A 55,791-nucleotide genomic window follows, 5' to 3' on the forward strand; every position below is an offset into this window, starting at 1 on the left:
GTGCTGTGGCGGCCACGCAGCTTCGATAAGTCGCGGACGCCTATGACGCAGTAAGATTAGCGTAAGCGTAACCCGCCGCCGGTGCGCGCGGATGAATGGTGGGTTACGCTTCGCTAACCCACCCTACGGACCGAACGACGGCGCTACTCGACGCCCGCTTCATGCGGGGTGAACTGGTAGACCGAGGAGCAGAACTCGCAGGTCACCACCACCTTGTCGTCCTTGACCATCTCGGCGCGATCCTTCGGCGAAAAGCTTTTCAGCATCGACGACACCGCCTCGCGCGAGCAGGAGCATTGCGCGCGCAGCGGCAGCGGCGTGAACACGCGCACGCCGCGCTCGTGAAACAGGCGATACAGCAGCCGCTCGCCGGACAGGTCGGGATCGATCAGCTCGACATCCTCGACGGTGCCGATCAGCGACTGGCCCTCGACCCAGGCATCGTCCTCGGCAACGGTATGCGTCACCGTACCGTCGGGCGCGTCGCCCGGATGCAGATCGGCCTGCCGCGCCCGCTCGGGCGACTTCGGCAGGAATTGCAGCAGCATGCCGCCGGCGCGCCAGCGATGCTTGCCGCCGTCGCCGCCGCGCCACTCCTCGCCGACCGCAATGCGCACGCGGGTCGGGATCTGCTCGGAGCGCAGGAAATATTCATGCGCTGCATCTTCCAGGCTGCCGCCGTCGAGCGCCACCAAGCCCTGATAACGGCTCATGTCCGCGCCCTGATCAATGGTCATAGCAAGATGGCCCTTGCCGAGCAGCGCGCCTGAAGTCTGGCCATCCTTCAATCGCCGCGCGTCATAGCGCGCATAGGCGCGCAGCCGGTCCGGCGACTGAAAATCCACGATCAGGAACGACACCGGCCCATCGGTCTGCGTCTGCAGGATGAAGCGGCCCTCGAATTTCAAGGCCGTGCCGAGCAGCGTCGCCAGCACGATCGCTTCGCCGAGCAGTTTTCCGACCGGCGCCGGATAATCGTGCTTGGTGAGGATGTCGTCGAGCGCCGGGCCGAGCCGGGTCAGCCGTCCGCGCAGATCGAGCGAGGCGACCTCGAACGGCAGCACCGCGTCATCGACGGGAACAGACGAGGGCGCGCGAACGGGCGCCTCGGGTGTGATTTTGATGTCGGGGGAATCTGAGACCATGGCGCTCTATCTGGGGTCGGAAGGAGCAAAGCGAAAGGGGGTTGGAGGGCGCGAAATCTCTCCACGAGTCGTCCCTGCCTCCGTGCGCAATCGCGCACTCGGCGCAGAGACCCATAACCACAGGCTTTCATTGTAGCGCAGAGCGTCTGCCACCGCGCCTTATCGATAGATCACGCGGTATGGGTCCCTGCTTTCGCAGGGACGACGAAGAGAGCTACGCCACTTCGTTGAAACACCAGGCCAGAATACCCTTCTGCGCGTGCAGGCGGTTTTCGGCCTCGTCGAACACGACCGATTGCGGACCGTCGATCACTTCATCGGTGACCTCCTCGCCGCGATGGGCGGGCAGGCAGTGCATGAAGATCGCGTCCTTGCTGGCCAGCGACATCAGTTTCGCATTGACCTGATAGGGCTTCAGCACATTGTGGCGATGCTCGCCGTCCTTGTCGCCCATCGAGACCCAGGTGTCGGTGACGACGCAATCGGCGCCGCGCACGGCGGCTTCGGGATCGGTGCCGAGCACGATCGGCGCCTGCGTCGCCTTGATCCAGTCCTTCATCGCCTTGTTCGGCGCGAGCTGGGGCGGAGTCGCGACATTGAGCTGAAACTTGAAACGCTCGGCCGCATGCGCCCACGACGCCAGCACGTTATTGTCGTCGCCGGTCCAGGCCACCGTCTTGCCCTCGATCGGGCCGCGGTGCTCCTCGAAGGTCATCAGATCGGCCATCACCTGGCAAGGATGCGAGCGCCGTGTCAGGCCGTTGATCACGGGCACGGTGGCGTGCGCGGCGAGTTCCAGCAGCGCATCGTGGTTGAGGATGCGGATCATGATCGCATCGACATAGCGCGACAGCACGCGCGCGGTATCGGCGATGGTTTCGCCGCGGCCGAGTTGCATCTCGGCGCCTGTAAGCATGATGGCTTCACCGCCGAGCTGGCGCATGCCGACGTCGAACGACACCCGCGTGCGGGTCGAGGGCCGTTCGAAGATCATCGCCAGCGTCTTGCCTTCGAGCGGCTTCCTGCCCTTCTCGTGCGCCTTGAGCTTCGCCTTCATGTCGGCGCTGAGCGCCAGCATGTTGCGCAGCTCCTTCGGCGGCAGCTCGTTGATGTCGAGGAAGTGACGGACGGATTTGCTCATCATCCCGCCGCCTTCTGCAACTGCGCGGCCGCCAGCGCGGCGCAGGCGCGCTCCAGCATCTGGACGGACTGATCGATCTCGGCCTCGGTCACGATCAGGGGCGCGAGGAATCGCACCACATTGTCGCCGGCGCCGACCGTCAGAAGTTTCTGGTCGCGCAGCGCATTGACGAGATCGCCCGAGGGCACCACGGCCTTGACGCCGACGAGGAGCCCCTCGCCGCGCACTTCCGAGAGCACGGCGGGATAGCGATCGACCACGGAGGCGAGTTTCTGTTTCAACAGCAGCGACATTTTCTGCACGTGATCGAAGAAGCCGGGCTTGAGCATCACGTCGAGCACGGCATTCGCCGCCGAAATCGCCAGCGGATTGCCGCCGAAGGTCGAGCCGTGCGAGCCCGGCGTCATGCCGCTGGCCGCTTCCGCCGTTGCCAGCACCGCGCCGATCGGGAAACCACCGCCGAGCGCCTTCGCCAGCGACATCACATCCGGCGTCACGCCGACGCGCTTGTAGGCGAAGAGTTCGCCGGTGCGGCCCATGCCGGTCTGCACCTCGTCGAACGCGAGCAACAGGCCCTTCTCGTCGCAGAGTTGGCGCAACGCCTTGAAGAAGGATTGCGGCGCTGAGCGCACGCCGCCCTCGCCCTGCACCGGTTCGATCAGGATGCCCGCGGTGTTCGGACCGATCGCCTTTTTCACGGCTTCCAGATCGCCATGCGGTACCTGGTCGAAACCGTCCATCGGCGGGCCAAAGCCTTCGAGATATTTGGCGGAGCCGGTGGCGGCGAGCGTGCCCAGCGTGCGACCGTGGAAGGCGCCCTCGAAGGTGATGAGGCGATAGCGCTCGGGATGGCCCTTGGAGAATTGATAGCGGCGCACGACCTTGATCACGCCCTCCATCGCCTCCGCGCCGGAATTGCAGAAGAACACGAAGTCCGCAAAGCTCTGCTCGCACAGCCGCGCGGCAAGCTTCTCGCCGTCGGGCGACTTGAACAGGTTGGACATGTGCCAGAGCTTCGTCGCCTGTTCCTGCAGCGCCTTGATCAGATGCGGATGGCAGTGGCCCAGCGCATTGACCGCGACGCCCGAAGTGAAATCGAGATAGCGGTCGCCATTGGTTGCGGTCAGCCAGCAGCCCTCGCCGCTTTCGAAGCCGAGATCGACCCTGGCGAAGACGGGGAGCAGATGCGACGTGGCGCTATTGGTCATGGCGATCACAAAAGGTTTGCACTGAAGGTTTGACCGGCCGGGGACACGCAGGCAGCGGCGCGAACGCGGCAACAGCCGGTCTTGCGAAAACGAAACGTGCCGCCTCTTAAGGGCGGCACGTAAGAGGTATTCTATGTGGGCCGGGGGCGCTGTCAACACGCCATGGAACGGCCTTTCCTGCAGTGCAGGATGGTAAAAATCCGTAGGATTGCGGTGTGGTGGAAAACACGCAGTGAAACGCCTAGATGTTAGAACATGTGGACGTTGGGGCGCGGACTCTTGCGCCCGAGTCACGCCATATTGTAGCGTTTGGGCTGTCGGGTACGACATCTCGTGCGGCAGTTCTGATCCCTAAGAGTCCATTTGTGCAAGCGTAAACGTTCGGGCGCTCTTTCCGCGCCCGGCGAGGGCTAAGGGATTCTGACCGCAGGGATTTTTGAGACGAATGACATCGCCAGCGCTGCCCTCGATTGGCCGGCGCGATGCGAAGGGAAGATTACGATGACGGTTTTGACCTGGTCCGACGATCGCGTCGAGCAGCTGAAGAAGCTCTGGGAAGCCGGATTATCGGCGAGCCAGATTGCCGCGGAACTCGGAAATGTGACGCGAAACGCCGTGATCGGCAAAGTGCACCGGCTGGGTCTGTCCGGCCGCGCCAAGAGCCCCTCGTCGGCTGCCCCGCGGCAGCGCAAGCCGCGCCCCGCCGCCCAGCAGATGATGCGGGTGTCGCGCCCGGTGTCGCGCGGCAACACCGCGCTGGCGCATGCTTTCGAGGTGGAGATCGAAGCCGATCCGGTCGCCTTCGACAATGTGGTGCCGATGAGCCAGCGGCTGTCGCTGCTCGAGCTGAACGAGGCGACCTGCCACTGGCCGGTCGGCGATCCCTCGAGCCCGGAATTCTTCTTCTGCGGCGGCAAGGCGCTCACCGGCCTGCCCTATTGCGCGCATCACTCGCGCGTCGCGTATCAGCCCGCCGCCGACCGGCGCAGGCAGGCGCCGAAGCAGACGCGGTAAGGGGCGAACTATCTCAACGAGGTCGTCCCTGCGCACGCAGGGACCCATAACCACCATTGTGCGTGGTTATGTTTCGCTAGAGCTGCCGCGGCTCTCAACAATCAGCATCGGTGGTTATGGGTCCCCGCTTTCGCGGGGACGACGATGGCGCGTGAAACCGCGATGAAGCGCTACGGCTCCACCTTCGCAAACCGATCATCCAGCGCATAACCAGCGCCGCGCACGGTGCGGATCGGGTCCTGCTCGCGGCCGGGATTGAGCAGCTTGCGCAGGCGGCCGATGTGGACGTCGACGGTACGCTCGTCGATATAGATGTCACGGCCCCAGACGCTGTCGAGCAATTGCTCGCGGCTGAAGACGCGGCCGGGATGTTCGAGGAAAAATTCCAGCAGGCGATACTCGGTCGGGCCGAGATCGATCTGGCGGCCGGAGCGCGCGACGCGGCGCTTCTCGCGGTCCAGTTCGATGTCGCCATAGGTCAGGACGGTAGCGAGCCGCTCCGGGCTTGCCCGCCGCAACAGGCCCTTCACCCGCGCCAAAAGTTCCGGCACCGAGAACGGCTTGACGATGTAGTCGTCGGCGCCGGTCGCAAGCCCGCGCACGCGCTCGCTCTCCTCGCCGCGCGCGGTGAGCATGATGATCGGCAGCTGCTTGGTTTCCGGGCGGGCCCGCAAGCGGCGGCAGAGTTCGATGCCGGAGAGGCCCGGCAGCATCCAGTCGAGCACGACGAGATCGGGAACGCGCTCCTTCAGCCGCGTATCGGCATCGTCGCCGCGGCCGACGGTCTCGACCTCATAGCCTTCGGCATCGAGGTTGTAGCGCAACAGCGTGGTCAGCGCTTCCTCGTCCTCGACCACCATAATGCGTGCGCTCATCCTCATTACCCTCAGCTATTCGGAACCGTGGTGGCAAACGTCGTCATGTCGCCCTTCGGGCGCTTGTCGAGCATCTGCTGGCCCTCGATCATGTAGAACACGGTCTCGGCGATATTGGTGGCGTGGTCGCCAATCCGCTCGATATTCTTGGCGCAGAACATCAGGTGAATGCAGAACGAGATGTTGCGCGGATCTTCCATCATATAGGTGAGCAGTTCGCGGAACAGCGAGGTGCAGATGGCGTCGACTTCCTCGTCGCCCTTCCACACCGCCATCGCCGCCGGCAGGTCGTGCGCGGCATAGGCGTCCAGCACTGACTTGACCTGCGTTTGCACCAGATCGGTCATGTGTTCGAGGCCGCGCATCAGCTTCAGCGGCTGGAAATCGTTCTCCAGCGCCGCGACACGCTTGCCCATGTTCTTGGCGAGATCGCCGATCCGCTCCAGATCGGTGGCGACGCGCATGGCGCCGACGATTTCGCGCAAGTCGATCGCCATCGGCTGGCGGCGGGCGATGGTCAGCACCGCACGCTCCTCGATCAGGTGCTGCAGGCGGTCGATCTCGACGTCTGACGCGACGACGCGCTTGCCGAGTGCGACGTCCCGGCGGACCAGCGCGTCGACGGATTCGGTGATCATGCGCTCAGCCAGGCCGCCCATCTCGGCGACGAGGCGGGTCAATTCCTGAAGATCGCTGTCGAAGGCCTTGGCGGTGTGTTCGGAAGCCATCTCTCAAATCTCCTCAGCCGAACCGGCCGGTGATGTAGTCCTGGGTACGTCGATCGCTCGGCGAGGTGAAAATCTTGTTGGTGTCGTCGAACTCGATCAGCTCGCCCAGATACATGAAGGCGGTCTTGTCGGAGACGCGCGCCGCCTGCTGCATATTATGGGTGACGATGGCGATCGTGTAGTCCTCCGCCAGTTCCTGGATCAGCTCCTCGATCTTCGCGGTCGAGATCGGATCGAGCGCCGAACAGGGCTCGTCGAACAGGATCACCTCGGGCCGGACAGCGACCGTGCGGGCGATGCAAAGCCGCTGCTGCTGGCCGCCGGACAGCGACAGGCCGCTGGCATTGAGCTTGTCCTTGACCTCGTTCCACAGCGCGCCGCCGCGCAGCGCCTTCTCGACGCGGCCGTCCATTTCCGACTTCGAGATCTTCTCATAAAGGCGGATGCCGAAGGCGATGTTCTCATAGATCGTCATCGGGAACGGCGTCGGCTTCTGGAACACCATGCCGACGCGGGCCCGCAACAGATTGAGGTCGAGCTTGGAGTCGAGGACGTTGGTCTGGTCCAGCAGCAACTGGCCGGTGGCGCGCTGGCCGGGATAGAGGTCGTACATCCGGTTGAAGATGCGCAGCAGCGTGGACTTGCCGCAGCCGGACGGGCCGATGAAGGCGGTGACGCGGTTGGTTCCGAGCGTCAGGTTGATGTTCTTCAGCGCATGATGTTCGCCATAGTAGAAGTTCAGGCCGCGCGCGGTGACCTTGGGCGCAGCCTCCGGCAGCGGCGCCTGCGGAACGGGACCGGTGGCAGTACTCACGGATACGGAAAGGTCGGTCATTTGGATGTCCTCTCAGCGCCGAGAATGCGCGCGCCAATATTCAGGGCCAATACGGTGAGCGTGATCAGCAAGGCCCCGCTCCAGGCGAGCTCTTTCCAGTAGGCATAGGGGCTCTGGACAAAGTTGTTGATGGTCACCGGCAGGTTCGCCATCGTCTTGGTCAGGTTCAGGCTGAAGAACTGGTTCGACAGCGCGGTGAACAACAGCGGCGCAGTTTCGCCGGCGACGCGGGCGGTCGCCAGCAGTACGCCGGTGATCAGACCCGATCGTGCCGCGCGGTAGGCGATCCGCCGGATCACCAGCGAGCGCGGCAGGCCGAGCGCGGACGCCGCCTCACGCAGCGGATTGGGCACCAGTCCCAGCATGTCCTCGGTGGTGCGGACCACGACGGGGATCACGATCACGGCGAGCGCCAGACAGCCGGCGAAGGCCGAGAAGCCGCCCATCGGCACCACGATAGCGCCGTAGATGAACAGGCCGATGATGATCGAGGGCGCGCTCAAGAGGATGTCGTTGATGAAGCGGATCACCGAGGTGAGCTTGTCGTGCTTGCCGTATTCGGCGAGGTAGGTGCCGGCGAACAGGCCGAGCGGCGCGCCGATGCCGACGCCGATCACCGTCATGATGATCGAGCCGACAATGGCATTGCGCAGGCCACCCTCGGTCGATCCCGGCGGCGGCGTGTCCTGGGCGAAGACCTGCAGCGAAAGCCCGGTCAGGCCGTTGTAGAACAGCGTGAACAGGATCAGCGCGAGCCAGGTGACGCCGAACGCGGCAGCGGCCAGGCACAGGAACTTGATGACGACGTTCTTGCGGCGACGGGAGGCGTAAATCGGGTTCATCTCAGTTCCCCGCCTTCTTCTCCAGCCGCATCAGCATCAGCCGCGCCGCCGCCAGCACGAAGAACGTCAGCACGAACAGGAGCAGGCCGAGCAGGATCAGGCCGGACTGATGCAGCCCGTCGCTTTCGGCGAATTCGGAGGCAATCGCGGCGGAGATCGTGGTGCCCGGCGCGAAGATCGAGGACTGGATCTTGAACGAATTGCCGATGATGAAGGTGACCGCCATGGTCTCGCCGAGCGCGCGGCCGAGCGCCAGCATGATGCCGCCGATCACGCCGACGCGGGTATAGGGAATCACGACGTTGCGGACGACTTCCCAGGTGGTGCAGCCGACGCCGTAGGCGGCCTCCTTCAGGACCGGCGGCACCGTCTTGAAGACGTCGACCGAGATCGAGGTGATGAAGGGCAGCACCATGATCGCAAGGATCAGCGAGGCGTTGAACAGGCTGAGATAGGATGGCGGACCGGCAAAGATCGTCCCCAGCACGGGCACGCCGTCGAAGATGCTGATCATGAAGGGCTGGAACGTATTCGCCAGGAACGGGCCGAGCACGAAGAAGCCCCACATGCCGTAGATGATCGAGGGGATGCCGGCGAGCAGCTCGACCGCAAGCCCAATGGGACGGCGCAGCCAGAGCGGACAGATCTCGGTGAGGAAAATCGCGATGCCGAGGCCGACGGGAATGGCGATCATCATCGCGATGACGGAAGTGATCAGCGTGCCGTAGATCGGGCCGAGCGCGCCAAGTACGGGCGGATCGGCAGATGGTGCCCAGCGCTGCGTCCACAGGAAGGCGGCGCCATATTCGCGGATCGCGGGCCAGGCACCGACGATCAGCGAGATAATGATGCCGCCAAGGATGAGCAGAACCGAGATCGCGCAGGCGCGCGTGATCCAGTAGAAGGTGACATCGCCAAGCTTGAAAGCGCTGAGGGCCCGTGCGCGATCATAGGGTCCGGCAGCTTCCATTACGTCGCTTTCAACCGCCATTTCTGCCACGCCCAATCCCCTGTACTATAGCCCAATGACCCGGACTGCGGTGCACGGCTTTTTTCAGCTCGCGCATTTGTTGTTACCTCTCTTGTCCCGAGAGGGGTGCTCAACCCGGACGGTCCGGGTTGAGCAATCGCGTTGCGAGGCGTCGCCGCCGTCAGCTCTTGATCTCGGCCGACCAGGTCTTTTCGATCAGCTTGACGACCGAGTCCGGCATCGGGATGTAGTCGAGATCTTCAGCCATCTTGTCGCCCTTCTCGAAGGCGTACTTGAAGAACTTGATGGCTTCCTGAGAGGCCGCCTTGTCGGTGGCAGCCTTGTGCATCAGGATGAAGGTCGCGGCCGTGATCGGCCAGGAGGCTTCGCCGGGCTGGTCGGTGAGGATCACGTAGTAGCCAGGCGCCTTGGCCCAGTCGGCGTTTGACGCGGCCGCCTGGAAGGCTTCCATGGTCGGCTGCACGGTCTTGCCGGCCTTGTTGATCATCGCCGTATGGGTCAGCTTGTTCTGCTTGGCGTAGGCGTATTCGACGTAACCGATTGCATTCTTGGTCTGGCCGACATTGCCGGCGACGCCTTCATTGCCCTTGGCGCCAACGCCCACCGGCCACTCGACCGCGGTGCCGGTGCCGACCTTGGCCTTCCAGTCGGCGCTCGACTTCGAGAGATAATCGGTGAAGTTGAAGGTGGTGCCCGAACCGTCAGAACGGCGGACCACGGTGATCGCGTCACCCGGCAGCTTCAGCTTCGGATTGAGCTTGGCGATCGCGACATCGTCCCACTTCTTGATCTTGCCGAGATAGATGTCGCCGAGCACTTCGCCCGACAGCACCAGTTCGCCCGGCTTGATGCCTTCGAGGTTCACGACCGGCACGATCGCGCCCATCACCATCGGCCACTGTACCAGACCGTCCTTCTCAAGCTGCTCGGCCTTGAGCGGCGCGTCGGTTGCGCCGAAGGTCACGGTCTTGGCCTGGATCTGCTTGATGCCGGCGCCGGAGCCGATCGACTGGTAGTTCAGGCCGTTGCCGGTCTCCTTCTTGTAGGCGTCGGCCCACTTCGAATAGATCGGGAACGGAAAGGTCGCGCCTGCGCCGGTGATGTCGGCAGCAAGGGCCGAGGTCGACGCGGCAACTAGGCCGGCGGCGACGATTGTCCTGATGAAATTCATGGGGTGGTCTCCATCCTGTGAGCGAAGCGCCGGTGCGCCCGATAGCGCTCACACCGCCCGTGTAGGGGCGGTCGATAGAGCTTTTACGAAGGTTCGATGACAGTTGGATGACAGCCTTAAGCGATTGAAATCGCTTATGTTCAATGCGCCACGGGGGTTTTCGCCTGGGGAAAACAGGCGGTAAAGGTCGCCCCTTTCTTGGGCACGCTTTCGATCAAAAGCCGGCCGCGATGACGGTTAAGAATATGTTTCACTAGGGATAAACCGAGCCCGGTTCCACCTTGCGCGCGGCTGTCGCCGACATCGACCCGGTAGAACCGTTCGGTCAGCCGCGGCAGATGTTCCGGCGCGATCCCGGGGCCGAAATCCCGCACCATGACGCGGAGTTCCGGCGCACCGTCGCCGGATGTGGACTCCTTCAGGGAGACCACCACCCGCTCGCCGGACGCGCCGTATTTGAGCGCATTCTCGATCAGGTTCTCGAACAGCCGCAGCAGTTCCTCGCGGTCGCCTGCGATCGTCGCCGATGCGCTGGGCAGATCGATTTCGATCGCAACCTGCCGCTCGCGCGCCAGCGGTTCCAGCCCGTCGGCGACCTGTCGGATGATCGGCACGATATCGACGCAGGCGTCGGGCCGGACATGGGCCGACAATTCGACCCGCGACAGCGACAGCAGATCGTCGATCAGCCGCGCCATCCGCGTCGCCTGCGTATGCATGATCGACAGAAAGCGTTCGCGCGCCTTGGCGTCGTCCTTGGCGGGGCCCTGCAGCGTATCGATGAAACCCGACAACGCCGCGAGCGGCGTGCGCAGTTCATGGCTGGCATTGGCGACGAAATCGGCGCGCATTTCCTCGACCCGCCGCAGTGGCGTCTGGTCGTGGAAGGTCAGCAGCAGGCATTTCTCGGTGCCGCCGAACAGCGTGGGGACCGGCACCGGCGTGATGATCAGTTCCATCCAGCGGTCGACAGGCACCTGATCGAGATAGCTGGCCCGGCGCGGCTCGGTGGTCGCGATCGCCTCGCGCAGCGCCGTAATGATCTCGGGCGAGCGCAGCGCGAACTGCGCCAGTTCGTTCTTGCGCAGCGCAGGCGCAAGCTGGGCGGCCGCCGCATTGAGGTGAATGACGCGCCCGGCGCGGTCGAGCAGCACGGCCGGATCCGGCATGCCGGCCACGACCGCACTGACGGCCGCGGACTCGACCGGGCTGACCGCCCGGACATCATCTCGCGAGGCCGCCACATGATGCAGCCGCCACGGCACCAGCGCTGCGGCCGCGATGCAGATGAAAACGGCGACGGCACGCGGCAGCGAGAGATCGGCCAGCAGCACGAGCGCGCAAAGCGCGAGGCCGGCGGCCAGCAGAATGATGGCCGAATGCCGCAACCGGTCCGGCCACGGTGCGAAGAACGAGGAAGCGTGGGAATCGTCGATCGCCATGGCGCAGGCCGTCCTCCTCTACTGGCGAGGCGCCCACCGCGTCATCAGGCGCCCGTGTCTCCACGCTCGCGCACATAGACGGGGGCTTCACGCCTCGGCTCGGGATCGGCAGCAGACGCCAGTTGGCGCAGGCGCTTCGATCGCGCACCGATGATAATCTCCCGAAGCGTCAGCAAGATTACAGATATGACAAAGGGCCCGATATAATAGAGGACGCGGAACAGCAGCATGCCGGCGAGCAGTTCCTCCCGGTCCATCTGCCAGAGGCCGACCAGCATGGCGGCATCGAACACGCCGAGCCCGCCCGGGGAATGACTGGCAAAGCCCAGCAGGGTCGCGGAAACGAAGATCACCGCGACGACGACGAAGCCGATCTGGGGCTCGTCCGGCACCAGCATGTACATCGCCAGCGCGCAGAAGCCGAGATCGACGATGCCGATGGCGATCTGCAGCAGCGTCAGTGGGCCGCCCGGCAGCGTGACCGTCCACGGCCCACGGCCGACGCTGCGCGGCTGGGCCCAGACCCAGGTGACGTATCCGACCAGTCCGATGATGATGGCGAACGCCGCGATGCGGTTGAGCCAAGCCGGCAGTTGATCGATCGCGGCGGCGGCTTCCGGGTGGTAGGCGATGCCCAGTCCCAGGACCGCGGCATTGCCGAGCCAGAAGGTGAGCCCGGCGAGGAAGCAGATCTTGGCGACGTCGATCGCGTTCAGCCCCCAGGCCGAATAGATCCGGTAGCGCACCGCGCCGCCGGTGAAGACGCTTGCGCCGACATTGTGTCCGATCGAATAGGAGGTGAAGGCCGCCAGCGCGTTGACGCGATAGGGCACATGGGTCTGGCCGATGGCGCGGACCGCGAACCAGTCATAGAAGGTGAGCGTGAAATAGCCCGCCGCCACGAACAGCGCCGCCAGCGCGATCTGGCTCGGTTCGGTGCCCTTGATGGCGTCGATCACCTCGTTGGTGTCGATGCCGCGGAGCATGTGATAGAGCACGTAGCACGCAACGGCGATGACCGTGATGCTGATGACAACCCCGAGCTTATGCAGGACCTGTTTCTGGCGCAGAAACGACATTGCCCTGCGTATTGCTTCCAGCATCTACACCTCGAATTGCGCTTCTGCGACGACGGCAATGGCGCGAACCCCGCCGACGCTACGCTGCTCCCTGACCCCTCTGGTAGCGCGTTTTGAGCCGGAGTGGAATTCGCCTGACGACAATAAAACGCGCCCCTTCAACATATTAGGCGTGATCCATGACGGCACTAGCACGGTTTTCCTGAAATCCCGCCGCCCGACGGCGGTTCCGGACCATAGAAGGGACTGGTCAACAACCCGTGACAACGACAGCGGTAAAGTTGACCGGTGCATGAGGCAATCAGGCCGGCGGTGCCGTACGCGAGACCACCCAGTCCCGCAGCCATGATCCGACCGCACAACCACAGAGATAAAGACCGAACATGATCAGGCCGAGATCGAGCCAGTAGCCGAAACGGCCAGGCACAACGCGCGCGACCGCGGCTGCGACCAGCGCCGCGACCAGCGCCGCGAGCCACCACCGCCATTTCCGCGGCACACCGTCGCCGTGCTGAACCACGGATATCCAGCCCATGGCGAAGCCGAGCAGCACCGATCCCAACAGCCAGCCCCAGTAGAATGTGGTCAGATAGCCCATGCTCACTTCACCACGAAATCGATGCGGCGGTTCTGCGCCTTGCCCTGGTCGGTATCGTTGCCGGCGATCGGCTGCGTCGAACCATAGCCGACCGCGCTGAACCGGCTGGCCGGCAATCCCGCCTTGACCAGATAGTCGGCAACCGCCTGTGCCCGTTTCTCGGACAGCGCCTGGTTGGCCGCATCGTCGCCGTCGGTATCGGTGTGGCCGGCGATCTCGATATTGGCGGTCGGGCAGCGCAGTGCGGTTTCGATCAGGCGGTCGAGCAGGCCGGCGGAGTCGGCGACAATGTCGGCCTTGCCGGGCTCGAAGCGGATCCGCGCCTTGCCGAGCAGATCGGTGAACAGCTGCTGGCACACCGTTGCATCGACCGGCGCGGCGGGCGGCTTGACTGAAATTTCCGGCTTGAACTGCCAGCCCTGCGGAAAGTCCTTGCCGAGGCCGGCGCGGATCTGACTGGCGGCGGCCTCATAAAGCGCATCGCCCGACAGCTTCACTTCCCGGTCGGAGACGACGAGCGTGCCGGTCGACAGCCGCGACAGCGCGCCGAGCGCCGGCACCACCGCGGCGGCAAAGCCCGACGGCGCGCCGATGCTCGCCTTGAGATTGTCGACGACTTTTTCGCTGAAGAACCTGCGTCCCGCCGATGCCCCCAGCGCAGCGTGGGCATTATTGTCAGGCACGTTGCCGGTCAGCGTCAGCGTCAGCGCGACCGGGTCTTTATAGGCCTGGAAGATATAGGGCGGCGCCTTGACCTCGTTGGCTGCGACCGAAAAACCTTCGGGCAGATTTTTCAGCGCGGCGGCGATGGCTTCCCGGCCGCCGAGCTCGCGCGCCATGCCTGACAGGCTGACCTGGGTGTCCGAGAGCGTGATCTTGCCTTCCTTCAGCTTGCCGATCTGGTCGAGCAGCAACAGCGCGGCATTGTCGAAACGCGGCGGCGCGCCGCGCGACAGATCCATCCGGTCGACCACTTCGACGCCGCCGAGATTGGCGCGCGCCGCCTCCGTCAACCGGCTCTTGGTTGCCGGCAGCGGCGAACTTCCCGACAGCGTCACCCGGACTACATCGCGTTCGGCCGACCAGACGAACGGCTTGGCTTCGGGAACAAGCCGGGTTTCATCGTTCACCAGCCGCACCCCCGGCACCGTCTCCACCGACGCCACGGCGCTCTGCCGGCCGTCTTCCGAAAACGCATCGGCGGCCAGGGTCACGTCGCGGCCGGCGACCGAGATTCGCGTTTTATTGAGGACGGTATCCTTGAGCGCGGCGGCCGAACGCTGCGCCAGATCGGCTTCCAGCGGTTCTGTGCTCGTCCAGGCCGCGATCGCCCAAAAGATGACCAGAGGAATAACGCCCGGCCACCATTTGCTACTCCACTTGAAAAGTCCGCGCATTCGAGTTCCCGCAGGGTCCGGAAGGCAGAGAAAACAAACCCTTGCAGGGCTGTCAAACCCGAAATGTCGCAGGTCCGAAACGGTACTGTTATCGGTCCGGCTAACTGTTTGTTCAGCGGTCTGTCGCTAGTTTCGAACCGCAATACAACCGGGTAGACCCCCAACCACAAAATGAAACTGCTTCGCAACACCGTTATTCGTGCCGGGCTGGAAGCGCTGTACTTCTCCGGGGCGCATTACCTGCTGCGACCAATCTTCGCAGGTGTCGGCGTGATCTTCATGCTGCACCATGTCCGTCCCCGCCGCGACGGCGCGTTTCAGCCCAATCATCATCTCGAGGTCGAGCCGGAATTCCTGCGGGCGATGCTGGCGCATCTTCGCGCGCTCGACGTCGACATCGTCACCATGGATGAAGCCCATCAGCGACTCCAGGAGCGCAACTTTGCGCGGCGCTTCGCCTGCTTCACCCTCGATGACGGCTATCGCGACAACCGCGATCACGCTTTGCCGGTGATGCGCGAATTCGACGCGCCGATGACCGTCTACGTCACGAGCGATTTCGCCGAAGGCACCGGAAGGTTGTGGTGGGTCTCGCTCGAGAGGACAATCGCCAAAGCGTCGTCGATCGAAGTCCCGATCGGCGGCACAGCGACCCGCCTCGACACGTCGACGCCGGCGGCCAAGCAGGCCGCCTTCGACCGGCTGCACGGCTGGCTGCGTACGCTACCGGGCGAGCACGACATGCAGCGCGAAATCTCCGCGCTATGCACGCGTCACGAGGTGGACGAGACCCCGATCGCCCGCGAGTTCTGCATGTCCTGGGAAGAATTGAAGACGTTCGCGGACGATCCTCTGGTGACGATCGGCGCGCATACGATCACGCATTGCAATCTGGCGCGGCAGAGCGAAGACACCGCCGCGTTCGAACTGGCGACCAGCCGTGCGCGGATCGAAGCGGCATTGCAGCGGCCCGCACTGCATCTCGCCTATCCCTATGGCGACCGGATCGCGGCCGGCCGGCGCGAATTCGCCCTGGCGAAAGCGGTGGGATTCAAGACCGCGGTCACGACGCGGCCGGGCATGCTGTTCCCGGAAAGCGCCGACCACATGACCGCGCTGCAGCGGGTCTCGCTGAACGGCAACTACCAGGACGCACGCATCCTCCCGGTCCTGACATCGGGTGCCGCCACGGCGATGTGGAACGGGTTCAGGCGCGTTGACGCGGCGTAGTCTAAACTCGACAGCAGTCTCCTTTCTTCCCTTCTCCCCTTGTGGGAGAAGGAAGAAATCAGCTTCCTTGACTCGCACCGCTGCCACGCCCAAAACCTCCGGCAAAGCAATGGAGGAAACGCAATGTTCAAGGATCTGTTCTCGCTTCAGGGCCGCATCGCGCTGGTGACGGGCGGCTCGCGCGGCATCGGCAAGATGATCGCGGCCGGTTTTCTCGCGCAGGGCGCGGCGAAGGTTTACATCACCGCGCGCAAGGCGGGACCTTGCGAAGCCACCGCGAAAGAACTCACCGCCGCCTATGACGGCGAATGCATCGCGCTGCCGATCGATATCTCAACGGTCGAAGGCTGCGACAAGCTCGCTGGCGAAATCATCAAGCTGGAGCCAAAGCTCGACATCCTCGTTAACAATGCCGGCGCGGCATGGGGCGCGGAATTCGACGAATTCCCGGAGAACGGCTGGGACAAGGTCATGGATCTCAACGTCAAGTCGCTGTTCTTCCTGACCAAGGCGCTGGCGAAACCGCTGCGCGCGGCGGCCTCGCACGAACGGCCGGCCAAGGTCATCAACATCGCCTCCGTCGACGGCATCTTCGTCAACCCCGGGGAAACCTATTCCTACGCCGCAAGCAAAGCCGCCGTGATCCATCTGACGCGGCGCATGGCCACGAAACTGGTCAAGGACAATATCAATGTCACCGCGATCGCGCCGGGTGCGTTCAAGTCGGACATGAACCGGGCCGCGCGCGACCATTCGGACGAAGTCGCAAAGCGCATTCCGGCGAAGCGTATCGGTACCGACGAGGATATGGCGGGGGTGGCGATCTATCTCGCCTCACGCGCGGGCGATTACGTGGTCGGCAACACCATCGCAGTCGATGGCGGCGTGGTCTACGCAAATGCGGGGCTTGAGATCGCGGGGTAACGACGGCAACGGCAGTGTGCCCCCTCGCCCCGCCCTTGCGGGGAGAGGGTTGGGGTGAGGGGCTCTCACCGCGAGTTGTGTCTATCGATAGACCCGTACCCCCTCACCCGGATCGCAAGCGCGATCCGACCTCTCCCCGCAAGCGGGGCGAGGTTTAGACCTCTCACTTGTCACTCTTTCCCGTATTCGAAATCCGCCTTCGGCGCGTTGGGCAATTCGCGCTCCAGCGCCTCGCGATAGCGCAGGCAGCCGCGCAGGAATTTCGGCCAGGGTGGGACGGCCACATCTGGCGTGACGCGCTCGGGCAACAGCCCCCAGAGATCGGGGTGGTGCCAGCACAGGTCGTGACCGGTGCTGTCCCTGTGCGTGCGGATACCTGCCCTTAGACGCTTCACCTTCGCGACCAGCTGGTCGCGGTTCAGTGCTTCAAGATCGCTGTCGGGGTCCATGTTGACGGCTCCCCGATTTGCGGGGCGGTTCAGGTTTCGATCTTCACGTACTCGAAATCGCCGGGCTTGTTGTCGATGCCGACCTTCGGCGGCGAAATCCAGGAGGCGTACTGGCCGGCTTCGGTCACCGGCTTCATCAACGAGGCGATAAAGTCGCCATCCTGCGTTGAAGGCAACCATTCACTCTTGCGTTGGTTCCAGGTGGCGTCGTCGATCAGCACGCCGTCGGGCGTGGCGTTGATGTCCTTGAACTCGCCGATATTGCGGTGGAACGCGACGTTCGGCAGCGTCAGCTTGTACTGATAGCCGGCGGTCGAAATCACCTTGTTCCAGCGCAGCATGCCCTTGACGCAATCCTGCGTGTAGTCGTCGCGCAGGCGCATGTTGAGCGCGGTCAGCGCCGGCTCGTCGACCCGCTTGATCACGCCGTCGACCAGCTTCAACACCGGATAGGTGGCGTTCTTGAGCTGATGGTCGTCGTCGATCTGGGTTTCCTTGTAGCGGCCCTTGATGCCGGCGTTGAAGGCGTTCGCCGCGTTGGTCGAGACTTCCGAACCAAAGAGATCGAGCGACAGCGAATAGTGCAGGTTCAGCTTCTTCTGGATGGTCGGCAGGTCGATCACGCCGAGCGCGCGGACTTTTGCGATGTCGGTCGGATCGGTGATGCCGGCTTCCTTCATTGCCTCGCAGGTGCGCTGCACGACGCGGCTGATGCCGGTCTCGCCGACGAACATGTGATGGGCTTCTTCGGTCAGCATGAAGCGGCAGGTGCGCGACAGCGGATCGAAGCCGGACTGCGCCAGCGAGTGCAGCTGCATCTTGCCGTCGCGGTCGGTGAAGTAAGTGAACATGAAGAACGACAGCCAGTCCGGCGTCGCCTCATTGAAGGCGCCGAGCATGCGTGGGCTATCCGCATCGCCGGAGCGGCGGCGCAACAAGTCATCGGCTTCCTCGCGGCCGTCGCGGCCGAAATATTTCTGCAGCAGATAGACCATCGCCCAGAGATGGCGGCCTTCCTCGACATTGACCTGGAACAGGTTGCGCAGGTCGTAGAGCGACGGCGCGGTCTTGCCGAGATGGCGCTGCTGCTCGACGGAAGCGGGCTCGGTGTCGCCCTGGATCACGATCAGGCGGCGCAGCGTGGCGCGGTGCTCGCCGGGGACTTCCTGCCAAGCCGGCTTGCCGTAGTTCTCGCCGAACGGAATGACGCGGTTCTCTTCCTGCGGCGCCAGCAAGATGCCCCAACGATATTCCGGCATCTTGACGTAGTCGAACTTGGCCCAGCCGCGCGGATCGACCGAATAGGCGGTGCGCAGGTAAACCAGCGACTGCTGAAAGCCTTCCGGCCCCATGTCGCCCCACCAGTCCATGTAACCGGGATGCCAGCCTTCCAGGGCTTTGAGCACCTGGCGGTCTTCGCTGAGATTGACGTTGTTGGGAATCTTGGTCGAATAGTCGACGTTCATGTAATTCATCGCCGTACTCCTTTATGGCTCTCGTGTCCCGGGACGCGATGCGAGGCGAAACGATGCGCCGCAGATCTGGGACCTGTTAAGGTTCTGCGGGCCGCGCCACCTGCGCCGCACGGCGCCCGGGACACGAAATCAAACCCGCGTCATGTCGAATTGCGCCTTCTGACCGGTGCCGTAGCGGCGCAGCGCGCCGTCTTCGCCGACCGCATTGGGGCGCTGGAAGATCCAGTTCTGCCACGCCGTGAGGCGCGAGAAGATTTTCGATTCCATGGTCTCGGGACCGACGAAGCGCAAATTCGCTTCCATGCCGGTGAGACCGTCGGGCGAGAATGACGTGCGTTCCTCCAGGAACACGCGCACTTCGTCGTCCCAGTCGATGTCGTCAAGCGCGAAGGTGACGAGGCCGAGCTCTTCTGCCTCTTCCGCATCGAGCGCCTTGCCGATGGCTCCTTGCGCGCGCTCCAGATCGGACGGATCGGCCTGGAAGCGCGATTGCAGGCGCGTCAAGCCGTGGCTCATCGGATAGGGACCGAAATTCATCGAGGTCAACTGGATCGCGGGAGGCTGGCGATTGTCGCCCTGCCGCGAGCCGATCAGCATGTAGGAGCGGTCGGCGGCGAACACGAGTTCGGCGAGCGTACCGGCAAAGCAGGAGCCGGGCTCGACCAGCGTCACCAGCGTGCGCGAGGTGACGTCGATGCGCTTCAGCACCCGCTTCCAGTAATGCCTGATCTCGTTGACCAGCCAGTGCGCCTTGTTGGCGTCAAGGAAGGCGTCGCAGGCGACGATATTGGCGGGATCGCCGTGGCTCTTGAACACCAGCATCGCGATTTCGAGTTCGTTGATGCGCAAATGCAGGATCGCGTCATCAAGCTCGCGCGCCACCTGCAGCGGCCAGAACGAAGCGCCCTGCCCGATCAGGCCGTCGATATCGGCGGAAGGAGCCGCTTCCGGTGCCTTGATCGAGATGGTCGCGATCCGTGCGGGGCGGTCGATGTCGACGCTGACGAAGCCGTAGCGGATGCCGGCCTCGTCGATGGTGCGGTTGAGCGGCGCAAGCGTGATGCCCTTGCCGGTGCCGTTGCGCTTCGAGGCGGCGGCGAGTTCCTTGGCGCGCTCGGCGACCTTGGCCTCTAACTTGCTGTTCGGCGCGATCTCGTCGACGAGGCGCCATGCGACGGCGCGCTTGCCCTTGATGCCTTCCTCGATGGTGCAGAAGAAGTCGGCATGGTCGCGGCGCACCTTGCGCTTGTCGACGACGCGCGTCAGGCCGCCGGTGCCCGGCAGCACCGCGAGCAGCGGCACTTCCGGAAGCGCCACGGCGGCAGCGCCATCGTCGGCCATGATGATGTGGTCGGTCGCCAGCGCCAGCTCATAGCCGCCGCCGGCCGCGGTGCCGTTGACGACGGTGATGAAGCGCTGGCCGGAATTCTCCGATGAATCTTCCAGGCCGTTGCGAGTCTCGTTGGTGAATTTGCAGAAATTGACTTTGTGGGCGTGGGTCGCGCCGGCCAGCATGCGGATGTTGGCACCGGCGCAGAACACGCGGTTCTTGCCGGAGCGCATCACCACGACCTTCACATCGGGATGCTCGAAGCGCAGCCGCTGCGCGGCGTCGGCCAGCTCGATGTCGACACCGAGATCGTAGGAATTCAGCTTGAGCTGATAGCCTTCGAACAGCCCGGCATTCTCGTCGACGTCCATGGTGAGCGTCGCGACATCGCCCTCGACCGCCAGCTTCCAGTGGCGATAGCGCGACGGTTCGGTTTGAAAATCGATGTATTTCGCGCCGCCTGCGAGGACGCGATCTTCACCGGCCATGAGCCACCCTCTGTCGTTTTCTCAGGATTTGCTTGGTTCGTTAGATGCACAATAATTCATGTTTTTGATTGAGTCTAGCCTAAAACGCCAGAACATGCATTTTGTTTCATGTTCGGCCCGTGGCGGCAAAAGTCACCCAATCGGCCTTGGCGAGCTGTGGTCGTTCCAGTTTGGCCTTGATGAGGGCCGCCAGGGCCGCGGCCGGAAAGCAATCGGCAAAACCGTCGCCGCCGGCATGGCGCAGGCCCAGCGCCTCGAGTTCGACGAGCGCCTCCCCCAGCATCCGCGCTGCGACATGCGGCTTCTGCATGCGCAGCCGCAGATTCGCGGTTGCGATCAGGATGCAGGCGCGCAGCAGGATCCGCTCGCGGCCGCCCTGCGGCGCAGCCGCCCACACCGCTTCCAGGATTTCCTGCGCCTCCCAGAAATAGCCGCGATCATTGAGCGCGATGCCGTAACGCAGCGCCGGGTGCCGTGCCGGCACGTAGCCGCGAAAGCGCGGCGGCACCAGCGCTGCGATTTGCCTCAGCGTTTCGTAGTCGGCGTTCGCAGCACCGGGGTCGCCTGGCACATAGGCCCAGCGCGGCAGCGGAAGATTACCTGCGCCTGAGGGTGGGGCGGTCATCGGGGCGCGGCCCCGGAAGATGCAAAAGCGTTACGCGGCCCGCCCCTGCGAACCGTTTTCGACCTGCAACACCGCCTTTGCGAAATCCAAAATCGCATCGAGCGTCGCCTCCGGTGCTTCGCGATGCGGCTGATGTCCCGCGCCCGGGATCACAGTCACATCGACCGGACAGTAGCATTCTTCCGTAGCGATCTCGACCTGACGCATGGTTCCGTACTGGTCGTCGACACCTTGCAGGATCGCCACGGGTACGCGGATATAGGCGAGGTATTCCGAAATATCCCAGTTGCGAAAATCCGGATCGAGCCAGGCGCCATTCCAGCCATAGAAGGCGTTGTCGACGTTCCTGTGCCAGCGCGACAGCTTCCCCTTCAAGTTCGTGGTCTCGTAGGTGTTGCGGATCTCGGCGATCGAGGCGACCGAAATATCCTCGACGATGAAATGCGGCGCGATCAGCGCCAGCCCCTGCACGCGGTGATCCTGATGCGAGCCGGTATAGATCGTCGCGATCGAGGCGCCGTCGGAATGGCCGAGCAGAAGGCCGCGCCGAAAACCGATCTTGTCGAGCAGCTTCGGCAGCACGTCGAGCGCCTCGACATGCATATAGTCGAGCGGACGCGGCAGTTTTGCCGGCGTCGATGCGCCATAGCCCGCGCGCGAATAGGCGAACACGCCGGCGCCGGTGGCGGCTTGCAGCTTGTCCGGGAAATCGCCCCACAGCCCGGCCGAGCCGAGGCCCTCATGCAGCATCACAATCGTTGGCGCGCTCTCGGGCGAAGGCCCGATCATGCGGTATTCGAGATGGGAAGCGCCGATCGTGAGGAAGCCCGAGGGGGTAAGGGTTGTCATGTCCTGATCTTGCTCCGTCATTCCGGACGGATCGCGAAGCGAGTCGATCCGGAATCTCGAGATTCTCGTGGTGTGCAATTGCACATCGTAGTTCGTGCTTTCGCGCGCCCCGGAATGACGACGTTAATTATGTTCGCGCAACTTGAACCGCTGAATCTTACCCGTCGCTGTCTTCGGCAGACTGTCCACCACGTCGATCCATCGCGGATATTTCCACGCACCGATCTTCTGCTTGACGTGCTCCTTCAGCACTTCGTGCAGATCATCGGTTTTGGCGCCGGCACGCAATACGACAAAGGCTTTAGGCTTCAACAATCCTTCAGGATCGGATTCGGGCACAACGGCGGCTTCCAGTACCGCCGGATGGGTGATCAGCGCGCTCTCGACCTCGAACGGGGATACCCAGATGCCGGAGACCTTGAACATGTCGTCGGAGCGGCCGCAGAAAGTGTAACGGCCGTCGGCGTCGCGAATGTACTTGTCGCCGGTGCGGGTCCAGTGACCTTCGAAGGTCGAGCGGCTCTTGGCGCGCTGATTCCAGTAGCCCTCGCCGGCCGAGGGCGCATCGACCAGGAGTTCGCCGACTTCGCCGTCAGGTACCTCAGTGCCTGCTTCATTGACCAGCCGCACCTTGTAGCCGGGCACGGGACGCCCCGATGAGCCGTATTTGATATCGCCGGGCGCGTTGGACAGGAAGATGTGCAAGAGTTCGGTCGAGCCGACGCCGTCGAGAATGTCGACGCCGAAACGCGCATTCCAGGCATTGCCGACCGACTCCGGCAGCGCTTCGCCGGCCGAGGTGCAGACGCGCAGGCGCGTGCCGGCGCGGACATCCTTCACCGTCTCGTCGTTGAGCATCGCGGCGAACAGCGTCGGCACGCCATAGAAGATCGTCGGGTTATATTTATTCATCAGCGCGAACATCGCGGCCGGCGTCGGCCGGTCCGTATGCAACACCGTGGAGGCGCCGACCGACATCGGAAACGTCAGCGCATTGCCGAGGCCATAGGCGAAGAACAGTTTTGCCGCCGAAAGGCAGACGTCGTTCTCGCGAATGCCGAGCACCTGGCTGGCATAGGTATCGGCAGTCGCGGCGAGATTGGCGTGCAGGTGCCGCACGCCCTTCGGCATGCCGGTCGAGCCCGACGAATAGAGCCAGAACGCGGGCTCGTCGGGATGCGTCGCGGCGGTCGCGAACGTATCGCTCTCGCGCGCCAGTTCATCGGACAGTTTCTTGTGGCCGTGGGCGTCCTTGCCCGACACAACGATGTGCTCGAGATCGGGCATCCGAGCCACAATGTCGTTGACGACCGGCAGCAGCGCTTCGGAGACGAACAGCACGCGCGCGCGGCAATCCCCGAGAATGTAGGCGTACTGCTCCGAGGTCAGCAGCGTGTTCAGCGGCACCGGCACGATTCCGGCGCGGATCGCGCCGAGGAATACGCAGGGGAAGTCTACCGTATCCAGCATGATCATCGCCACACGCTCTTCGCGGCGGAGGCCGAGCCGGCGCAGCATGTTGGCGACGCGGCGGGTCTGCCGCTGCAGATCGCCATAGGTGAGTTCGGTGACGGTGTCGGTGAAGGCGAGCTTTGCCCCGCGCCCCTCCTCGACATTGCGGTCGAGCAGCCAGGTCACCGCATTGTACGAACCGGACGTGCCGCTCACGACGCTTCTCCCCTCAGTTTTTAAGAATTATAATTCATACAAAGACACCGGCTGCGCTTGCTGTCAATCCTCATCGGCATTATGTTTCCGAAATCCGTTCAACCGCAGGTAAAGCCGAACGAGGAAATGACCGAGGCCAGCGACCCCGAATCCGGCTTTCTCGAGCAGCTCGGCCAGCGTGTGCGCACCATGCGCGCCCTTCGCGGCATGTCGCGCAAAGTGCTCGCCAAGGTTTCCGGAATTTCCGAGCGCTACATCGCGCAGCTCGAAAGCGGCAAGGGCAATGTTTCGATCGTGCTGCTCAGGCGCGTGTCCAACGCGATGGGCGCGCATCTCGAAGACATGATTCCTTCCGCCGAGCCCGCGCCGGATTGGGCTGTTATTCGCGATCTCCTCCGCAAGGCGACCCCGGCGCAGATCGCGCAGGCCAAGGATGCGCTGGCCGGCGGCGGCATCGCGGCGCAGCGGCGGATCAGCTTTGCCGGCATCGCCCTGATCGGGCTGCGAGGCGCCGGCAAATCCACCCTCGGCAGGATGCTGGCGAAGAAGATCGGCTGGAAATTCGTCGAGCTCAACAAGGAGGTCGAGGCGCAGAACGGCTTGTCCGTCGCCGAGATCATCGCGCTCTACGGCCAGGAAGGCTTTCGCCGCATGGAGCAGGCGGCGCTGTCGCAATTGCTCGCGCGAAAAGAGCTGATGGTGCTGGCGACCGGCGGCGGCATCGTCTCCGAGCCCTTGACCTTCGACCTGATCCTGTCGTCGTTCTACACCATCTGGCTCAAGGCCGAGCCGGAAGAGCACATGGCCCGCGTCCGCGGCCAGGGCGATCTACGCCCGATGGCGGATGATCGCTCCGCCATGGCGGAATTGCGCAACATCCTGATCAGCCGCGAGCCGCTCTATGCGCGCGCTTCGGCGGTGGTCGATACCGCAGGCCTTTCCGTCGATGCGGCGGCGACGCGGCTCAGCGATGCGGTGGCGCCGGTGCTGCACGACAAGCACGCGTTCGGGCTGCGCAGCGCGGTCTCCTGATCTTTATCTCGCGAAAGTGCAAGCCGCAGCGGCCTGATTTCCGGGCGCGCGGCGGCTCGACGGTTGCAATCCGAACCGGGCGCCACCATTAACCAGCATACAAGTTCCATGCGAGTAATGGCTACAACACACCCTGAAGGAGTGTTACTAAAGCGTTAATCGCATGGAGGACAAATCGTGCTGGAGCGCCGCCAACACCCGAGAGGCCGCGTCTATTACGGCGGAATGATCGCGTTCAACGCGCGTAATTCGACGCTCGACTGCATCGTGCGCAATTTCAGCCAGGGCGGCGCCAAGATCGAGTTCGAGAACTCGGCCATCCTGCCCGACCGGATCGATTTCGAAGTCGTGCGCCGAGGGCTTTCCTGTGTGGCCCGCCCCGTCTGGCGCGATCACAACACGGCCGGCCTGATGTTCTGCGGCGAGCACGACATGAGCAGCATCGTTCCCTTGGAATGGGCACGCAAGCTCCGCGCCAGCGAGCGATCCAACCGGCGGCTGAAGTCGCGGCTCAAACAGCTTCTGAACGAGTTCTAGGGTCGATGAGCAGCGTTGAAGGCGAAGACGCCCTCCTCGCTTCGGCCAAGCCGCCGAAAGTCCGGCGGCGCCGGCTGCGCGCGATATTGCTGGCGTTGGTGACGCAGTACGCGATCATCGCGACGGTTGTCGGCCTGTCGCTCGCGGCGATGCTGCGCTACCTGGTGACACCGCAAATCGTCGCCAAGTTTGAAGCGATCGAAGCCGCGCTCAAGCGCTTGCCGCCTTAGGGCTCAGCCGTGATACTGAGTGCGCATGAAACTGCTTTTCCTCCATGGCGCGCCGGCGGGCTGAACGTTAGAGCGCAGGTCGAACAGCATGTTCGCCTGGTCGCGCCATCCCAAGGCGCCAACCCCGTCATTGCGAGGAGCAACGCGACGAAGCAATCCATGCCACAGCAAGCGGTGAAATGGATTGCTTCGCTTCGCTCGCAATGACGACGCCCTAACCGAGCTTCGCAAAGGCAGGAGCATGCTCGATGACTCCCCTGTCTGCCGGAAACTCGTTTCCGCCAAGCGGAAGCGCCATCAGATGCGGCCCGGCATAGGGCGAGATGAAACCGCTCGCCTTGCCGGCATCGAAGCCGAAGCGCCGATAGAAGGCGGGATCGCCGAGCACGAAAATGCCGAGCCAGCCGGCGGCCTCGCTGCGGGCGATACCCTGGCGGATCAGCCGGCTGGCAAAACCTGTCTGACGGTATTCGGGTAGCACCGCGACGGGTGCAAGCGCCAGCGCGGGAAATGGTGCTTTCATCCTGGAGAACAGGATGTGGCCAGCGACCGTTCCGTCATCGACGGCAACCAGCGAGAAAATCGCATCGCCGGCCGCGCGAAGATCGTCGACCAGTTGCGCTTCGTCCGGCTGGCCGAACGCCACTTCCTGGACGATCCGGATCGCCGCAATGTCCTCGTGCGTTTCAGACCGGACGATCATCGCATCACACCAGCATCGATTTGACCGACGCCACCGTCTCCTGCAACCGCGGCAGGAAGTGTTCGACCATTTCGGCTGACGATACGCGATCGACATGCGCGCCCATGTTGATGGCGGCGACGATGGCGCCGTCGTAACGGCGGACCGGCACCGAGATCGAACGGAAGCCCGGCTCGGCCTCGCGATCGACCAGTGAATAGCCTGCCGCGCGATCTCCGGTGATCGTCTTCAGCAGCAGTTTCTTGTCGGTGACGGTGAACGGCGTCAGCGGCGCGAGGTCCATCGCGCCGAGCGCTTTCGCAAGTTCATCATCTGAAAGCCGCGACAGCAGCACACGGCCGACCGAGGTGCAGAACGCCGGCAGGCGGTAGCCGATGTCGATACCGGCGGAAAATATCCGCGTCGGGCTGGCGCGCGCGATGAAGACGACGTCATTGCCGTCGAGGATCGCCATCGACGAAATTTCCTGCGCCTCGCTCGACAATCGATCCAGCGCCGGCTGCAGCACGGAGACGACGTGGTTGGAAGCGAGATAGCTCGAGGCCAGCACCAGCACGCGCGGCATCAGGCGGAACAGCTTGCCGTCAGTTGTGACGAAGCCGGCGCGCTCCAGCGTGAACAGGATGCGCCGCGCGGTGGCCCGTGGCAGGTCGGCCGCCTTGGCGAGGTCGCTCAGCGTCATCGGCTGCCCGCTGCCGCCGAACACCTCCAGCACGCGCAGGCCGCGGTCGAGGCTTTCGATGAAATCGGTGGCGCCGCGGTTGTCTGCATCGCCGGCGCGCTTAAGCTTCGGCATTGCTGCCTCCATAATCCGCTTGCCTAATGCATAGCCTACGTTAAAATCGCACAAAAGTTCAATAGGCGAACAAATCTAATTTGCGGAGACCTCGCCATGATGAGCCAGGAAGCGAACGACCTGATTACCCGCACCGGCCGCAAGGATCCCTGCGGCAAGCTGATGCGGATGTACTGGCAGCCGGCCGCACTGGTCGACGAGCTGGAGGGATCGCGGCCGGTTCGCCCCGTAAAGCTGCTCGGCGAAAACCTGGTGCTGTTTCGCGACGAAGCAGGACGCTACGGCCTGATCGATCGCCACTGTGCGCATCGCGGCGCCGACCTCGCCTTCGGGCGACTTGAGAATGGTGGCTTGCGCTGCGCCTTCCATGGCTGGCTGTTCGATGTAAGTGGCCAATGCCTGGAGACGCCTGCCGAGCCGAGAGACTCAAAACTGTGCCAGGGCATCAGGCAGCGCGCCTATCCCGTGGTCGAGAAGAGCGGCATCCTCTGGGCCTATCTCGGCGAAGGCGAGCCACCGGCGTTTCCGGAGATCGACTGCTTCGTCGCGCCCGACAGTCATACCTTTGCGTTCAAGGGCCACATCAATTGCAACTGGCTGCAGGCGCTGGAAGTCGGCATCGATCCGGCGCACGCCTCCTTCCTGCACCGCTTCTTCGAGGATGAGGATACGTCCACGGCCTACGGCAAGCAGTTCCGCGGCGCCTCCGCCGGCAGCGATATGCCGATGACGAAGATTTTGCGCGAGTACGACAACCCGATCATCAATGTCGAGCACACCGAATATGGCCTGCGCCTGATCGCACTGCGCGAGCTGGATGAAGAGCGCACGCATGTGCGCGTCACCAACCAGCTCTTTCCGCACGGCTTCGTCATTCCGATGAGTCAGGAGATGACGATCACGCAGTGGCATGTGCCGATCGATGACGAGAACTGCTACTGGTACGCGATCTTCACCTCCTACACGACGCCGGTCGACAGGAAGAAGATGCGCGACCAGCGCCTCGAACTCTACGAACTGCCGGACTACAAATCGCGCAAGAACAAGAGCAACGATTACGGCTTCGATCCGCACGAACAGGCGACCGCGACCTATACCGGCATGGGCAACGACATCAACGTCCACGACCAGTGGGCGGTGGAATCGATGGGCCCGATCCAGGACCGCACCAACGAGCATCTCGGCCAGTCCGACAAGGCGATCGTGCAGTATCGCCGCCTGCTGCGGCAGGAGATCGAGAAGGTTGGCGGCGGCGAAAAGCCGATGCTGTTCCTGGATGCCGCGCATGCGCGGAGCATCCAGGGGCCGGCGACGATGGACGGCATCGGGCCAACCCAAGGCTGGGAGCTTTACTGGATGGAAGTCGACGTCAAGCGCCGCCGCAGCGCGCCTTGGGCCGCGCCGGTGCCGCGCGAGATCGCCGGCAAGGTACCGCACCTGACGGCGGCGGAGTGATGTCCTCTCCGCGTCATTGCGAGCGCAGCGAAGCAATCCATCGCGCCGCGCGTCGAGATGTGGATTGCTTCGCTGCGCTCGCAATGACGACCGAGATACCTCAATTCCAATTCAGACTCGCGGGAGTGACGCGTTGAGTTTCGTCGAACGTCACGGACTGTGGTCGAAAGATCAGCAAGACGCGGCCAGCCGTCTGCGCAGAAGCGTCGCGGAGAAAAACCTCGAAGTCATCCGGCTCTCATTCCCCGACCAGCACGGAATCCTCCGCGGCAAGACGCTGATCGCGAGCGAGGCGATTGCCTCGCTGGAAAGCGGCTGTTCCATCACCACGACGATGCTCGCCAAGGACACCTCGCACAAGACGGTGTTTCCGGTGTTCACATCAGGCGGCGGATTCGGCATGAAGGAGATGGAAGGCGCCGCCGACGTCTTGATGGTGGCTGACCCGACCACGTTTCGCGTGCTGCCGTGGGCGCCGACCACCGGCTGGCTATTGTGCGATCTCTATTTCAACGACGGCCGTCCGGTGCCGTTCGCCACACGCCATCTCTATCGAAAGGTGATCGATCAACTTGGGCAACGCGGCTACGATTTCGTGGCCGGCCTCGAAGTCGAATTCCATCTCTTCAAGCTCGACGACGCGCACATGGCGCCGGAGGATGCCGGCCAGCCGGGGCGGCCGCCATCCGTCAGCCTGCTGTCGCACGGCTACCAGTATCTCACCGAACAGCGTTACGACCAGATGGAGCCGGCGCTGGAAATCATCCGCCGCGACGTACTGGCGCTCGGGCTTCCCTTGCGATCGGTCGAGGTCGAGTTCGGGCCGAGCCAGTGCGAATTTACCTTCCAGCCGACCAAAGGCCTCGTGCCCGCCGACAACATGGTGCTGTTCCGCTCGGCCGTAAAGCAGATCGCGCGCCGCCACGGCTATCACGCGACGTTTATGTGCCGGCCGAAACTGCCGAACGTGTTCGCCTCCGGCTGGCATCTCCACCAATCGCTGGTGTCACGCGGAAGCGGCGAGAACGCGTTCATGGCGAGCGACAAGGGTGAAGCGCTGAGCCCGTTCGCAAAACACTATCTCGCGGGGCTGCTGGAGCACGCCCGCGCCTCCACCGTGTTCACGACGCCGACCATCAACGGCTACAAGCGCTACCGCTCCTATTCGCTGGCGCCGGATCGCGCGATCTGGGGCCGCGATAACAGAGGCGTCATGATCCGCGTGCTCGGCGGCCCCGGCGATGCCGCGACGCGGCTGGAGAACCGCATCGGCGAGCCTGCGGCGAACCCCTATCTCTATATGGCTTCGCAGATTCTCTCCGGCCTCGACGGCGTCGACCGCAAGCTCGATCCGGGTGCGTCGGCGGACACGCCGTACGAGACCAAGGCGGCGCTATTGCCGAAGAGTCTTCGTGAGGCGGTGTTTGCGCTGCAGGACGATCCGTTCTTCCGGCAGGCACTGGGCGCGGAGTTCGTGGATTATTACGTCCACATCAAGAACGCCGAGATCGAGCGGTTTCAGGCCGAAGTGTCGGACTGGGAGCACCGCGAATATTTCGAGATGTTCTGAGATCAGGTCCAGCTCCAGCCGGCCGACAGCAGGATCGCCGCGGTCAGCGTCACGGTGCTGAGAAGTGTGCTTGCGATCAGCATCGTGCCGATCTGGGCCGATGCCACGCCATAACGAACCGCAAACAGGACGCCGAACGCGCCTGACGGCACCGCCATCAGCATGACCGCGACACGCGTCTCCGCGCCGTCGAGCAACGGCAGCGCCAGGAGCACGGTCAGCAGCGGCTGAAGCACGTTCTTCACCGCGACCGTCAACCCGACATTGGCAGACAGCTTGACCGGTTGCGCTGACAGCACCAGGCCGGTGAGAAACAACGCCGTTCCTGATGCACCCTGCCCGACCAGGGTCAGCGTGCTGTCGAGCAGGGGTGGTATCGGAAATCCCGCGAGCGAGCACAACAGGCCGAACACCGGTGCGATCACGATCGGCTTGAACAGCGCCCTCTTCATGACCGTGGCAGCGCTCGCTCCTTTCCCATCAGCGGATTCCAATATCAGGAGCGAAAGTGGCGTCACGACAATGGCCGCCACCGCCACGGCCACGGCGACCGAGATCGAGGCCGATTGGGAAAACAGTGCTGCGACGATCGGCAGTCCCGCCGAACCGACATTCGGTCCGGACGAGGTCAGCGCAATGAGAGCGCTTTCGCGCCGGTCACCGCCGAACCAGCGTGATTGCACGATATAAGTAGCGCCGTATGCAATCAGCATCGCCGCCAGCAACACCAAGGCAAGCTCCGCCTGATCGATCATGGCACTGCGGGAGGCCTGCGCCATCGCCGTGAACAGCGCTGCCGGCAGCGCGTAGTCCATGACCAATGCATTGAGCGAGCCCGTGTTATGGCTGTCGAATTCCTTCGTTTTTCCGGCCGAATAGCCGAGCGCCATCACAAGGAACACGGGCGCCAGCGATGCCAATATGGTCATGGTCTCGGTCATGGCTTGCTCCCGTTTGAGGTATGGGCGTTCGAAAGGCGTGACGTGTCTTCAGCTCTTGACCCTCGGCCGGGACCGCAAGCAGCGGCCCCGGCCTTTCGCGATTTCCACCGTTCGTCAGGCAGCGACGCTGGTTGCTTTCGTGCTCTCGCCAACCGGCATGCCGGGGTAGAAGCTCGCAAGCCAATGTACGATTGCGTGACGCGCAACCGCCGAGTTTCCGAGCTGGCAATGCTGCTCCGCTCCTTCGCGCGCGGTGAATATCCGCGTCGTCACCGACCGGGCGCAAACGAGTTCGCGCATGGTCCGATGGACCCAGCCGACGTCGAACAGATGATCCTGCTCGCCCTCCGTAAGCAGGATATCCTGCTTGACGTTGTGCAGGATTCCGTCGAGCGAGTGCTTCGCGATCTCGTTAAGGAAATCGTATGGCGTCCTGGTGCCGGTGATGTGCATTCCCTGGACAACGCACCATTCGAATACGGAGCTCGGCACGCGTTCCTCGGCCACGACGGCCTCGGTCCCCTTGCGGTCGCCGGCCTTGAACAGCGAGATCAACTGCTGTGCCTTGCCGGGTCGCATTTGCTTGAGCGTCATATCGAGACCCGAATACGACGTGGGCATCGAGATGATATGCTTGATCCGGGGTTCGAACGCGGCCGCGCGGATCGACATGTAGCCACCGCAGGAGGCCCCCAGCCAATCGACCGCATCGAGCCCGAAGTAATCGATCGCCGCCTTGGCCGGCTTCTCCCACGCGTGATCAAGGTAGATCCCCTGACGCAGGGCGCCGCCCTGGCCGGGCCCGTCGAAGGCGATGACGGTAATTCCAATCTCGGTCAGCGGGAGAAGAAAGGTGTAGAACTCCTCGACGAACGAATCGTATCCGCCGGTGAAGATCAGCGTGCTGCGCTCCTTGCCTCTTGCCTGCAGCCTGAAGCCCGGTAGATGTCCGCCGGGATATGGAATGGCGATGCGTTCATATCCGGCGACACCCTTCATTCCGAGAGCCCAGTTTCGCGCAAAGTCGTCGTAGAGCCCGTTGCGTACGTCGCCGGCCGGCAAATAGAACTCGGCGCCGTGATAGTAGGAGGCAGCGTCCAGATGTCGCTTCTCGGCTTCCGCTTTCTTGGCGACCTCAAGCCAAACCGTGTACCAGGAATCGTAATCCTTGATGCGCGGCGCGATGGCGCCGAGCTCCTTGAGGCGCGCTGGTGACTTGCCGTCAAGCAGCGGCCGGTTGAACGTGTAGTTCATTCCCAGGTCGGGCAACATATGGATGAAGGGCATTGTGTTCGCTCCGTTGAATGGATTTAGTCGCGCGCCGAACAATTGACCCAAGCCGGTGTTGATGCCATATCAATCTCGGCACCATTCCATTGCCGTAAATGCAACGGCTGCGGAGAGGGCAATCCGATGGATTTCACGGCCCTTCGCTATTTCAGCGCCACCGCCCACGCCCAATCGATCCGTGCCGCATCCGACCGACTGCATGTCTCGCCGTCGGCAATCAGCCGCCAGATCGCCAAGCTCGAACACGAATTGCGTGCGCCGATCTTCGACCGGCGCGCGCAGGGCATGAAGCTGACAGCGGCAGGTGAAATCCTGCTGTCGAAGATCGACGGCGTGATGCGCGAATTCTCGCGCGTGAAATCGCACATCGCGGCGCTGCAGGACCTGCAGGCGGGCAACGTCGACGTCTATTGCTTCCAGACCGCGATCGAGAGTTTCGTCGCACCGGTGCTCAACCGCTTCAACACGCAATATCCCGACGTGACCTTCAACATCAGGATGAGCAGCACCGATGAAGCAATTGAGGCGCTGATCGCGGGCGCGGCGGAGATCGGCCTCGTTCTCAACGCCCCTGCGCGCGACGCCATCACGCGGCTCGAAGTCTTCCGCGACAAGATGGTCGCAGCGTTTTCACCCGCGCATCCCCTTGCCGGACGCAAGGTGATATCGCTGGCGGAGCTCAAGGAGTTTCCGTTCGCGCTGACCGAGCCATCATTCGGCCTCCGCCAGCAGATGGACAGGGTGTTCGCCAGACACGGATTCGTGCCGAAGCCGTTTTGTGTCACTAACTCGCTCGCGCTGGTGAAGGAAGTGGCCGCCATCGGCAGACCATGCACGCTCCTGCCGCGCTTCGCCGTCGAGCGGGAGCTGGCCGGCGGATCGCTCAAAACCGTGCCGGTGCGCGAGTTTGCGTCGGAATCCCTGGTCTTCTGCATCTGCTCACGCAGCGACCGGTCACTGTCGCCGGCGGCCAAGGTGTTCATGGACACGGTAGTTGATTACTGCCGCCGATATCGCCGTTGAGATATCCTCGGCCGGTCAGTCACCGGACCTGACCAATCACTGGGGAAATGCGCTGCCGGCAAGCCGCCCTTGTCCGGCCGCCAGAGGGCGAGAGCGCCATGCTCAACCGCCGCAAGTTCCTGCAGCTCGGCGCGGCCGCGATCGCGGCTTCCGCAAGTCCTGCGCTCGCGACAGCCGCCTATCCGGCCCGGCCCGTGTATCTGATCGTCGGTTTCTCGGCCGGCGGCAATACCGACATTGTAGCGCGCATCCTCGCGCAATGGCTCGGGCAACAATTCGGCCAGCCCTTCGTCGTCGAGAACCGCACGGGGGCGGCGACCAACATCGCCACCGAACAGGTGATACGCGCGCTTCCCGACGGCTATACTTTGCTCGTCGCTTCGGCAGCGAACGCCATCAACGCAACGCTGTTCCGCAATCTCAAATTCAACTTCATCCGCGACACCGAGCCCGTCGCAGCCATCGCCGGCGCACCGCTGGTAATGTGCGTCAATCCTTCATTTCCTCCGACGTCCGTCCCGTCATTCATCGAATACGCCAAATCGAATCCAGACCGACTGAACTTCGGTTCGAGCGGACTGGGCAGCCCTCCGCATGTCGCAACCGAGTTGTTCAAGAGGATGGCCGGCATCGTCATGCAGCACGTTCCCTATCGCGGCGATGCGGAGGCGATCAGCGACCTGGTCGGCGGACGCGTGCATGTCTACTTTGCCACTCTCCCCGGCTCGATCGGATTCATTCGCACCCGAGCGCTGCGCGCGCTCGCGGTGACGGCAACGGAGCGCTCGCCGGCACTGCCCGAAGTCGCAGCCTTGGCTGAATTCCTGCCCGGCTACGACGCCACCATCTGGAATGGCATCAGCGCGCCGAAAGGCACGCCGGAGCCGATCGTCGCGGCACTCAACCGCTCCATCAACGAAGGGCTTACCGACCCGAAACTGCGCGCACGCCTCGCAGAGCTCGGGGCGAAGGCACGGCCGGGAACGCCTGGAGACTATGCAAGATTGGTCGCAGACGAAACCGACAAATGGGGCGCGATCGTCAGATCGACTGGCTCATATATCGAATAAGCGCATGCTGACAGGCTGAGGCAACGGAGCGTAGCGAGGGGAATTGCCGCTAGAGACTTGCCAGGTGGGACGCCACAGCTTTCTCGTCCCATTCCAGGCCGACCCCATGCACATCGGGAATCTGCAACATGCCATCCTTGATCTCATAGGGATTAAGGAGGATCGGATCAGCCCAATCCTGCCACTCCAGCCAATGCGCGGTTTCCGTCGCCCGCATGACGTGAGCGGCAACCTCAGGGTAAAGATGCGTGGATATCGGTACACCCGCAGCACCGGCGATAGCTGCTGCTCGCATCCAGCCGGTCACGCCGCCAATGCGCATGAAATCTGGCATCACCAGATCGCAAGCCTTCTTCTGGATCGCTTTGTACATCTCCCGTGGGCCATAGAAGTTCTCACCGATCTGGATCGGCGTCTTCAGTTCTGCCGCCAGTTGGGCATGTCCGTCGAGATTGTCGTAGACCACCGGTTCTTCGATCCAGTCGAGGCCACGGTCATCGACCATATGGCACCGCTCGATGGCTTCAGCGAGATTTAGTCCCTGGTTGTAGTCAACCATCAAATGCATGCCATCGCCGACCGCCTTGCGGACAGCGTCGAGTGTAGCCAAATCATCGCGCGGATCGCTTCTGCCTAGCCGCAACTTCAGGGCGGAGAACCCTCCTTCGTGCCGTAACTCCAAAGCTTCGGCGGCGACGGCCGCCGGCTCTTTCAGCCAAAGGCCGTTGCTATTGTATGATCTCACGGCGCCGACCGTTCCGCCCAACAGCACGCAGAGCGGCTTGTTTGCAGCTTTCGCCAACGCATCCCACGCGGCCATGTCGAGGCCGGACGCGGCAATCATGGACAATCCCTCATAGCCGACGAAGTGGAGGGACTTGCGCGCTACCTCGAAGAGCTCGACAGGCGCCACGCATCGACCTCTAAGCAGTTCGCTGAGATCATGAAGTGCCGGGACCAGATATCGCATCGATTTCACGATGTACGGCTCGAGATAGCTCCGCCCTACAATGCCCTCCTCCGTCATGAGATCGATGAGAATGATCGGCCACTCCAATATCGTGACGATGCGAGCGACCACAGGCCGCCTGAGCTTCAGCACCACGGGACGAGCCTTGATTTCCCTGAGCGTCAATGATTCGGGCATGACGATCGCTTTCGAGGCTCGATGGAAGCTGAAATACAAGGGCAAAAAAATCCCGGATGCCATTCCAATTGGTTTTTCAACCGATGTAAATTCACTACCTGGTATATTTAAAAAGGTGACTGCATGGCGCGATCTGCAGAGCCGACACGGCAGCGCATACTTGCTTCCGCTTACGTGTTATTTCGTCAGCGCGGATATAGCCGCGTCAGCATGGACGAAATTGCATCAGCGACACGGGTTACGAAGCGAACGCTTTACAATCATTTTCAAAGCAAGGATCAGCTGCTCGCCTGCGTGCTTGAAGCCCAGAATGAATTGGCCTTGGCTGCGTTCGCGACGTTCGGCGATCAGCTGTCCGGCTCGCCCACAGCGATTGTTGACGTCCTATTCCGTGACCTCGCCGTCTGGGCGGACAGGCCACGATGGGCCGGTTCGGGTTTTACCAGGCTCGTCATCGAACTGGCCGATCTACCTGGACATCCCGCACGCGCAATTGCACGCCGGCACAAGGCCTTGCTTGAAACCCATCTCGGCGACTTACTGAAGCGGGCTGGCGTCCGCGAGGCTCACCGCCGCGCACGCGAAATCTGGTTGCTCTCCGAGGGCGCAATCTCCTTGATGCTGGTGCACGGTGATCGAGCCTATGCGTCGGCCGCGGCCGACGCAGCAAAACGATTGCTGCGCAGCCCTTCGCGGTGAGGCGTGGCAGCCTGCTCCCTCAAATCCCCAGATACCGGTGCTGCAGATCCGGCTCTGATATCAACTGCTCGCTCGTCCCGGTCCACACCGTGCGGCCGCGCTCGATGATGTAGTGGCGGTCGGCGATCTTGGAGAGGTTGGCGACGTTCTTGTCGATGACCAATACCGATTGCCCGCGGCCCTTCAGCATCGACAGGCAGTTCCAGATTTCCTCGCGGATCAGGGGCGCGAGGCCTTCGGTGGCTTCGTCGAGGATCAACAATTTCGGGTTGGTCATCAGCGCGCGGCCGATCGCCAGCATCTGCTGCTCGCCGCCTGACAGCGTCACGCCCATGTTGCTGCCGCGCTCGGCCAGACGGGGAAACAGCGCGTGGATCTTGTCGATGGTCCAGGGATCGGACGCGCCCTGGCGGTTGCCGGAGGCCGCGACCAGATTTTCGTAGACGGTGAGATTGGGAAAGATCTGGCGTCCCTCAGGCACCAGGCCGATGCCGAGCTTTGCGATCTTGTACGACGGCAGGCTGCGCACCTGCTCGCCCGCGAAGCGGATGGTGCCGGCGCGCGCGCCCGTCATACCCATGATGGAGCGGATGGTCGTGGTCTTGCCCATGCCGTTGCGGCCCATCAGGGCGACCATTTCGCCCGACTGGACCTTGAGCGACAGGCCGAACAGCACCTGGCTGAGGCCGTAACAGGTCTCGATCCCGTCGATTTCGAGCAATGTTTCAGCCATGACGCGTCACCGCATGCTGGTCGCCGAGATAGGCGCGCTTGACTTCCTCGTTGTTGCGGATGGCGTCGGGATCGCCCGAGGCGATGACGCGGCCATAAACCAGCACGGTGATGCGGTCGGCCAGCGCGAACACCGCCTCCATGTCGTGCTCGACCAGCACGATGGTGACTTCCTTCCGCAATTCCTTCAGCAGCGCCACCATGCGCGCGGATTCGGTGACGCCGAGGCCGGCCATCGGCTCATCCAGCAGCAGCAATTGCGGTTTGGTCGCGAGCGCGACCGCAAGCTCGAGCTCGCGCTGCTCGCCGTGGCTCAGTTCGGACACCAGCACGTTGGCGCGTTGCCCGAGTCCCACGCGCGTCAGCGCGGCCTGCGCCGCGTCGCGCAGATGCTTCTCCTTGCGGGCAGCTCCCCAAAAGCGGAACGAGTGACCATCATGCGCCTGCGCCGCGATCGCGACGTTATCGATCGCGCTGAAATCCTTCAGCAGCGACGTGATCTGAAACGATCGCGCCAACCCAAGCCGGCTGCGCTGATAGGCCGGCACCGCGGTGACGTCGCGGCCGGCGAAGTGAATGGCGCCGGAATTCGGCATCAGCTGCCCGGTCAACTGGCTGATCAGCGTGGTCTTGCCGGCACCGTTGGGGCCGATGATGGCGTGCAGTTCGCCCGGCACGACGTCGAGCGAGAGATTGTCGGTGGCCTTGATGCCGCCGAAGCTGCGGACGAGGTTTTCGACGCGGAGCAAGGGACTAGCCACGGCTCAACCTCCCCAGCAAACCCATGATGCCGCCACGCGCGAACAGCACGATCAGCAGCAACAGCGGGCCCATGATCAACGCCCAGTACTCGGTGAATTGGGACAGGATTTCTTCCAGCAGCAGGAACACGATGGTGCCCAGGACGGGACCGAACAACGTGCCCATGCCACCAAAGACCACCATCACCATGAGCTCGCCGGAGCGGGTCCAATACATCCCGGCCGGGCTGATGAAGTCGGTATTGTTGGCGAGAAGTGCGCCGGCGAGGCCGCAGATCGTGCCTGAGATGACGAAACAGACCAGCCGATAGCGGTTGGCGTGAAAGCCGATCGCCTGCATGCGCTGTTCGTTGGAACGAACGCCCTGCACCACCATGCCGAAGCGGGAATTGACGATGCGCCAGATCAGGTAGACGCCACCAAACAGGCAGAAGAGGCAGAGATAGTAGAACTGCACGCGGTTCGACAGGTCGATAAGGCCGCCGAAAGTGCTGCGCTTGTAGATGGTGAGGCCGTCATCGCCGCCATAGCGCGACAGGCCCGAGGCGATGTAATAGGCCATCTGCGCGAACGCGAGCGTGATCATGATGAAATAGACGCCGCGGGTGCGCAAGGACAGCGCGCCGATCACGAGCGCATATAGCGCCGACAGCGCCAGCGCGACCGGCCACTGGATGAAACCGGACCCGATGCCTTCATGGGCGAGAATGCCCACCGCATAGCCGCCGATGCCGAGATAGGCGGCATGGCCAAAGCTCATCATGCCGCCATAGCCCATGATGAGATTGAGGCTCGCGGCGGCGAGCGCGAAGATGACGATGCGGGTGAACAGCGTCAGGATGAAGATATTGCCAGTCAGCGCCGAATAGACCGGCAATAACAGCAGGCCAAGCGCTGTGAGCGCCACGACGACATTGCGGACGTTGATGCGAGATTTCATCGTTTGGCGGCCGGAAACAGCCCCTCCGGCCGCACCACCAGGACGATGGCCATCAGCAGATAGATCAGCATCGATGACAATGCGGGCGCTGCGGTGGAGGCTGCAGCAGAACTCAGCACGGTGCGCAACAGATCCGGCAGGAAGGCGCGGCCGAGCGTGTCGATCATGCCGACGAAAATCGCGGCCAGGAACGCGCCACGGATCGAGCCGATGCCGCCGATCACGATGATGACGAAGGCGAGAATCAGGATGTTCTCGCCCATGCCGATCTGCACGGTCAGAATCGGCGCCTGCATCAGCCCGGCAAGGCCGGCGAGCGCGGCGCCAAGCCCGAACACCAGCGTGAACAGCAGCTTGATGTTGATGCCGAGCGCGCCGATCATCTCGCGGTTGGAAGCGCCGGCGCGGATCAGCATGCCGATCCTGGTTCGCATCACCACGATATAGAGCATGGCGGCGACCGCCAGCGCGACCACGATGATGGAGAGACGGTAGGCCGGATAGAACACGCCGGGCACGATCTGCACCGGCACCGTCAGCCAGCTCGGCAGCGGCAGCGACAGGCCGGCCGGGCCCCAGATCAGCCGCACCGCGTCGTTGAAGAACAGGATCAGGCCGAAGGTCGCCAGCACCTGGTCGAGATGGTCGCGGCCATAGAGATGCCGCAGCGCCACGAATTCAAGCAAGATGCCGAGCAGCAGCGTCGCGCCGAGCGCCAGCAGGATGCCCAGCACAAAGCTGTTCGTCCACGCCACGAAGGTCGCGGCGAAATAGGCGCCCATCATGTAGAGCGACCCGTGCGCCAGGTTGACGAAGTCCATGATGCCGAACACCAGCGTCAAGCCGGCCGCCAGCAGGAACAGGAGCAGACCGAACTGCAAACCGTTCAGCGATTGTTCTACGAGGACGAGCATGGATCCCTAAAAGCTCTAGGCCTGAAAAAACAGCGGCAGCACATCTGCGCCGCCGCCATTTTCTTGTTGGGTGGATGATCGGTCGCTAACCGCCCCCGGGTCAAGCCCGAGGGCGTGCGAACGGCGACCATGCACCGGTCATGCCAATCACTTCATCGGGCACTTGTCGACGAAGCGGTCCTGGTCGTCCTTGACGATGGTCGCCACCGTCTTGAGCGAGAGCTGGCCGTCGGCGTCCTTGACCACGTCCTGCAGGTAGAAGTTCTGCACCGGGATGTGGTTCTTGCCGTATTTGAACGGCCCGCGCACCGACTTGAAGTTGGCCTTCTCCATCTCGGCCTTCATCTCGTCCTTCTTCGAGGTGTCACCCTTCACCGCGACCACCGCGCTGTTGATCAGGTTCACCGCGTCATAGGACTGCGCGCCGTAGAAGGTCGGGCGCAAACCAGTGTACTTCTTGCGGTAGTCCTCGACGAACTTCTTGTTCTCGGCGTTGGGCAGATCGTTGACCCATTGCTGCGCGCCGGGCACGCCGATCGCGTTTTCCTTCTGCAGCGGCAGCGACAATTCGTCGATCGTGAACGCCGTGTAGAGCGGAATCTGGCCCTTGATGCCGGCCTGGGCATATTGATTGAGGAACTGCACGCCGGCAGCACCGGGATAGAACACGAAGATCGACTCGGCCTTGGAGTTCTTCGCCTTGGTGAGCTCGGCGGAGAAGTCGAGCTGGCTCGGCCACACCGTGTATTCCTCGCCCACGACCTGGCCCTTGAAGGTGCTCTTGACGCCGGCCAGCATGTCCTTGCCGGCGGCGTAGTTCGGGCCGATCAGGAACACCGATTTCACGCCCTTCTGGTTCATGTAGGTGCCGACCGCCTGTGGGGTCTGGTCGTTCTGCCAGGAGGTCGAGAAGACGTAGGGCGAACAGAGTTCGCCGGCGAGCTGCGAGGGACCGGCATTCGCCGAGATCAGGAAGGTTTTTGAATCGACCGCGGTCTTCAGTGAAGCCAGCAGCACGTTCGACCAGATATAGCCGACGATGAAATCGACCTTGTCGGACTGGATCAGTTTTTCGGTCTTCTGCTTGCCGACATCCGGCTTCTGGCCGTCGTCCTCATAGATGACCTCGACCGGCTTGCCGCCCATCTTGCGGCCGAGATGGTCGAGCGCCAGCTCGAATGAGTTGCGCATGTCGTTGCCGATCACAGCGGTCGGGCCGCTGAAGGTCGAGACAAAGCCGATCTTGATGGTATCGCCAGCGGACGCGGGCTGCGCCAGCGCCAGAATTGCTGCGCCCGCCAGCCAGAATGCCTTTTTCATTATCACTCCCCTCCTCGTTATCGAACCAGACCCGGGTCTACCCGGGCGACCACGCTTGTCTCGCGCGCCTCATTATCAGGTGAGGTTATTTTGTGCGCGAAATGGCCGGTCAGCGGCAAGCATGAACCGCCGGCCCGGCTTTGGACCTTCGGCTCATACCCCTGTAGCCTGCACCATAATTCGCAGATGGCGGGAATGGCAAGAATTATAATGCCGGTTGCCGGGGCAACAATTGTCGCACCGCGGTGTGCGCCGGCCGCTCGGATTTTAGGGATTCCCTAAAGCGGCTGGAAGCCAAACTCCGCTTGCAACCTCCGCGGTTCACAGCTCCGAAAGCAATCTGTAGCCAACTGCGCCGAAGAGGATGGATCCATGCTGGGTTTCCTGTTCGGCTTCAACGCGCGCATCGGCCGACTGCATTTTTTCTGCAGCACGCTCGTGGTCACCATCATGATGGTCGTGGTTTACGCCGCCGCCATCGCTTACGCCTTTCAGACCGCGCCCAAGGGAACGGTGCCAAGCCCCACCTCGGGGCCGATCTTCGCCGCCGCCATCTTCTTCGCGTGGCTCACCATTACGCTGCAGTCGATGCGGTGCAGGGATATCGGATGGGATCCGGTTTGCGTGATGCCGGCGTGGATCGCGGTTGTGATCGTCGACGGGCTGGTCGCCGCCAAATTCCCGGCCATGTCACTGGGCCATGAGCGCGGTACGATGGTCGGCGCGCTCATCAATCTCTCGCTCTTTCTGGCCTTGCTGTTTTGTCCGAGCGGCGCCGATGACAGCCCGGCGCCGACACTTGACGATCGGTTTCGAACGCCCGATCCGCCGCCGCCCCGCCCGGTCGTGGAGACCCCGGCCGCGCCGCAAATGTCGCGGCCTGCCAATGGTGGATTCGGCCGCCGCGGGCTTTAGCTTCAGATCAGATACTCCGCGCCATCGACGACGTAGGGCGCGTGGCGGAAATCCCTGATGGTTGCGACCTTGCCGGCCGACCAGCCCAGCAGCATGAAATATTTCGGCCGTGCACCCGGCGCGTTCGGGTCAAACACCAGAATGGCGGGACGTCCTTCCACCAGGCCGGATACCAGACGCCAATCGCTGACCTTCGCGTAGTTGCCGAAATAGCGGGATACCTCGGCCTTGCCGCGCATATAAGTCTTGCTGACGAGATCGAGCCGCACGTCATCAGCAATCATGGTGCGGATCGCGTCGAAATCGCGCGCGTTAAAATGCGCGACATAGGCGCCGAGGCGCGCGCTATCGGCATCCGACAATCTCTGTTGCGGCGTGTCGTCCGGCTCGGCGGCAAACTCGAGCAACCGGGCGCGGCCGCGATGCAGCGCGGCCTTGGCCGCAGGCAGGCTGCAATCCATCGCCTCGCAGATTTCTTTCAGCGAGCAGCCGAGCACGTCCATCAGGATCACGCTTCCGCGCTGCGGCACCGATAGCCGCATGAAGGTGCGCAAGGAGGCGGCGGCGATCTGGCGGCTTTCCACGGCATCGAGCTGGTCAACGATCATGTCCGCCTCCTCCATCGAGCGGAGCGTCTCCTGGCGGTTGCGCCGGCGCAGAAAATCCAGCGCGGTGTTGTGCGCGATCCGGAACAGCCAGCCTTCGGGATTGCCGATATGACCGGCGGAGGGATGCGCCTCCACCGCCTTGATCAGCGCGTCCTGCAACACGTCCTCGCCGTCGATGACCGAGCCGACCATGCGCGCGCAGTAGCGATGCAGCTTTGGCCGCATCGTGACCAGCAGGCGTTCGATGTCGGAAACGGCGGGCGTTTCGGGGAACGCGGTCATTCTGCCTCCGGCGCAGTGTCAGGTCTCGCCCAGCATATGGTAGTTGCCGACGACGGTAGCGCCCTTGGGCACCGGCGGCTCGGCGCAACGCTCGCGAATGCCGTTCTGGAATGCCTGAAAAGCCGCCAGTTTCGGCAAGACGCTGGAGCCGTCATCGGCTGCACTCTCGACGACATGAATGAAGGTATCATCCTCCAATCGCAGCGACAGATAGCGGAGACCTTTCGGCTGTGCCGCCTTCAGTTCCGCAAACACCGCCGCGATTAGTTCCGCGTTCCGGTCGGCCATTTCCGGTTTCGCCCTGTACCTGATTACGATCCGTTTCATGGCTTTCTCCTTTGCCGTTATCTCGACCCAAGGACGTTTGGGCGCAGGCAAAAGATGCAGTCTCAACGAAAATATTTTCCCGTTGCGTGATGCGCTTTCGCTATCGGCCGATTGGCAAAGGCGCCTTGGACCGATGGCGCAAATGGCTACATAATCCAATGCGTCGAGACATCTGAAACCGGGGTCGCGTTCCCATGACCGCAGTGCCGCAAGAACTCCATCACGTCGTGATCGTTGGCGCCGGTTTCGGCGGACTGGAGGCGGCCTTCGGCCTTGCCGGGGCGCCGGTCAGGATCACGCTGATCGATCGCCGCAACCATCATCTGTTCCAGCCGCTGCTCTACCAGGTCGCGACCGCTTCGCTGGCGACGTCAGAAATCGCCTGGCCGATCCGCTATCTGCTGCGCGGACGCAAGGAGGTGACGACGCTGTTCGCCAATGTCAGCGGCGTCGATGCCGCGGGCAAGCGCGTGCTGCTCGAAGACGGCGATACGATCACCTATGACACGCTGATCCTCGCCACCGGCGCCCGCCACGCCTATTTCGGTCACGACGAATGGGAGCCGTTCGCGCCGGGCCTGAAGACGCTGGAGGACGCCACCACGCTGCGGCGGCGTATCCTCGTCGCCTTCGAACGCGCCGAGCGCGAGACCGATCCTGTCAGGCGCGCGGCGCTGCTCACCTTCGTCATCATCGGCGCCGGCCCGACCGGCGTCGAAATGGCGGGCACCATCGCCGATCTCGCCAAGGACACGCTGCCGCCGGACTTTCGCAACATCGACACCCACAAGACCCGTGTCGTGCTGGTCGAGGCCGGGCCGCGCGTGCTCGCCGGCTTCCCCGAAGACCTCTCGGCCTACGCGCAGCGCTCGCTGGAAGAGATCGGCGTCGAGGTGGTGCTGGGGCAGCCCGTCACCGAATGCGCCATCGATGGCGTCGTCTATGGCGGCAACAAGCTGGAGGCCAGAACCATCGTCTGGGCCGCCGGCGTGCGCGCCTCGCGCGCGGCGGAATGGCTGAACGCACCCGCCGATCGCGCCTATCGCCTGAAAGTCGAGCCTGATCTCACCGTGCCCGGCCATCCCGACGTCTTTGCGATCGGCGACACCGTGACGATCGCCGGCCCCGACGGCAATCCCGTGCCGGGCATCGCGCCGGCCGCCAAGCAGCAGGGCCGCTATGTGGCCGCGCTGATCAAGACGCGCCTCTCCGGCGGCACGCTGCCGCCGTTCCGCTACAAGCACGCCGGCAGTCTCGCGCAGATCGGCAAGAAAAAGGCCGTGATCGATTTCGGCTGGATGAAGCTGCGCGGCAATCTCGCGTGGTGGATCTGGGGCCTCGCCCACATCTACTTCCTGATCGGCCTGCGCAACCGGCTCAGCGTCGCGCTGAGCTGGCTATGGATTCACGCCCGTGATCAGCGCGCCGCGCGGCTGATCACGCAAGGGTCGAGCAAGGTCACGGGATAGATTCACGGCGCGCAGGCAAAACTGGCGGCGCTATTCGTCGACCCCGATTTGTAATGCGGCCATGCCGGCCATTGGCACAGCGGCAGCACACGCGTCGTCTCGAACGCTGGCGCTTCCACCTTCTGCTCGATCACCTCGAGATTGCCCGGTGCCTTGCCGTTCTCGACCCAGTCGACCAGCACGGCCAGCATGTCGACATTGGCAGGCGCACCCGAGCCGACATGATCGACGCCAGGCGCGGTGTAGAGACGGGCGAATTCCGCCGTCTTCTCCTTGCCCAAGGTGCGCTGCACGTTTTCGAAGTAGCGGATGCCCGCATAGGGGCTCTGGGCGTAGTCGGCCATGTTCTCGAGAATCACGAGCCTGCCACCGCGCGCGGCAAAACGGCTGAGGTCCGGATTGGTCGAATCCATCAGGCGCGACACCTGCAGCAGGCGCTCCTTGTGCTCCTCGGGCTTGTAGGTCGTGACATCCAGCTTCGGATCGCGCGCAAAGACATATTGGATGCCGCCCGCGCCGTAGATCCAGGCGATGCCGTTGGTCGGCTGTGGCGGCTGCGCTGGCGCTGCCTTGCCGAGCCACCAGGAGACCCAGCCGCCGGTCGGACCGAAGGCCGGGATGTTTTCGCCGGAGACGCCCCAACCCGGATAATCATCGAGGCCGTTCTCCAGCGGGAACGAGAACTTATACGTCGAATGCAGCGTCTTGATCGCCGCGATCTGCGGATCGCTGAGACACTGGTCGCCGCTCTGCCCCGCCGCGCAGCGCAGCGTTTCAGGCTGGAACTTTGCCTTGCAGCCGACCGGGTCCAGCACCAGCGAATCCTCGGCGCCGTCGGCCTTGTCGCAGGCGGCAAGCACCGCCTTCGCCACCAGTTCGACCTGCGCCGGGCGGATCCAGCCCTCGCCCATGGTGGCGAGGCCCCCACGCGTTCCGGCATGCTGCAACCCGACCCAGTTGATGACGGGCACGCGGGCAAAAATGCCGTCAAAATCCTCAGGGTAACGCTGCGCCATCGTCAGCGCCTCGCGGCCGCCTTCCGACGATCCCATGAAATAGAGTTTTGAGGGCGGGTTACCATAGGCGCGCACCATCAGGGCTACGGCCGCATCGCGCACGCGCTTGTAGGAGCGATGCGCAAAATTTTCGAACGCCTCGTCGTTGAGCGCGAACAATTGCGGTGGCTCGCCCGGCTTGGTCTCATGGCCGGAATCCGTGCCGTAAGTGACGAAGCCGCGCGCCAGCGGCGAAGGCGCACCGAACGGAAAGGCCGGCGGCAGAGCAAGTCCGGTGATCAGCACGCCGTTGAAGCCGCCGCCGCCATATTGCAGCGAGCGGCCGTTCCACTCGATCGGAAGATTGACCTGGAATTTGATCGGCGGCGCATTGGGATCTGCCGGCGCGATCTGGCCGAGCACCTTGCAGAATTCCGGATTGGCCGGCGTGACGCGCGCCGCGGGGGTTGGTCCCCGTTCGGCGACGGCGAGTGGTGTGGGTGCGACGATCGAGGCGGAGTCGATCCGGACGACATTGTCGGTTGGTTTGATCAGGTCGCCACAGGTCGTGGCTGGTTCGCCGGTCATCTTTGCGGCTATTGCATCCGCGCTGAAGAGCGAGGCTGCCGCTACCAGCACAGTAGCCCACACGCGCATATCGCATTTGAGGTGTTGCATCGCTTCCCCCTGGCTATCGTTTTACGGTCGCGTTTGGGCCGGCCGTTCGGGAATTACAATGGTTCACGCCACGTTGGCGTCAATCGAAATAAGAACGAGCGGTGGTCACGTTTGCCACCCTTTATGCGGCGAGACCCCCACCCCGGCCTCCCCCGCACGCGGGAGAGGGAGGGCACCGCCCTTCACTTCACCAGCGAGCAGCCGCCGTCGGCGAGTGGACGGAAGGCCTGGTCGGCGGGAATGGTCGAAACCAGCTTGTAGTAGTCGTAGGGATATTTCGACTCCTCCGGCTTCTTCACCTCGAACAGGTACATCGGGTGAATGACCCGGCCGTCCTGGCGGATGGTGACGTCGCCGAACAGCTTGTCCTTGCCCTTGAACTTCTTCATCTGCGGCACCGCATCCTTGGCGTGGTCGCTGCCGGTGGCCGCCACGGCGTTGAGATAGGCCAGCGTGGAAGCATAGACGCCGGCCTGGTTGCCGCTCGGCATCTTGCCATTTACGCCCGGACGCGTCGCGAAGCGTTTTGCAAACGCGCGGGTGTCGTCATCCATGTCCCAATAAAACGCCTCGAACAACTGCAGGCCCTGGCCCACCTTCAACCCCATGCCGTGGACGTCGTTGATGAACAGCAGGAACGCCACCATGGTCTGACCGCTTTGCTGGAGGCCGAACTCGGCCGCCTGCTTCACCGCGTTGACGGTGTCGCCGCCGGCATTGGCAAGCCCGATCACCTTGGCCTTGGAGTTCTGCGCCTGCAGCAACAGCGAAGCGAAGTCCGCCGTGTTGAGCGGATGCTTGGCCGAGCCGAGCACCTTGCCGCCGTGCTTTTCGATGTAATTGGTGGCTTCCGCCTCGATGCCCTGGCCGAGGGCAAAGTTCACCGTGATGAAATACCATTCCTTGCCGCCGCGCGCCATCATCGCCGCCGCCGTCGAGTTGCCGGTAGCCCAGGCGTCGTTGACCCACTGGATGGTGTTGGGCGAGCAGGCCTTGCCGGTGAGGTCGGAGCTCGCGGTCGATGACGCGAGGAACGTCATCCGGCTGTCGCGCAGCAGCGAATTGATGGTGAGGCCGACCGCCGAGTTCGGCACATCGACCACGGCATCGACGCCGTCGACATCGAGCCATTTACGCACGATCGCAGAACCCACGTCAGCCTTGTTCTGGTGATCGGCGTAGACGATCTCGACCTTGATGCCCTTGCCGCCGCCGTTGAAATCTTCCGCCGCCATGCGCGCGGCTTCCACCGAGCCCATGCCGTTGGTGTCCTGGAAGATGCCGGAAATGTCGTTGAGCACGCCGACGCGCACGACGTTGTCGGAAATTTCCGCACGTGCCGCGCCTGCTATTGCGCAGGACATGGCAAGCGCCAGACCGAACCTGAAAGCCCTCATCGTTCTCTCCCTCTGTATCTGATCTCTGATGTTCCCGAACTTCGCCGGGTTTTTGATTTCAATGCAGGCGATGGCCGCCGGTTACGCCATCACGTTTGGCGGTCCGGCAGGCGCAGCACCAGGCCGTCAAGGTCCGCGCCAAGCTGGATCTGGCAGGACAGGCGGCTGTTGGCCTGCCGCTCGGCAGCGGCGCCGTCGAGCAGCGCGTCCTCGTCGTCACCCATCGCCGGCAGGCGGGCGAGCCAGTCTTCGTCAACGTAAACATGACAGGTGGCGCACATGGCGCTGCCGCCGCATTCGGCGAGAATTCCGTTGACGTCCTGGCGCGTCGCGGCCTGCATCGCGCTTTCGCCATTGCTGGCGTCGATGCGCTGCGCGCGGCCGTCCGGGTGAACAAACGTGATGCTGGGCATTGGGGTCCGTCAGGCCGGAGAAATCGTGATGGGAAGGCTTTCGAGTCCGCGCAGCGTGTTGTTGTACCGGCGCTTCACCGGTCCCGTGATCTCGATTTTTCCAACCTTGCGGGCGATCGCCGCCAGCATCACCTCGCCTTCGAGGCGGGCGACAAGCTGGCCGACGCACATATGGATGCCGGAGCCAAATCCGACATGCCCCGTGGTGCGGCGGGTGATGTCGTAACTGTCAGGATTTTCCCAGCGCCGCGGATCGCGGTTGGCGGCGCCGAGGAACATCAGGACCTTCTCCCCTTCCCCGATGCGATAGCCTGATAGCTCGACCTCCCGCGTCGTGGTGCGGAAGAAGGTCTGCACCGGGCTTTCGAAGCGGATCGCCTCCTCGAAGGCGTTGCGCGCCAGCGTCGGATCGCTGCGCAGCTTGGCCAACTGGTCGGGAAAGCGCGCCAGGCAGTAGACGGCGGCGCCGATGCCGTAGACGGTGGTATCTAGTCCCGCCGACAGCAGCGAGCGCACCAGTAGCGGCGCCTCTTCATGGGTGATGTCACCGGCATCGGCGCGGGCGTGGATGCAGGCGCCGAAGCCGCCGGGGGCGAGATTTTCGCGCTGACATTGTTCGGCGACATAGGCCTGATGCGGTGCCGAGCGCTCGATCGCATCCTGGCGCAACTGGTTCGGCGGCCCGAAGGCGTTGAATACGAGGCTTGCATAAGGCAGCAGGTTCTCTCGCCCCTCCTGCTTCAGTCCCAGCGCGTCGGGGAAAACCGACAACGGATAGGCTTCCGCCAGATCGGTGATCGCATCAAAGCTGCCGCGTGCCAGCAATTCGTCGGCCTTGGCTTCGGCCAGCGCGGTGAAATGGCTGCGCAGCGGCTTCATCGCGGTCGCTGACAGGACCTGATTCAGCACCGTGCGGGTGCGCGTATGCGCGGGCGGGTCCGCCTCCAGAATGATGCTTTGCGGACGCCAGGCCTTTTCCTTGGCGAAATCGCTTAAGCCCACGCCGCGGCTGGAGCAGAAGGTCATGGGATCGTTGAGGACGGCGTGCACCTCGGCATAGCGCGCCACGCCATAGACGCCCCATTTGTCGAGCCAAACTACCGGCCCGGCCTCGCGCAAGGCTTCATGGATCGGGTGCGGCTCCTCGAAGAACTCGGTCGAGAACGGGTCCACGCCCAGGTGAGGCACGCTGGCCGGCACGCCATGCTCCGGGGTGACAGAATCGGTCCGGGAGGTCGCGCTCATGTGGGTCTCCTGCATAATGTTCTTGCAGAGCGGTATGCGCAGTCTCTATGTCTGGAACGCTGAAGCGGCTTCGGAAGAGCATGAGCAGGAACAGACAGGCGCGCGTCCCTCGCGCGGGTGCGGCAAGCAGGAACGGACGGGCCGAACAGGTGCTCGACCTCGACCGTTACGTTCCGGCGCTCATCACCTTCATCGCCAACAAATTGTCGCGCAGCGCGACCGTGGTCTATCAGAAGCGCTTTGGGGTCAACGTCACCGAATGGCGGATCCTGTCGCTGCTGGCAATCGAGCCGGAAATCTCGGCGGCGCGCATTTGCCATGTCATCGGTTTCGACAAGGGGCCGGTGAGCCGGACACTGGCCGGCATGGAGGAGCGCGGGCTGGTTAACATCAGGGCCGACCGTGAGGACGGACGCACCCATTCGATCTCGCTGACCGCGAAGGGATATACCACCCACGATCAGGTCATCGCCGTCGCGCTCGAACGCGAGCGCCGCCTGCTCGGCTGCCTGAGCAAGCCGGAGCGGGAGACCCTGATTGCGCTGCTGTTGCGGGTGCACGGCAATCTCGACGCCGTAAAGGGCGCGGGCGAAATCGATACGCGAGAGTGAGCGGCGAGCGCTAGTCGCGCCGCACTGAACGCCGCTGCCATCGCGCTTCGCGCGCAGCACCACATTGTGTCGTACCGATCCGACACGCCCGAACATCCGTTTCTCCCTGTGCGGCCCGGCACTCTCGTGCTCTGCGGTCGGCCGCCTGTCGAAAAACAGGCTCGCACAAACTAGTTGCCTTGGCAACATAAATAGCATGCGAGTTCCGCATCGTCATGGCCGGGCATAGCCGTCGGAAGGACGGCGTCGCTTCCGCTCGCCTATGCGCGGCCATCCACGTCTTTTCGCACGGAGACGGAGACGTGGATGCCCGGGACAAGCCCGGGCATGACGGAGTTTGATTGTTCCGACCGCCTCGCCGTCAGATCACTTCTTGACCAGCGGGCAGTTGCCTTCGCTCTCGGGCCGGAACGCCTGATCGCCGGGAATGGTTGCAACGACCTTCAGGAGATCCCACTTCGACGTGGATTCGTCGGGCTTCTTCACCTCGAGCAGATAGAGCGGATGGATCTTGCGTCCGTCGGCGCGGATGGTTCCCTTGCCGAACAGCGGATCGTCGGTCGGCATTGCCTTCATCGCCGCGACCACCGCCTTGCCGTCCACGGCGCCGCCGACCTTGTCGACGGCCTTCAGGTAATGCAGCACGGAGGCGTACACGCCGGCCTGCATGTCGTTGGGATAATTCTTCTGCGGATGGCGTTCTGCAAAACGCTTGGCAAAGGCGCGCGTGCCATCGTTCAGATCCCAGTAGAACGGGTTCATGATCTGCGCACCCTGCGCGGCCTTCAGGCCCAACGCGGGAATGCCGTTCATGCCGAGGATCAGCCCGACCAGCCGCTGTTTCTGCGTCAGTCCGAACTCCGCCGCCTGCTTGATCGAGGTGATGGTGTCGTCGCCGGCATTGGCGACGCCGACGATGTCGGCGCCCGAAGCCTGCGCCTGCAGCAGGAAGGAAGCATAATCGGCGGTGCCGAGCGGATGGCGCACGGCGCCGAGCACTTCGCCGCCGGACGCCTTGACGCCCTCCATCGCCTGCTTTTCCAGGTCATGGCCGAAGGCATAATCGGCGGTGAGGAAGAACCATTTCTTGCCGCCCTGGGCGACCACGGCTTTGCCGAGGCCGCGGCCATAGGCATAGGTGTCGTAGGTCCAGTGCACGGTATTCGGCGTGCATTTCTCGCCGGTGAGCAGCGCGGTGCCGGCGCCGGAGCCGATGAAGACCTTGTTCTTCTGCTCGCTCATGGCAGCAACCGCCAGCGCAATCGCCGAGTTCGGCAGGTCGAAGATGGCGTCGATGCTTTCGGTGTCGTACCAGCGCCGCGCGATGCCCACACCGACATCGGTCTTGTTCTGGTGATCGGCGGTGATGACGTCGACCGGCTTGCCGGCGGCCTTGCCGCCATAGTCCTCCACCGCCATCTGTGCAGCGATGACCGAGCCTACGCCCTGATAGGTCGAGAACACGCCCGACTGGTCGTTGAGCACGCCGATGCGGACGCGTTCCTGGCCGTGCGCGGTGGTGACAAGCGAGCCGCCGAGGGCGGCAACGAGCATTGCTGTACGAAAGATCTGTCGCATGCGTTCCCTCTTGAATGGAAAGGCGGGCCTTTGTGGCCGCTTCTAAATTACTTATAATTTATAATCATTTTTTGGATTGTCAATTCACGTCATGCCGTGCGAGCTATTGCCATGGGAAGAATCGGGAAAGTTTCGACGCGCAGGGGTAACGGGGCCACCAGGCCGGCCGAGCCGAATGCAGATCGGAAGCTGGATCTGACCGCGCTGCAGCGGACCCCGGGCTTCATGATCCGGATCCTGCAACTGCAGAATTTCGAGGCATTTTACCCCTATTTCGAATCGCTGAAGCTCTCGCCGCTTGAATACGCCATCCTCGTCGCCGTCAGAGACAACAAGACGGTGACGCAGAGCGAGCTCGCTGCCGTGCTGAAAATGCAATTGCCCAATCTGGTGAAGATCCTGTCGCGGATGGAGGAGACCGGAATCCTCAAGCGCAAGCGATCGGCGCGGGACCGGCGGGCAGTCGAACTCAGCCTCAGCGCGGCGGGCGAGAGGCGCGCCGACGAAGCCAGCCGGCTCGGCGAGAGCTTTAATGCGAAAACGCTTTCCGCGCTGAGCAAATCAGAGCAAACCGCTTTCCTTCAGATGCTGGTGCGGCTGGTGGACGCGCACAAGAACGGGTTTTGAGGGTTCGAACGCATCTCATCCGGCACAGCCGATCCAGTCGGTTGACGTATCGCTGTCCAGTGTTGCCACCGCGCTTGCACGCCGTGTCAGCACCGCGCGCTGGTTGATGTAGCCCTTGTCGGTGATTTCGCCGCCATCGACGGAGGCGATCTCGGCCAGCAGCAGCGCCCGCGTCGCGTGGCCTGACGAGTTTCCGCTCTGCGCCTTCAGCTTCGCAAGGCCCTGCGCGATCGCACCGCGAACCTTGTCGTGGCCGATCACGTCTTTCACATCGGCATTGTCTGATAGTCCGGCATGCGCCCGGCAGGCCGCGACGTTCGGAAATACCAGGAAGCGAACCTCGTCGCCGCCGTGGCCGGTGACCACAATATCCTGCGCCAGCGGCGCGAGAGCCGCGATGCCGGCAACGCGCAAGGTGCCGACGTTGACCCAGGTGCCGGAATTGAGCTTGAAATCCTCGGCGACGCGGCCGTCGAAGAACAGTCCGAGTTCGGGGTGCGCCGGATCGGCAAAGGTGACGGCGTCGCCGATCAGATAGAACCCTTCGGCATCGAATGCCTGCGCGGTCAGCTCAGGTGCTTTCCAATAGCCGGGCGTGACATTCGGGCCGCGCACCCTCACCTCCAGCTTGTCGCCCGAGGGCACCAGCTTCAGTTCGGTGCCGGGGATCGGCACGCCGATATTGCCGGAACGTTTTGCGAGGAAATGGCAATCGGTCGCCAGCGGTGACGTCTCGGTCGAGCCCCAGGCCGACACCATCGGCAGCGCGCGGCCGACCGTCCTGATCGAGAGTTCCTCCAGCGCGTCCCAGAGATTTTGCGGTAATGCAGCGCCGGCGTAGAAGGCGAACTTGACCTCGCTGAAGAATTTCGTCCGCAATGCCTCATCGCCGCGCAGCGCCGCGATCAGCATGTCAAAACCGCGCGGCACGTTGAAATAGACCGTGGGCATCACGCTGCGCAGATTGGCGAGCGACGTTGCGAACAGCCCGGGCGCGGGCTTGCCGCCATCGACGTAAAGCGTGCCGCCGTTGCGCAGCACGAGGTTGAAATTGTGGTTGGCGCCGAAGGTGTGGCTCCAGGGCAGCCAGTCGAGGATCACGAGGTTGTCGCCACCATCTTCGAGGAACGTCCACGTCTGCGCCTTGGCCTGCTGGCTCGAAGTCAGCATGCGCTGGGTGTTGATGACGGCCTTTGGCGTGCCGGTCGAGCCCGAAGTGAACAGGAATTTTGCAATCGTATCCGGCGTGATCGCCGCAAAGGCTGTTGCGACCTCTGATGTTTCGGGGGTAGCCGCGATGGTGCGGAACGGAATTGCATTGATGTCGCCGGCATCGCCGCTGACGATCACGGCGGAATGCAGCGGCGCGATCGCCGCCAACGCCGTCGCGAACGGCTTGGCGCCGGAAACATAGATCGCGCCCGGCCCGAGCAGTGTGATCATGCTCTTGAGCTTGTCGAAATCTTTGGACATCAACGAATAGGCCGGCGAGATCGCGGCCGAGGGCACGCCCACGTGCTGGGCTGCCAGCGCGAACAGCGCGTGCTCGACGCTATTGTCGGACAGGATCACCAGCGGACGCTCGGCGCTGAGGCCTTGCGCCAGAATCCACGCGGCCGCCGAGCGCACCTGCTTCAACGCGTCCTTGTAGGTGACCGTCGTCCACGGCGCATCGGCGCTGGCTCGGTCGGCGAGAAAGATCCGGTCCGGCGCCCGCTGCGCCCAGTGCTCCAGCCAGTCGCCGATGCAGCGTGCGCTCGCTCCGAGCGGCGTCGTGGATTTCAGGATAATGCTGCCATCGCCCCGGCGATCGCTGGCGATCGCGGGCGTTGCGAAAAGATGTTGGGAATCGGCACCGCTGGTGGCGGCGATGGTCATGGGCTTCCCTCCTGGCAGCCTCGAACGGGCTGGCTTGACGCTAATGTTGAGCACAACAATTGTTGTCGTCAACAACAATCTTCCCCTTGAGCCCGCAAGGCGCTAGAAGGGAAGGATGGCGAGGAACAGTCAGGCAGCCAGAATTACCAAGTCACGCGCCGGTATCCGGCCGCGCCCCGGCCGCACGCGAAGTGGAAACGGCAGCGTGCACAACGATCTCATGAATGACGAGATCGGCCTCGACGCGCTGGCCGGTCACGCCGGCTACGCGGTGCGCCGCTTCCAGATCTGGATCTTTCAGGACTTTATTCGCACGCTTGCCGCCGTCGACATCCGCCCGACGCAGTATTCGGTGATGACGGTGATCGGCGCCAACCCGGGCCTGAGCCAGATGGCAGTAGCAAAACGGCTCGGGATCGAGCGCGCCCGGCTGGTGCATCTCCTCGACAGCCTCGAACATCGCGATCTCGTCAGCCGCATCAAATCCGCCACCGACCGCCGCTCCCACGCGCTGCACCTGACCGCGCGAGGCCGGACGGCGCTGGCACAATTCAAGCGGCTCGCCGCCGAACACGAGCGCCATGTGGCCGAGAAGATCGGCAAGGAAAATCGGGAGCGGCTGCTGCAGATACTCTCTGCGTTCACCTGATCGCCTCGCCCGGGACCGGACAGCCTAAATTTTAGGCAGCAGCGTGACCGCTACTACAACGCAGCGCACGTCCAATGACGTCATAAACGCATGAAATTACGTATCTATCTTTGAATGCCGGCCCGACCGGGCCATTGTACACAATGGCACATCGCTTGCTTCACTTCCGGTAATCCTTGCTCGCTGGAGTTTTGCTCGCCATGGGGTCCGACACGCCTGAAACCGTTGCCGACATCGTCGCCGCGCACCGCGCCGGCACCATGACCCCGGCGCAAACCGTTGCCCGCTCCTACCAACGCATCCGCGACCACAACGATCCCGCCGTATTCATCAGCCTGCGCGACGAACAGGATACGCTCAGGGAAGCCGAAGTGCTGGCGAGCAAAGACGCGGCAGCACTGCCGCTGTTCGGCATCCCGGTCGCGGTAAAGGACAATATCGACGCGCTGGGTTTAGCGACCACGGCCGCCTGCCCCACCTTCTCCTATTCGCCGGCGCAGGATTCGACGGCGGTTAAAAAACTGCGCGCGGCCGGCGCGATCATCATCGGCAAGACCAATCTCGACCAGTTCGCGACCGGCCTGGTCGGCGTCCGCTCGCCCTACGGCATTCCCGTCAATCCGGTGCGCGGCGATCTCGTTCCGGGCGGATCGAGTTCGGGATCGGCGGTCGCGGTTTCCGCCGGCCTGGTGCCGCTGGCGCTCGGCACCGACACCGCAGGGTCCGGCCGCGTACCGGCGATGCTCAACAACATCGTTGGCCTGAAGCCGAGCCTTGGGCTGATTTCCAACTCCGGACTTGTTCCGGCGTGCCGCACGCTGGACTGCATCTCGGTGTTCTCGCTCACCGTCGACGATGCGATGACCGCGCTGACGGCGATGGCCGGCCCCGACGGCACCGATCCCTATTCGCGCGACCGGCCGCTGGCGCCGATATCGGCGTTTCCCGAAAAGCTCAGGCTCGGCGTACCGCGCAACGGCCAATTGATCTTCTTCGGCGACCGCGCCGCGGAGAAAGCCCACGGCGAAGCGCTCCAGCGCTGGACCCAGCTCGGCGCCACGCTGGTTGAGTTCGACCTCGAACCGTTTTATGAGACGGCGCGGCTGCTCTACGAGGGCCCCTGGGTCGCCGAGCGTTATCTCGTGATCCGCGATCTGCTGGCCTCTTCGCCGGATGCGATCCATCCGGTCACGCGCGAGATCACCGCGGCCGGCGCGCGTCTGACCGCCGCCGACACGTTTGCCTCGCTCTATCGGCTACAGGCGCTGCGGCGCGCGGCCGAACGCACCTTTGCCCATTTCGACGCGATGGTGCTGCCGACGGCGCCGACGGCCTATTCGACCGCGCAGGTGCTGGCCAATCCAATCGAGCTCAACAGCCGGCTCGGCACCTACACCAATTTTGTCAATCTGCTCGACCTCTGCGGCCTGGCGTTGCCGGCCGCGATGCGCGGCG

The 55,791-nt window shown here is 63.4% G+C and carries 54 protein-coding genes (1 of these 54 only partly in view); 17 read left to right on the forward strand and 37 right to left on the reverse strand.

Features of this window, described 5'->3' with window-relative positions:
- Window positions 1-143: 143 nt before the first annotated feature.
- From CQ12_RS32155 to CQ12_RS32165, 3 genes are all read right to left on the reverse strand, one after another.
- Window positions 144-1,145 carry an Hsp33 family molecular chaperone gene (locus tag CQ12_RS32155; protein WP_057839297.1) on the reverse strand — a complete coding sequence of 334 codons (1,002 nt, stop codon included), beginning with the start codon at window positions 1,143-1,145 and terminating at the stop codon, window positions 144-146.
- A 214-nt stretch (window positions 1,146-1,359) separates the two neighbouring features.
- Window positions 1,360-2,286, reverse strand: coding sequence for an ornithine carbamoyltransferase (gene argF, locus CQ12_RS32160; RefSeq protein ID WP_057839298.1), 927 nt, complete (start codon window positions 2,284-2,286; stop codon window positions 1,360-1,362).
- Window positions 2,286-3,494 (reverse strand): aspartate aminotransferase family protein, encoded by a 1,209-nt coding sequence (locus tag CQ12_RS32165; protein WP_057839299.1) that lies wholly within the window; start codon window positions 3,492-3,494, stop codon window positions 2,286-2,288. The genes argF and CQ12_RS32165 overlap by 1 nt, the downstream gene beginning before the upstream one ends.
- A gap of 501 nt (window positions 3,495-3,995) precedes the next feature.
- On the opposite strand from CQ12_RS32165, the gene CQ12_RS32170 reads away from it, so the two are divergent.
- Complete coding sequence (locus tag CQ12_RS32170) at window positions 3,996-4,508, forward strand: GcrA family cell cycle regulator (RefSeq protein WP_057839300.1); 513 nt, start codon at window positions 3,996-3,998, stop codon at window positions 4,506-4,508.
- A gap of 170 nt (window positions 4,509-4,678) precedes the next feature.
- On the opposite strand, the gene phoB is transcribed toward CQ12_RS32170, so the two are convergent.
- The 10 genes from phoB to CQ12_RS32225 all read right to left on the reverse strand — a co-directional run bounded on the left by phoB (window position 4,679) and on the right by CQ12_RS32225 (window position 14,466).
- Window positions 4,679-5,383, reverse strand: a complete 705-nt coding sequence (gene phoB / locus CQ12_RS32175; RefSeq protein ID WP_028351834.1) for a phosphate regulon transcriptional regulator PhoB — start codon at window positions 5,381-5,383, stop codon at window positions 4,679-4,681.
- A gap of 11 nt (window positions 5,384-5,394) precedes the next feature.
- Complete coding sequence (gene phoU / locus CQ12_RS32180; protein ID WP_057839301.1) at window positions 5,395-6,111, reverse strand: phosphate signaling complex protein PhoU; 717 nt, start codon at window positions 6,109-6,111, stop codon at window positions 5,395-5,397.
- 13 nt (window positions 6,112-6,124) lie between these two features.
- Window positions 6,125-6,946: a phosphate ABC transporter ATP-binding protein PstB gene (gene pstB, locus CQ12_RS32185; protein ID WP_057839302.1), complete on the reverse strand. Its 822-nt coding sequence runs from the start codon at window positions 6,944-6,946 to the stop codon at window positions 6,125-6,127.
- On the reverse strand, window positions 6,943-7,788 hold the full coding sequence (pstA, locus tag CQ12_RS32190; RefSeq protein WP_057839303.1) for a phosphate ABC transporter permease PstA: 846 nt from the start codon (window positions 7,786-7,788) through the stop codon (window positions 6,943-6,945). The genes pstB and pstA overlap by 4 nt, the downstream gene beginning before the upstream one ends.
- A 1-nt stretch (window position 7,789) precedes the next feature.
- Window positions 7,790-8,788: a phosphate ABC transporter permease subunit PstC gene (gene pstC, locus CQ12_RS32195; protein WP_157088620.1), complete on the reverse strand. Its 999-nt coding sequence runs from the start codon at window positions 8,786-8,788 to the stop codon at window positions 7,790-7,792.
- A gap of 151 nt (window positions 8,789-8,939) precedes the next feature.
- On the reverse strand, window positions 8,940-9,950 hold the full coding sequence (gene pstS, locus CQ12_RS32200; RefSeq protein WP_057839305.1) for a phosphate ABC transporter substrate-binding protein PstS: 1,011 nt from the start codon (window positions 9,948-9,950) through the stop codon (window positions 8,940-8,942).
- Window positions 9,951-10,090: 140 nt separating this feature from the next.
- Window positions 10,091-11,392 carry an ATP-binding protein gene (locus CQ12_RS32205; RefSeq protein WP_057839306.1) on the reverse strand — a complete coding sequence of 434 codons (1,302 nt, stop codon included), beginning with the start codon at window positions 11,390-11,392 and terminating at the stop codon, window positions 10,091-10,093.
- A 44-nt stretch (window positions 11,393-11,436) separates the two neighbouring features.
- A complete protein-coding gene (locus CQ12_RS32210; RefSeq protein ID WP_057839307.1) occupies window positions 11,437-12,495 on the reverse strand; it encodes a putative bifunctional lysylphosphatidylglycerol flippase/synthetase in 1,059 nt (352 codons plus the stop codon).
- 277 nt (window positions 12,496-12,772) lie between these two features.
- On the reverse strand, window positions 12,773-13,069 hold the full coding sequence (locus CQ12_RS32220) for a hypothetical protein (RefSeq protein ID WP_057839309.1): 297 nt from the start codon (window positions 13,067-13,069) through the stop codon (window positions 12,773-12,775).
- Window positions 13,070-13,071: 2 nt separating this feature from the next.
- A complete protein-coding gene (locus CQ12_RS32225; RefSeq protein ID WP_057839310.1) occupies window positions 13,072-14,466 on the reverse strand; it encodes an OmpA family protein in 1,395 nt (464 codons plus the stop codon).
- A gap of 171 nt (window positions 14,467-14,637) precedes the next feature.
- Between CQ12_RS32225 and CQ12_RS32230 the strand changes: the two genes are divergently transcribed.
- Together CQ12_RS32230 and CQ12_RS32235 are read left to right on the forward strand one after the other, a co-directional pair.
- Window positions 14,638-15,696, forward strand: coding sequence for a polysaccharide deacetylase family protein (locus tag CQ12_RS32230; protein WP_057839311.1), 1,059 nt, complete (start codon window positions 14,638-14,640; stop codon window positions 15,694-15,696).
- Window positions 15,697-15,819: 123 nt separating this feature from the next.
- Entirely contained in the window at window positions 15,820-16,620 is an 801-nt protein-coding gene (locus tag CQ12_RS32235) for an SDR family oxidoreductase (protein ID WP_057839312.1), read from the forward strand.
- A 170-nt stretch (window positions 16,621-16,790) separates the two neighbouring features.
- Here the strand turns inward: CQ12_RS32235 and CQ12_RS32240 are convergent, their stop codons facing one another.
- From CQ12_RS32240 to CQ12_RS32265, 6 genes are all read right to left on the reverse strand, one after another.
- On the reverse strand, window positions 16,791-17,069 hold the full coding sequence (locus CQ12_RS32240; protein WP_057839313.1) for a hypothetical protein: 279 nt from the start codon (window positions 17,067-17,069) through the stop codon (window positions 16,791-16,793).
- A 29-nt stretch (window positions 17,070-17,098) separates the two neighbouring features.
- Window positions 17,099-18,535, reverse strand: coding sequence for a benzoyl-CoA 2,3-epoxidase subunit BoxB (gene boxB, locus CQ12_RS32245; RefSeq protein WP_057839314.1), 1,437 nt, complete (start codon window positions 18,533-18,535; stop codon window positions 17,099-17,101).
- 138 nt (window positions 18,536-18,673) lie between these two features.
- Window positions 18,674-20,362: a 2,3-epoxybenzoyl-CoA dihydrolase gene (boxC, locus tag CQ12_RS32250; RefSeq protein ID WP_057839315.1), complete on the reverse strand. Its 1,689-nt coding sequence runs from the start codon at window positions 20,360-20,362 to the stop codon at window positions 18,674-18,676.
- A gap of 106 nt (window positions 20,363-20,468) precedes the next feature.
- Window positions 20,469-20,987, reverse strand: a complete 519-nt coding sequence (locus CQ12_RS32255; RefSeq protein WP_057839316.1) for a DUF309 domain-containing protein — start codon at window positions 20,985-20,987, stop codon at window positions 20,469-20,471.
- A 30-nt stretch (window positions 20,988-21,017) separates the two neighbouring features.
- A complete protein-coding gene (locus CQ12_RS32260; protein ID WP_057839456.1) occupies window positions 21,018-21,836 on the reverse strand; it encodes an alpha/beta fold hydrolase in 819 nt (272 codons plus the stop codon).
- Window positions 21,837-21,959: 123 nt separating this feature from the next.
- On the reverse strand, window positions 21,960-23,504 hold the full coding sequence (locus CQ12_RS32265; RefSeq protein WP_057839317.1) for a benzoate-CoA ligase family protein: 1,545 nt from the start codon (window positions 23,502-23,504) through the stop codon (window positions 21,960-21,962).
- A gap of 81 nt (window positions 23,505-23,585) precedes the next feature.
- Here CQ12_RS32265 and CQ12_RS32270 point away from each other — a divergent pair, with 81 nt between their 5' ends.
- The 3 genes from CQ12_RS32270 to CQ12_RS32280 all read left to right on the forward strand — a co-directional run bounded on the left by CQ12_RS32270 (window position 23,586) and on the right by CQ12_RS32280 (window position 25,303).
- Complete coding sequence (locus CQ12_RS32270) at window positions 23,586-24,536, forward strand: helix-turn-helix transcriptional regulator (RefSeq protein ID WP_083519575.1); 951 nt, start codon at window positions 23,586-23,588, stop codon at window positions 24,534-24,536.
- A 177-nt stretch (window positions 24,537-24,713) separates the two neighbouring features.
- Complete coding sequence (locus CQ12_RS32275) at window positions 24,714-25,073, forward strand: PilZ domain-containing protein (RefSeq protein WP_057839318.1); 360 nt, start codon at window positions 24,714-24,716, stop codon at window positions 25,071-25,073.
- Window positions 25,074-25,078: 5 nt separating this feature from the next.
- Window positions 25,079-25,303, forward strand: coding sequence for a hypothetical protein (locus CQ12_RS32280; protein WP_057839319.1), 225 nt, complete (start codon window positions 25,079-25,081; stop codon window positions 25,301-25,303).
- Between the two features lie 214 nt (window positions 25,304-25,517).
- On the opposite strand, the gene CQ12_RS32285 is transcribed toward CQ12_RS32280, so the two are convergent.
- Window positions 25,518-26,006, reverse strand: a complete 489-nt coding sequence (locus CQ12_RS32285) for a GNAT family N-acetyltransferase (protein ID WP_057839320.1) — start codon at window positions 26,004-26,006, stop codon at window positions 25,518-25,520.
- Between the two features lie 4 nt (window positions 26,007-26,010).
- Window positions 26,011-26,802: an IclR family transcriptional regulator domain-containing protein gene (locus tag CQ12_RS32290; protein WP_057839458.1), complete on the reverse strand. Its 792-nt coding sequence runs from the start codon at window positions 26,800-26,802 to the stop codon at window positions 26,011-26,013.
- Between the two features lie 96 nt (window positions 26,803-26,898).
- Between CQ12_RS32290 and CQ12_RS32295 the strand changes: the two genes are divergently transcribed.
- Complete coding sequence (locus CQ12_RS32295) at window positions 26,899-28,257, forward strand: aromatic ring-hydroxylating dioxygenase subunit alpha (protein ID WP_057839321.1); 1,359 nt, start codon at window positions 26,899-26,901, stop codon at window positions 28,255-28,257.
- Window positions 28,258-28,390: 133 nt separating this feature from the next.
- Complete coding sequence (locus tag CQ12_RS32300) at window positions 28,391-29,827, forward strand: glutamine synthetase family protein (protein WP_057839322.1); 1,437 nt, start codon at window positions 28,391-28,393, stop codon at window positions 29,825-29,827.
- Between the two features lie 2 nt (window positions 29,828-29,829).
- Here the strand turns inward: CQ12_RS32300 and CQ12_RS32305 are convergent, their stop codons facing one another.
- Together CQ12_RS32305 and CQ12_RS32310 are read right to left on the reverse strand one after the other, a co-directional pair.
- The gene (locus CQ12_RS32305) at window positions 29,830-30,768 is read right to left on the reverse strand and encodes an AEC family transporter (protein ID WP_057839323.1); all 939 of its coding nucleotides are present in this window, start codon (window positions 30,766-30,768) and stop codon (window positions 29,830-29,832) included.
- A 114-nt stretch (window positions 30,769-30,882) separates the two neighbouring features.
- Window positions 30,883-32,055: an alpha/beta hydrolase family protein gene (locus tag CQ12_RS32310; protein ID WP_057839324.1), complete on the reverse strand. Its 1,173-nt coding sequence runs from the start codon at window positions 32,053-32,055 to the stop codon at window positions 30,883-30,885.
- A gap of 126 nt (window positions 32,056-32,181) precedes the next feature.
- On the opposite strand from CQ12_RS32310, the gene CQ12_RS32315 reads away from it, so the two are divergent.
- A complete protein-coding gene (locus tag CQ12_RS32315; RefSeq protein WP_057839325.1) occupies window positions 32,182-33,081 on the forward strand; it encodes a LysR family transcriptional regulator in 900 nt (299 codons plus the stop codon).
- 98 nt (window positions 33,082-33,179) lie between these two features.
- Window positions 33,180-34,151: a tripartite tricarboxylate transporter substrate binding protein gene (locus tag CQ12_RS32320; RefSeq protein ID WP_057839326.1), complete on the forward strand. Its 972-nt coding sequence runs from the start codon at window positions 33,180-33,182 to the stop codon at window positions 34,149-34,151.
- A gap of 49 nt (window positions 34,152-34,200) precedes the next feature.
- Here the strand turns inward: CQ12_RS32320 and CQ12_RS32325 are convergent, their stop codons facing one another.
- Window positions 34,201-35,298 carry an enolase C-terminal domain-like protein gene (locus tag CQ12_RS32325; protein ID WP_057839459.1) on the reverse strand — a complete coding sequence of 366 codons (1,098 nt, stop codon included), beginning with the start codon at window positions 35,296-35,298 and terminating at the stop codon, window positions 34,201-34,203.
- 123 nt (window positions 35,299-35,421) lie between these two features.
- Here CQ12_RS32325 and CQ12_RS32330 point away from each other — a divergent pair, with 123 nt between their 5' ends.
- Window positions 35,422-35,997 carry a TetR/AcrR family transcriptional regulator gene (locus CQ12_RS32330; protein ID WP_063799856.1) on the forward strand — a complete coding sequence of 192 codons (576 nt, stop codon included), beginning with the start codon at window positions 35,422-35,424 and terminating at the stop codon, window positions 35,995-35,997.
- Between the two features lie 19 nt (window positions 35,998-36,016).
- Here the strand turns inward: CQ12_RS32330 and CQ12_RS32335 are convergent, their stop codons facing one another.
- The 5 genes from CQ12_RS32335 to CQ12_RS32355 form a co-directional block, all read right to left on the reverse strand.
- Entirely contained in the window at window positions 36,017-36,730 is a 714-nt protein-coding gene (locus tag CQ12_RS32335) for an ABC transporter ATP-binding protein (RefSeq protein WP_057839328.1), read from the reverse strand.
- Window positions 36,723-37,490 (reverse strand): ABC transporter ATP-binding protein, encoded by a 768-nt coding sequence (locus CQ12_RS32340; protein WP_057839329.1) that lies wholly within the window; start codon window positions 37,488-37,490, stop codon window positions 36,723-36,725. The genes CQ12_RS32335 and CQ12_RS32340 overlap by 8 nt, the downstream gene beginning before the upstream one ends.
- Entirely contained in the window at window positions 37,483-38,430 is a 948-nt protein-coding gene (locus CQ12_RS32345; protein WP_057839330.1) for a branched-chain amino acid ABC transporter permease, read from the reverse strand. The genes CQ12_RS32340 and CQ12_RS32345 overlap by 8 nt, the downstream gene beginning before the upstream one ends.
- Window positions 38,427-39,344: a branched-chain amino acid ABC transporter permease gene (locus CQ12_RS32350; protein WP_057839331.1), complete on the reverse strand. Its 918-nt coding sequence runs from the start codon at window positions 39,342-39,344 to the stop codon at window positions 38,427-38,429. Before CQ12_RS32350 ends, CQ12_RS32345 begins: the two co-directional genes overlap by 4 nt.
- A gap of 147 nt (window positions 39,345-39,491) precedes the next feature.
- Window positions 39,492-40,664, reverse strand: a complete 1,173-nt coding sequence (locus tag CQ12_RS32355) for an ABC transporter substrate-binding protein (protein ID WP_057839332.1) — start codon at window positions 40,662-40,664, stop codon at window positions 39,492-39,494.
- 372 nt (window positions 40,665-41,036) lie between these two features.
- Here CQ12_RS32355 and CQ12_RS32360 point away from each other — a divergent pair, with 372 nt between their 5' ends.
- Complete coding sequence (locus CQ12_RS32360; protein ID WP_057839333.1) at window positions 41,037-41,579, forward strand: DUF805 domain-containing protein; 543 nt, start codon at window positions 41,037-41,039, stop codon at window positions 41,577-41,579.
- A 2-nt stretch (window positions 41,580-41,581) separates the two neighbouring features.
- Here CQ12_RS32360 and CQ12_RS32365 read toward each other — a convergent pair whose 3' ends face one another.
- Both CQ12_RS32365 and CQ12_RS32370 read right to left on the reverse strand, forming a co-directional pair.
- The gene (locus tag CQ12_RS32365; protein ID WP_057839334.1) at window positions 41,582-42,469 is read right to left on the reverse strand and encodes a sigma-70 family RNA polymerase sigma factor; all 888 of its coding nucleotides are present in this window, start codon (window positions 42,467-42,469) and stop codon (window positions 41,582-41,584) included.
- Between the two features lie 18 nt (window positions 42,470-42,487).
- A complete protein-coding gene (locus CQ12_RS32370; protein WP_057839335.1) occupies window positions 42,488-42,796 on the reverse strand; it encodes a hypothetical protein in 309 nt (102 codons plus the stop codon).
- A 194-nt stretch (window positions 42,797-42,990) separates the two neighbouring features.
- On the opposite strand from CQ12_RS32370, the gene CQ12_RS32375 reads away from it, so the two are divergent.
- Entirely contained in the window at window positions 42,991-44,265 is a 1,275-nt protein-coding gene (locus tag CQ12_RS32375) for an NAD(P)/FAD-dependent oxidoreductase (protein ID WP_057839336.1), read from the forward strand.
- A gap of 2 nt (window positions 44,266-44,267) precedes the next feature.
- On the opposite strand, the gene CQ12_RS32380 is transcribed toward CQ12_RS32375, so the two are convergent.
- The 4 genes from CQ12_RS32380 to CQ12_RS32395 all read right to left on the reverse strand — a co-directional run bounded on the left by CQ12_RS32380 (window position 44,268) and on the right by CQ12_RS32395 (window position 48,993).
- Window positions 44,268-45,848: a tannase/feruloyl esterase family alpha/beta hydrolase gene (locus CQ12_RS32380; protein ID WP_245310266.1), complete on the reverse strand. Its 1,581-nt coding sequence runs from the start codon at window positions 45,846-45,848 to the stop codon at window positions 44,268-44,270.
- Between the two features lie 272 nt (window positions 45,849-46,120).
- Window positions 46,121-47,335, reverse strand: a complete 1,215-nt coding sequence (locus CQ12_RS32385) for an ABC transporter substrate-binding protein (protein ID WP_057839338.1) — start codon at window positions 47,333-47,335, stop codon at window positions 46,121-46,123.
- Window positions 47,336-47,424: 89 nt separating this feature from the next.
- Window positions 47,425-47,748, reverse strand: coding sequence for a 2Fe-2S iron-sulfur cluster-binding protein (locus CQ12_RS32390; RefSeq protein WP_057839339.1), 324 nt, complete (start codon window positions 47,746-47,748; stop codon window positions 47,425-47,427).
- A gap of 9 nt (window positions 47,749-47,757) precedes the next feature.
- Window positions 47,758-48,993, reverse strand: coding sequence for a cytochrome P450 (locus tag CQ12_RS32395; protein ID WP_157088621.1), 1,236 nt, complete (start codon window positions 48,991-48,993; stop codon window positions 47,758-47,760).
- 80 nt (window positions 48,994-49,073) lie between these two features.
- Between CQ12_RS32395 and CQ12_RS32400 the strand changes: the two genes are divergently transcribed.
- Window positions 49,074-49,604: a MarR family winged helix-turn-helix transcriptional regulator gene (locus CQ12_RS32400; protein ID WP_083519576.1), complete on the forward strand. Its 531-nt coding sequence runs from the start codon at window positions 49,074-49,076 to the stop codon at window positions 49,602-49,604.
- A 366-nt stretch (window positions 49,605-49,970) separates the two neighbouring features.
- Here the strand turns inward: CQ12_RS32400 and CQ12_RS32405 are convergent, their stop codons facing one another.
- A complete protein-coding gene (locus CQ12_RS32405) occupies window positions 49,971-51,182 on the reverse strand; it encodes an ABC transporter substrate-binding protein (protein WP_057839342.1) in 1,212 nt (403 codons plus the stop codon).
- Window positions 51,183-51,293: 111 nt separating this feature from the next.
- Between CQ12_RS32405 and CQ12_RS32410 the strand changes: the two genes are divergently transcribed.
- Entirely contained in the window at window positions 51,294-51,809 is a 516-nt protein-coding gene (locus tag CQ12_RS32410; RefSeq protein WP_057839343.1) for a MarR family winged helix-turn-helix transcriptional regulator, read from the forward strand.
- Window positions 51,810-51,824: 15 nt separating this feature from the next.
- On the opposite strand, the gene CQ12_RS32415 is transcribed toward CQ12_RS32410, so the two are convergent.
- Window positions 51,825-53,687 carry a feruloyl-CoA synthase gene (locus CQ12_RS32415; RefSeq protein ID WP_057839344.1) on the reverse strand — a complete coding sequence of 621 codons (1,863 nt, stop codon included), beginning with the start codon at window positions 53,685-53,687 and terminating at the stop codon, window positions 51,825-51,827.
- A 220-nt stretch (window positions 53,688-53,907) separates the two neighbouring features.
- Here CQ12_RS32415 and CQ12_RS32420 point away from each other — a divergent pair, with 220 nt between their 5' ends.
- Together CQ12_RS32420 and atzF are read left to right on the forward strand one after the other, a co-directional pair.
- A complete protein-coding gene (locus tag CQ12_RS32420) occupies window positions 53,908-54,336 on the forward strand; it encodes a MarR family winged helix-turn-helix transcriptional regulator (RefSeq protein ID WP_245310267.1) in 429 nt (142 codons plus the stop codon).
- A gap of 200 nt (window positions 54,337-54,536) precedes the next feature.
- Window positions 54,537-55,791: the 5' portion of an allophanate hydrolase gene (atzF, locus tag CQ12_RS32425; protein ID WP_057839346.1), read on the forward strand. It continues 554 nt past the right edge of the window; only the first 1,255 of its 1,809 coding nucleotides appear in the window; the start codon lies at window positions 54,537-54,539; its stop codon lies beyond the right edge, outside the window.

Source organism: Bradyrhizobium jicamae (assembly GCF_001440395.1).
Classification (GTDB): Bacteria; Pseudomonadota; Alphaproteobacteria; order Rhizobiales; family Xanthobacteraceae; genus Bradyrhizobium; species Bradyrhizobium jicamae.

Coding starts and splice junctions, on each gene's coding strand:
- CQ12_RS32155 (WP_057839297.1), bottom strand. CDS start 1,145: ATGGTCTCAGATTCCCCCGACATCAAAATCACACCCGAGGCGCCCGTT.
- argF (WP_057839298.1), bottom strand. CDS start 2,286: ATGAGCAAATCCGTCCGTCACTTCCTCGACATCAACGAGCTGCCGCCG.
- CQ12_RS32165 (WP_057839299.1), bottom strand. CDS start 3,494: ATGACCAATAGCGCCACGTCGCATCTGCTCCCCGTCTTCGCCAGGGTC.
- CQ12_RS32170 (WP_057839300.1), top strand. CDS start 3,996: ATGACGGTTTTGACCTGGTCCGACGATCGCGTCGAGCAGCTGAAGAAG.
- phoB (WP_028351834.1), bottom strand. CDS start 5,383: ATGAGCGCACGCATTATGGTGGTCGAGGACGAGGAAGCGCTGACCACG.
- phoU (WP_057839301.1), bottom strand. CDS start 6,111: ATGGCTTCCGAACACACCGCCAAGGCCTTCGACAGCGATCTTCAGGAA.
- pstB (WP_057839302.1), bottom strand. CDS start 6,946: ATGACCGACCTTTCCGTATCCGTGAGTACTGCCACCGGTCCCGTTCCG.
- pstA (WP_057839303.1), bottom strand. CDS start 7,788: ATGAACCCGATTTACGCCTCCCGTCGCCGCAAGAACGTCGTCATCAAG.
- pstS (WP_057839305.1), bottom strand. CDS start 9,950: ATGAATTTCATCAGGACAATCGTCGCCGCCGGCCTAGTTGCCGCGTCG.
- CQ12_RS32205 (WP_057839306.1), bottom strand. CDS start 11,392: ATGGCGATCGACGATTCCCACGCTTCCTCGTTCTTCGCACCGTGGCCG.
- CQ12_RS32210 (WP_057839307.1), bottom strand. CDS start 12,495: ATGCTGGAAGCAATACGCAGGGCAATGTCGTTTCTGCGCCAGAAACAG.
- CQ12_RS32220 (WP_057839309.1), bottom strand. CDS start 13,069: ATGGGCTATCTGACCACATTCTACTGGGGCTGGCTGTTGGGATCGGTG.
- CQ12_RS32225 (WP_057839310.1), bottom strand. CDS start 14,466: ATGCGCGGACTTTTCAAGTGGAGTAGCAAATGGTGGCCGGGCGTTATT.
- CQ12_RS32230 (WP_057839311.1), top strand. CDS start 14,638: ATGAAACTGCTTCGCAACACCGTTATTCGTGCCGGGCTGGAAGCGCTG.
- CQ12_RS32235 (WP_057839312.1), top strand. CDS start 15,820: ATGTTCAAGGATCTGTTCTCGCTTCAGGGCCGCATCGCGCTGGTGACG.
- CQ12_RS32240 (WP_057839313.1), bottom strand. CDS start 17,069: ATGGACCCCGACAGCGATCTTGAAGCACTGAACCGCGACCAGCTGGTC.
- boxB (WP_057839314.1), bottom strand. CDS start 18,535: ATGAACGTCGACTATTCGACCAAGATTCCCAACAACGTCAATCTCAGC.
- boxC (WP_057839315.1), bottom strand. CDS start 20,362: ATGGCCGGTGAAGATCGCGTCCTCGCAGGCGGCGCGAAATACATCGAT.
- CQ12_RS32255 (WP_057839316.1), bottom strand. CDS start 20,987: ATGACCGCCCCACCCTCAGGCGCAGGTAATCTTCCGCTGCCGCGCTGG.
- CQ12_RS32260 (WP_057839456.1), bottom strand. CDS start 21,836: ATGACAACCCTTACCCCCTCGGGCTTCCTCACGATCGGCGCTTCCCAT.
- CQ12_RS32270 (WP_083519575.1), top strand. CDS start 23,586: ATGTTTCCGAAATCCGTTCAACCGCAGGTAAAGCCGAACGAGGAAATG.
- CQ12_RS32280 (WP_057839319.1), top strand. CDS start 25,079: ATGAGCAGCGTTGAAGGCGAAGACGCCCTCCTCGCTTCGGCCAAGCCG.
- CQ12_RS32285 (WP_057839320.1), bottom strand. CDS start 26,006: ATGATCGTCCGGTCTGAAACGCACGAGGACATTGCGGCGATCCGGATC.
- CQ12_RS32290 (WP_057839458.1), bottom strand. CDS start 26,802: ATGCCGAAGCTTAAGCGCGCCGGCGATGCAGACAACCGCGGCGCCACC.
- CQ12_RS32295 (WP_057839321.1), top strand. CDS start 26,899: ATGATGAGCCAGGAAGCGAACGACCTGATTACCCGCACCGGCCGCAAG.
- CQ12_RS32305 (WP_057839323.1), bottom strand. CDS start 30,768: ATGACCGAGACCATGACCATATTGGCATCGCTGGCGCCCGTGTTCCTT.
- CQ12_RS32310 (WP_057839324.1), bottom strand. CDS start 32,055: ATGCCCTTCATCCATATGTTGCCCGACCTGGGAATGAACTACACGTTC.
- CQ12_RS32315 (WP_057839325.1), top strand. CDS start 32,182: ATGGATTTCACGGCCCTTCGCTATTTCAGCGCCACCGCCCACGCCCAA.
- CQ12_RS32320 (WP_057839326.1), top strand. CDS start 33,180: ATGCTCAACCGCCGCAAGTTCCTGCAGCTCGGCGCGGCCGCGATCGCG.
- CQ12_RS32325 (WP_057839459.1), bottom strand. CDS start 35,298: ATGCCCGAATCATTGACGCTCAGGGAAATCAAGGCTCGTCCCGTGGTG.
- CQ12_RS32330 (WP_063799856.1), top strand. CDS start 35,422: ATGGCGCGATCTGCAGAGCCGACACGGCAGCGCATACTTGCTTCCGCT.
- CQ12_RS32335 (WP_057839328.1), bottom strand. CDS start 36,730: ATGGCTGAAACATTGCTCGAAATCGACGGGATCGAGACCTGTTACGGC.
- CQ12_RS32345 (WP_057839330.1), bottom strand. CDS start 38,430: ATGAAATCTCGCATCAACGTCCGCAATGTCGTCGTGGCGCTCACAGCG.
- CQ12_RS32350 (WP_057839331.1), bottom strand. CDS start 39,344: ATGCTCGTCCTCGTAGAACAATCGCTGAACGGTTTGCAGTTCGGTCTG.
- CQ12_RS32355 (WP_057839332.1), bottom strand. CDS start 40,664: ATGAAAAAGGCATTCTGGCTGGCGGGCGCAGCAATTCTGGCGCTGGCG.
- CQ12_RS32360 (WP_057839333.1), top strand. CDS start 41,037: ATGCTGGGTTTCCTGTTCGGCTTCAACGCGCGCATCGGCCGACTGCAT.
- CQ12_RS32365 (WP_057839334.1), bottom strand. CDS start 42,469: ATGACCGCGTTCCCCGAAACGCCCGCCGTTTCCGACATCGAACGCCTG.
- CQ12_RS32370 (WP_057839335.1), bottom strand. CDS start 42,796: ATGAAACGGATCGTAATCAGGTACAGGGCGAAACCGGAAATGGCCGAC.
- CQ12_RS32375 (WP_057839336.1), top strand. CDS start 42,991: ATGACCGCAGTGCCGCAAGAACTCCATCACGTCGTGATCGTTGGCGCC.
- CQ12_RS32380 (WP_245310266.1), bottom strand. CDS start 45,848: ATGACCGGCGAACCAGCCACGACCTGTGGCGACCTGATCAAACCAACC.
- CQ12_RS32385 (WP_057839338.1), bottom strand. CDS start 47,335: ATGAGGGCTTTCAGGTTCGGTCTGGCGCTTGCCATGTCCTGCGCAATA.
- CQ12_RS32390 (WP_057839339.1), bottom strand. CDS start 47,748: ATGCCCAGCATCACGTTTGTTCACCCGGACGGCCGCGCGCAGCGCATC.
- CQ12_RS32395 (WP_157088621.1), bottom strand. CDS start 48,993: ATGAGCGCGACCTCCCGGACCGATTCTGTCACCCCGGAGCATGGCGTG.
- CQ12_RS32400 (WP_083519576.1), top strand. CDS start 49,074: ATGAGCAGGAACAGACAGGCGCGCGTCCCTCGCGCGGGTGCGGCAAGC.
- CQ12_RS32405 (WP_057839342.1), bottom strand. CDS start 51,182: ATGCGACAGATCTTTCGTACAGCAATGCTCGTTGCCGCCCTCGGCGGC.
- CQ12_RS32410 (WP_057839343.1), top strand. CDS start 51,294: ATGGGAAGAATCGGGAAAGTTTCGACGCGCAGGGGTAACGGGGCCACC.
- CQ12_RS32415 (WP_057839344.1), bottom strand. CDS start 53,687: ATGACCATCGCCGCCACCAGCGGTGCCGATTCCCAACATCTTTTCGCA.
- CQ12_RS32420 (WP_245310267.1), top strand. CDS start 53,908: ATGAATGACGAGATCGGCCTCGACGCGCTGGCCGGTCACGCCGGCTAC.